At 69.6% G+C, this 55855-nt stretch carries 45 protein-coding genes and 2 tRNA genes (1 of these 47 only partly in view); 30 read left to right on the forward strand and 17 right to left on the reverse strand.

Translation table 11 applies throughout. The features are described from left to right. Window positions 1-40 carry the 3' end of a 50S ribosomal protein L19 gene (gene rplS, locus WCE37_RS02380; protein WP_343274785.1) on the forward strand. 392 nt of this gene lie to the left of the window's left edge, so the window shows 40 of its 432 coding nt (coding positions 393-432); the start codon falls outside the window, past its left edge; it ends in the stop codon at window positions 38-40. A gap of 72 nt (window positions 41-112) precedes the next feature. Here rplS and WCE37_RS02385 read toward each other — a convergent pair whose 3' ends face one another. Next, window positions 113-1627: an MATE family efflux transporter gene (locus WCE37_RS02385; RefSeq protein WP_343277966.1), complete on the reverse strand. Its 1515-nt coding sequence runs from the start codon at window positions 1625-1627 to the stop codon at window positions 113-115. A 49-nt stretch (window positions 1628-1676) separates the two neighbouring features. Here WCE37_RS02385 and WCE37_RS02390 point away from each other — a divergent pair, with 49 nt between their 5' ends. Then, on the forward strand, window positions 1677-2093 hold the full coding sequence (locus WCE37_RS02390; RefSeq protein ID WP_343274783.1) for a S4 domain-containing protein: 417 nt from the start codon (window positions 1677-1679) through the stop codon (window positions 2091-2093). A gap of 69 nt (window positions 2094-2162) precedes the next feature. Here WCE37_RS02390 and WCE37_RS02395 read toward each other — a convergent pair whose 3' ends face one another. The 5 genes from WCE37_RS02395 to WCE37_RS02415 form a co-directional block, all read right to left on the reverse strand. Further along, a complete protein-coding gene (locus WCE37_RS02395; RefSeq protein WP_343274782.1) occupies window positions 2163-3695 on the reverse strand; it encodes a catalase in 1533 nt (510 codons plus the stop codon). A gap of 108 nt (window positions 3696-3803) precedes the next feature. Continuing rightward, window positions 3804-4433 (reverse strand): DUF937 domain-containing protein, encoded by a 630-nt coding sequence (locus WCE37_RS02400; protein WP_343277967.1) that lies wholly within the window; start codon window positions 4431-4433, stop codon window positions 3804-3806. 72 nt (window positions 4434-4505) lie between these two features. After that, complete coding sequence (locus tag WCE37_RS02405; protein ID WP_343277968.1) at window positions 4506-5237, reverse strand: MOSC domain-containing protein; 732 nt, start codon at window positions 5235-5237, stop codon at window positions 4506-4508. Further along, window positions 5234-7834: a DNA mismatch repair protein MutS gene (gene mutS, locus WCE37_RS02410; RefSeq protein WP_343277969.1), complete on the reverse strand. Its 2601-nt coding sequence runs from the start codon at window positions 7832-7834 to the stop codon at window positions 5234-5236. Before mutS ends, WCE37_RS02405 begins: the two co-directional genes overlap by 4 nt. A 66-nt stretch (window positions 7835-7900) precedes the next feature. After that, window positions 7901-9352 (reverse strand): diguanylate cyclase, encoded by a 1452-nt coding sequence (locus tag WCE37_RS02415; RefSeq protein ID WP_343277970.1) that lies wholly within the window; start codon window positions 9350-9352, stop codon window positions 7901-7903. A gap of 232 nt (window positions 9353-9584) precedes the next feature. On the opposite strand from WCE37_RS02415, the gene WCE37_RS02420 reads away from it, so the two are divergent. The 10 genes from WCE37_RS02420 to WCE37_RS02465 all read left to right on the forward strand — a co-directional run bounded on the left by WCE37_RS02420 (window position 9585) and on the right by WCE37_RS02465 (window position 20663). Further along, the gene (locus WCE37_RS02420) at window positions 9585-12176 is read left to right on the forward strand and encodes a TonB-dependent receptor (RefSeq protein WP_343277971.1); all 2592 of its coding nucleotides are present in this window, start codon (window positions 9585-9587) and stop codon (window positions 12174-12176) included. 150 nt (window positions 12177-12326) lie between these two features. Further along, on the forward strand, window positions 12327-12821 hold the full coding sequence (locus tag WCE37_RS02425) for a CinA family protein (RefSeq protein WP_324222177.1): 495 nt from the start codon (window positions 12327-12329) through the stop codon (window positions 12819-12821). A gap of 16 nt (window positions 12822-12837) precedes the next feature. Then, window positions 12838-14520, forward strand: a complete 1683-nt coding sequence (locus WCE37_RS02430; RefSeq protein WP_343278009.1) for an AarF/UbiB family protein — start codon at window positions 12838-12840, stop codon at window positions 14518-14520. Between the two features lie 33 nt (window positions 14521-14553). Continuing rightward, window positions 14554-15300 (forward strand): transcriptional repressor LexA, encoded by a 747-nt coding sequence (gene lexA, locus WCE37_RS02435; RefSeq protein WP_343277973.1) that lies wholly within the window; start codon window positions 14554-14556, stop codon window positions 15298-15300. A 152-nt stretch (window positions 15301-15452) separates the two neighbouring features. Next, window positions 15453-16562, forward strand: coding sequence for a recombinase RecA (gene recA / locus WCE37_RS02440; RefSeq protein WP_343277974.1), 1110 nt, complete (start codon window positions 15453-15455; stop codon window positions 16560-16562). A 2-nt stretch (window positions 16563-16564) separates the two neighbouring features. Beyond that, a complete protein-coding gene (locus WCE37_RS02445) occupies window positions 16565-17131 on the forward strand; it encodes a regulatory protein RecX (RefSeq protein WP_343277975.1) in 567 nt (188 codons plus the stop codon). A gap of 149 nt (window positions 17132-17280) precedes the next feature. Beyond that, window positions 17281-19986: an alanine--tRNA ligase gene (gene alaS / locus WCE37_RS02450; protein ID WP_343277976.1), complete on the forward strand. Its 2706-nt coding sequence runs from the start codon at window positions 17281-17283 to the stop codon at window positions 19984-19986. Window positions 19987-20129: 143 nt separating this feature from the next. Further along, entirely contained in the window at window positions 20130-20354 is a 225-nt protein-coding gene (gene csrA / locus WCE37_RS02455; RefSeq protein ID WP_343277977.1) for a carbon storage regulator CsrA, read from the forward strand. A gap of 75 nt (window positions 20355-20429) precedes the next feature. Continuing rightward, window positions 20430-20522, forward strand: a tRNA-Ser gene (locus WCE37_RS02460). A gap of 64 nt (window positions 20523-20586) precedes the next feature. Then, a tRNA-Arg gene (locus WCE37_RS02465) sits at window positions 20587-20663 on the forward strand. Between the two features lie 75 nt (window positions 20664-20738). Here WCE37_RS02465 and WCE37_RS02470 read toward each other — a convergent pair. Together WCE37_RS02470 and WCE37_RS02475 are read right to left on the reverse strand one after the other, a co-directional pair. Then, the gene (locus WCE37_RS02470; protein ID WP_343277978.1) at window positions 20739-21299 is read right to left on the reverse strand and encodes a 3'-5' exonuclease; all 561 of its coding nucleotides are present in this window, start codon (window positions 21297-21299) and stop codon (window positions 20739-20741) included. Further along, window positions 21296-22237, reverse strand: a complete 942-nt coding sequence (locus WCE37_RS02475) for an AAA family ATPase (RefSeq protein WP_343277979.1) — start codon at window positions 22235-22237, stop codon at window positions 21296-21298. The genes WCE37_RS02470 and WCE37_RS02475 overlap by 4 nt, the downstream gene beginning before the upstream one ends. Window positions 22238-22577: 340 nt before the next feature. Between WCE37_RS02475 and WCE37_RS02480 the strand changes: the two genes are divergently transcribed. The 4 genes from WCE37_RS02480 (at window position 22578) to WCE37_RS02495 (ending at window position 27755) form a co-directional block, all read left to right on the forward strand. Beyond that, window positions 22578-24224: a right-handed parallel beta-helix repeat-containing protein gene (locus WCE37_RS02480; RefSeq protein WP_343277980.1), complete on the forward strand. Its 1647-nt coding sequence runs from the start codon at window positions 22578-22580 to the stop codon at window positions 24222-24224. 225 nt (window positions 24225-24449) lie between these two features. After that, on the forward strand, window positions 24450-25844 hold the full coding sequence (locus tag WCE37_RS02485) for a TIGR03013 family XrtA/PEP-CTERM system glycosyltransferase (RefSeq protein WP_343277981.1): 1395 nt from the start codon (window positions 24450-24452) through the stop codon (window positions 25842-25844). A gap of 61 nt (window positions 25845-25905) precedes the next feature. Further along, on the forward strand, window positions 25906-26169 hold the full coding sequence (locus tag WCE37_RS02490) for an acyl carrier protein (RefSeq protein WP_343254875.1): 264 nt from the start codon (window positions 25906-25908) through the stop codon (window positions 26167-26169). Continuing rightward, on the forward strand, window positions 26166-27755 hold the full coding sequence (locus tag WCE37_RS02495; protein ID WP_343277982.1) for an AMP-binding protein: 1590 nt from the start codon (window positions 26166-26168) through the stop codon (window positions 27753-27755). Before WCE37_RS02490 ends, WCE37_RS02495 begins: the two co-directional genes overlap by 4 nt. 36 nt (window positions 27756-27791) lie before the next feature. Here the strand turns inward: WCE37_RS02495 and WCE37_RS02500 are convergent, their stop codons facing one another. Genes WCE37_RS02500 through WCE37_RS02530 form a run of 7 tightly spaced genes read right to left on the reverse strand, consistent with a single transcriptional unit; the run spans window position 27792 to window position 35634 of the window. After that, on the reverse strand, window positions 27792-28892 hold the full coding sequence (locus WCE37_RS02500; RefSeq protein ID WP_343277983.1) for a hypothetical protein: 1101 nt from the start codon (window positions 28890-28892) through the stop codon (window positions 27792-27794). 9 nt (window positions 28893-28901) lie between these two features. Beyond that, on the reverse strand, window positions 28902-29846 hold the full coding sequence (locus tag WCE37_RS02505) for a hypothetical protein (protein ID WP_343277984.1): 945 nt from the start codon (window positions 29844-29846) through the stop codon (window positions 28902-28904). Beyond that, window positions 29843-31573, reverse strand: a complete 1731-nt coding sequence (locus WCE37_RS02510) for an HAD-IIIC family phosphatase (RefSeq protein ID WP_343277985.1) — start codon at window positions 31571-31573, stop codon at window positions 29843-29845. Before WCE37_RS02510 ends, WCE37_RS02505 begins: the two co-directional genes overlap by 4 nt. Next, complete coding sequence (locus WCE37_RS02515; RefSeq protein ID WP_343277986.1) at window positions 31570-31869, reverse strand: hypothetical protein; 300 nt, start codon at window positions 31867-31869, stop codon at window positions 31570-31572. Before WCE37_RS02515 ends, WCE37_RS02510 begins: the two co-directional genes overlap by 4 nt. Next, window positions 31866-33833 carry an asparagine synthase (glutamine-hydrolyzing) gene (gene asnB, locus WCE37_RS02520; RefSeq protein ID WP_343277987.1) on the reverse strand — a complete coding sequence of 656 codons (1968 nt, stop codon included), beginning with the start codon at window positions 33831-33833 and terminating at the stop codon, window positions 31866-31868. The genes WCE37_RS02515 and asnB overlap by 4 nt, the downstream gene beginning before the upstream one ends. 2 nt (window positions 33834-33835) lie before the next feature. Next, window positions 33836-34636, reverse strand: a complete 801-nt coding sequence (locus tag WCE37_RS02525; RefSeq protein WP_343277988.1) for a J domain-containing protein — start codon at window positions 34634-34636, stop codon at window positions 33836-33838. Further along, window positions 34633-35634, reverse strand: a complete 1002-nt coding sequence (locus WCE37_RS02530; RefSeq protein ID WP_343277989.1) for a polysaccharide deacetylase family protein — start codon at window positions 35632-35634, stop codon at window positions 34633-34635. Before WCE37_RS02530 ends, WCE37_RS02525 begins: the two co-directional genes overlap by 4 nt. A 97-nt stretch (window positions 35635-35731) precedes the next feature. Between WCE37_RS02530 and WCE37_RS02535 the strand changes: the two genes are divergently transcribed. From WCE37_RS02535 to WCE37_RS02545, 3 genes are read left to right on the forward strand one after another with little or no spacing between them, the layout of a single operon-like run. Continuing rightward, on the forward strand, window positions 35732-38563 hold the full coding sequence (locus WCE37_RS02535) for a right-handed parallel beta-helix repeat-containing protein (protein ID WP_343277990.1): 2832 nt from the start codon (window positions 35732-35734) through the stop codon (window positions 38561-38563). Window positions 38564-38603: 40 nt separating this feature from the next. After that, on the forward strand, window positions 38604-39683 hold the full coding sequence (locus WCE37_RS02540) for a Gfo/Idh/MocA family oxidoreductase (RefSeq protein ID WP_343277991.1): 1080 nt from the start codon (window positions 38604-38606) through the stop codon (window positions 39681-39683). Beyond that, entirely contained in the window at window positions 39680-40690 is a 1011-nt protein-coding gene (locus tag WCE37_RS02545) for an NAD-dependent epimerase/dehydratase family protein (protein ID WP_343277992.1), read from the forward strand. Before WCE37_RS02540 ends, WCE37_RS02545 begins: the two co-directional genes overlap by 4 nt. Here the strand turns inward: WCE37_RS02545 and WCE37_RS02550 are convergent. Together WCE37_RS02550 and WCE37_RS02555 are read right to left on the reverse strand one after the other, a co-directional pair. After that, the gene (locus WCE37_RS02550; RefSeq protein ID WP_343277993.1) at window positions 40687-41853 is read right to left on the reverse strand and encodes a glycosyltransferase; all 1167 of its coding nucleotides are present in this window, start codon (window positions 41851-41853) and stop codon (window positions 40687-40689) included. The two genes, WCE37_RS02545 and WCE37_RS02550, sit on opposite strands and share 4 nt — an antisense overlap. Further along, window positions 41850-42653 carry a class I SAM-dependent methyltransferase gene (locus WCE37_RS02555; protein ID WP_343277994.1) on the reverse strand — a complete coding sequence of 268 codons (804 nt, stop codon included), beginning with the start codon at window positions 42651-42653 and terminating at the stop codon, window positions 41850-41852. The genes WCE37_RS02550 and WCE37_RS02555 overlap by 4 nt, the downstream gene beginning before the upstream one ends. A gap of 124 nt (window positions 42654-42777) precedes the next feature. Here WCE37_RS02555 and WCE37_RS02560 point away from each other — a divergent pair, with 124 nt between their 5' ends. The 11 genes from WCE37_RS02560 to WCE37_RS02610 all read left to right on the forward strand — a co-directional run bounded on the left by WCE37_RS02560 (window position 42778) and on the right by WCE37_RS02610 (window position 55749). Beyond that, window positions 42778-44391, forward strand: a complete 1614-nt coding sequence (locus tag WCE37_RS02560; protein ID WP_343277995.1) for an oligosaccharide flippase family protein — start codon at window positions 42778-42780, stop codon at window positions 44389-44391. Beyond that, a complete protein-coding gene (locus tag WCE37_RS02565) occupies window positions 44388-45512 on the forward strand; it encodes a glycosyltransferase family 2 protein (protein WP_343277996.1) in 1125 nt (374 codons plus the stop codon). The genes WCE37_RS02560 and WCE37_RS02565 overlap by 4 nt, the downstream gene beginning before the upstream one ends. A 7-nt stretch (window positions 45513-45519) precedes the next feature. After that, window positions 45520-46902, forward strand: a complete 1383-nt coding sequence (locus WCE37_RS02570) for an O-antigen ligase family protein (RefSeq protein ID WP_343277997.1) — start codon at window positions 45520-45522, stop codon at window positions 46900-46902. A 2-nt stretch (window positions 46903-46904) separates the two neighbouring features. Next, a complete protein-coding gene (locus WCE37_RS02575) occupies window positions 46905-48107 on the forward strand; it encodes a glycosyltransferase (RefSeq protein WP_343277998.1) in 1203 nt (400 codons plus the stop codon). Between the two features lie 115 nt (window positions 48108-48222). Continuing rightward, window positions 48223-48480 (forward strand): acyl carrier protein, encoded by a 258-nt coding sequence (locus WCE37_RS02580; RefSeq protein WP_343254857.1) that lies wholly within the window; start codon window positions 48223-48225, stop codon window positions 48478-48480. Then, window positions 48477-49997 carry a class I adenylate-forming enzyme family protein gene (locus tag WCE37_RS02585; protein ID WP_343277999.1) on the forward strand — a complete coding sequence of 507 codons (1521 nt, stop codon included), beginning with the start codon at window positions 48477-48479 and terminating at the stop codon, window positions 49995-49997. The genes WCE37_RS02580 and WCE37_RS02585 overlap by 4 nt, the downstream gene beginning before the upstream one ends. Next, the gene (nadE, locus tag WCE37_RS02590) at window positions 49994-50986 is read left to right on the forward strand and encodes an NAD(+) synthase (protein WP_343278000.1); all 993 of its coding nucleotides are present in this window, start codon (window positions 49994-49996) and stop codon (window positions 50984-50986) included. Before WCE37_RS02585 ends, nadE begins: the two co-directional genes overlap by 4 nt. Next, window positions 50983-52071 (forward strand): hypothetical protein, encoded by a 1089-nt coding sequence (locus WCE37_RS02595; protein WP_343278001.1) that lies wholly within the window; start codon window positions 50983-50985, stop codon window positions 52069-52071. Before nadE ends, WCE37_RS02595 begins: the two co-directional genes overlap by 4 nt. A 9-nt stretch (window positions 52072-52080) precedes the next feature. Further along, a complete protein-coding gene (locus WCE37_RS02600) occupies window positions 52081-53301 on the forward strand; it encodes a GNAT family N-acetyltransferase (protein WP_343278002.1) in 1221 nt (406 codons plus the stop codon). 4 nt (window positions 53302-53305) lie between these two features. Beyond that, window positions 53306-54523 carry a glycosyltransferase family 4 protein gene (locus WCE37_RS02605; protein WP_343278003.1) on the forward strand — a complete coding sequence of 406 codons (1218 nt, stop codon included), beginning with the start codon at window positions 53306-53308 and terminating at the stop codon, window positions 54521-54523. Next, window positions 54520-55749, forward strand: a complete 1230-nt coding sequence (locus tag WCE37_RS02610) for a pyridoxal-dependent decarboxylase, exosortase A system-associated (RefSeq protein WP_343278004.1) — start codon at window positions 54520-54522, stop codon at window positions 55747-55749. The genes WCE37_RS02605 and WCE37_RS02610 overlap by 4 nt, the downstream gene beginning before the upstream one ends. Window positions 55750-55855: the final 106 nt, after the last annotated feature.

Genomic DNA, 55855 nt, shown 5'->3' on the forward strand with positions numbered 1-55855 from the left:
CCAAGCCGCTGCAGCCAGCGAGGCAGCGTCGGCCAAGTAAGCCCGGCCACGCGCTCCACCGGACGGCCGCCTTCGGGCGGCCGTTCGCGTTTCCGGGCCCGGATTTCCGCGTTCAATCCGCTCCCTGCGCCGCCGCCCGCGCGCCTGCCGGCACGGCGCCGGGACGCGGGGGGGGGGGGGGGGAGGGGGGGGGGGGGGGAGGGGGGGGGGGGGGGGGGGTGGTGGGGGGGGGGGCGACCGTATCCGTGTCGCCGTCGCCTGCCAGCATGCGCGCCTCGCGCCAGCGGCCCCAGCGGTAGTAGGCCAGCGACATCACCATCGCGCACAGCGCGCTCACCGGGAAGCTCAGCCAGATCGCATCCGCCCCCAGCGCCGGCTGCAGCAGGTTCGCGAAGGGCACGCGGATGCCCCACAGCGCGACCACGAGGATCAGCAGCGGCGGTACCACGGCGCCCGTCGAGCGCACCACGCCCGAGACCACGAAGGTCACGCCGAAGAACAGGAACGACCAGATCGCAATCAGGTTGATGTGCTGGCCGGCCTCGATCGCCGGGCTGCCCGGAGGCAGGAACAGCGACAGGATCCGCGGGCCGGACAAGAGCAGCGGTGCGATCAGCGCGCCGGTCAGAAGGAAGTTGAAGGCGACGCCGGCACGCATGATGCCGTCGACCCGGTCCCAGCGCCCGGCGCCGACGTTCTGCGCCGCCATCGAAGTGCAGGCGGCGCCCATCGCCATCGCCGGCATCTGCACATAGGTCCACAGCTGCAGGGTCGCGCCATAGGCCGATGCGGTATCCACGCCGTAGCCGTTGACCATGCTGATCATCACCAGCATCGCCAGCGACACCAGGATCATCTGCAGTCCCATGGGCACGCCCTTGACCACCAGCGCGCGCACGATCGCCGGGTCGGGCAGGTAGGCGCGGACCTCGGCGCGCGGGATCCACAGCGGGTGCCGGCGCCAGCGCAGCCAGGCCAGCATCGCCGCCAGGCTGCAGGCATTCGCCACCAGGGTCGCGCCGGCGGAGCCTGCGATGCCCATCCGCGGAAACGGGCCAAGCCCGAAGATCAGCACCGGGTTGACCACGATGTCCACCACCACCACCACCGCCAGGAACACGAAAGGCGTGCGGGTGTCGCCGGCACCGCGCAGCACCGCGGTGAGGAAGGCGAACATGTACATGAAGGGCACTGCCAGGAAGATGACCTGGAGGTAGGCCTCGGCCAGCGGGAGCGAAGCCTCCGGCGTGCCCATCCAATCCAGGATGTGGCGCGCCAGCGGCAGGCCGGCGGCAGCCACCAGCAGCGACAGCGCGCCGAAGAAGCTCGCGCTGGTGCCGATGACGCGCCGCGCCCGCACCGGGTCGTGCGCACCGATCGCCTGCGCCACCAGGATGGTCGCGGCCATGCCGATGCCGAACACCGAACCCAGCAGGAAGAACATGATGTTGTTGGCGTTGGCCGTGGCGACCAGGGCCTCTTCGCCCAGGAATCGCCCGACCCAGACCGCATTCACCGAGCCGTTGAGCGATTGCAGCACGTTGCCGGCGAGGATCGGCAGCGCGAAGACCAGCAGGGTGGGGGCGATAGCGCCCGCGGTGAGGTCGCGCGTCGAAGGTTTTGCCATGGACGCATCGTGCCAGAAGCGATGTCGAGGCCGGCGTTAGAATCGGGACATGACTGCACAGGACCAGGCACCGGCCCCGGCGGCCGGGGTACGCATCGACATCTGGCTGTGGGCTGCCCGCTTCTTCAGGACGCGCACGCTGGCCAGGCAGGCCGTGGACAACGGCAAGGTCGAGATCGGCGGCCAGCGGCCCAAGCCCTCGCGCACGGTGCGCGTGGGCGATGCACTGCGCGTGCTGCGCGGCGAGGACGCGTTCGAGGTCGAGGTGCTGGGGCTTTCCGACGACCGCGGCCCGGCCCCGGTCGCGCGACTCCTCTACCGCGAGTCCGATGCCTCCCGCCAGGCACGCGAACAGGCGGCGCTCGCCCGCCGTGCCGCCCATGACGGCTATCGCGCGCCGGAGCACCGCCCGGACAAGCGCGCACGGCGGCTGATCCGCGCCCTCGGCGACATCGACGCCAGCTGACCGGCGACGAAAAAGGCCGCGACTCCATCGGCGTCGCGGCCTTCGCGTTGCAGCATCTGAACCGGACGATCAGCTCTCCGAGCGCGGCTCCTGTTCACCCAGGCTGTTGGGCGAGGTGGTGCCGGCAAACGCGCCGAGCTTGCGCAATGCCGCCTCCACGCCGGCTCCATACGCCGGATCGGCCTTCGTGCAGTTGTCGACGTGGCGCTGCTTGATGAAGTCCGGCGCGTCGCCCATCGCGCGCGCGGTGTTGTCGAACAGCAGCTGCTGCTTGTCCGGTGTCATCAGCCGGAACAGGTCGCCAGGCTGCTTGTAGTAGTTGGCATCGTCGTCGCGGAAATCCCACCAGTCGGCGTCGCCGGTGATCTGCAGCGGCGGCTCGCGGAACTGCGGCTGTTCCTGCCACTGGTTGAAGCTGTTGGGCTCATAGTGGAGGCGGCTGCCGTAGTTGCCGTCGACCCGTCCGATGCCGTCGCGATGGTTGCTGTTGACCGGGCAGCGCGCGGCGTTGACCGGGATCTGCTGGTAGTTGGTGCCCAGGCGGTAGCGCTGCGCGTCGGCGTAGTTGAACAGGCGCGACTGCAACATCTTGTCGGGCGACGCACTGATGCCGGGCACCAGGTTGCTGGGTGCGAACGCGGCCTGTTCGACGTCGGCGAAGAAGTTCTCCGGATTGCGGTTGAGCTCGAACTCGCCGACCTCGATCAGCGGGTAGTCGCCCTTGGGCCAGACCTTGGTCAGGTCGAAGGGGTGGTAGGGCACCTTCTCGGCTTCGGCTTCGGCCATGACCTGGATGTACAGCGTCCACTTCGGGAAGTCGCCGCGCTCGATCGCGTCGTACAGGTCGCGCTGGTGGCTCTCGCGATCATTGCCGATGATGTCCGCGGCCTCGGCATCGCTCAGGTTCCTGATGCCCTGCTGCGTGCGGAAGTGGAACTTCACCCAGAAGCGTTCGCCGGCTTCGTTCCAGAAGCTGTAGGTATGCGAGCCGAAGCCATGCATGTGGCGGTAGCTGGCGGGAATGCCGCGGTCGCTCATGACAATCGTGACCTGGTGCAGCGCCTCGGGCAGCAGCGTCCACCAGTCCCAGTTGTTTGTGGCCGAACGCAGATTGGTGCGCGGGTCGCGCTTCACCACCTTGTTGAGGTCGGGGAACTTGCGCGGGTCGCGAATGAAGAACACGGGTGTGTTGTTGCCCACCATGTCCCAGTTGCCTTCCTCGGTGTAGAACTTCAGCGCGAAGCCGCGGATGTCGCGTTCGGCGTCCGCCGCGCCACGCTCGCCGGCAACGGTGGTGAAGCGGGCGAACATCTCGGTCGTCTTGCCGACGGCCTCGAAGATTTTCGCGCGGGTGTACTTCGTGATGTCATTGGTGACGGTGAAGGTGCCGAAGGCACCGGAGCCCTTGGCGTGCATGCGCCGCTCGGGGATCACCTCGCGCACGAAGTTGCCGAGCTTCTCGTGCAGCCAGACGTCCTGCGACAGCAGCGGGCCGCGCGGGCCGGCGGTGAGACTGTTCTGGTTGTCCGGAACCGGGGCGCCGAAATCGGTGGTGAGATGGGTGACGGGGCATTTCTTCCCGTCGTCGGAGGGTGTGTTCATGCGCTGGCTCCCAGTGCCGTGGTGGTCGGCTTTGACTCTACGGCGAGGTGATTGAAAGATGAAATCGATTTGAGGCCTTCGATTGATAGCACCTGGCTATCGCCGGCTTTATTTCTTCCCGAAAAGACCGCCGCCAAGCTTCACCAGGTCGCCGATGCCGAGCTGCCCGTCGCCGTCCTGGTCGAGCACGGCGCCCAACAGGCCGCCCGCGCCGGACTGCTCGCGGATCGACCGCTGCTCCTGTCCGAGGATGCTGCCCAGTGCGTCTGCGCCATCGCCGCTGGCCCCGGTCTGGCGCTGCTGGAACATCTGTTTGGCGAGGTAGGCCATCACGATCGGCGCCAGGATCTTCATCAGCTGCCCGGCCTGGCCCTGGCCCAGCCCGGTGGCCTGCGCGACGCCGGCTTCGGCGCGCGGCTGGTTGCCGCCGAAGATGTGGCCGAGGATCGCGCCGCCCTGGCCGGCGCCCGCATTGGCGCCACCGGCGCTGCCACCGCCAAGCACCGCGCCCATCACCCCGGCCAGGTCGAGGCCCGCATGGTCTTTCTGCAGCGCGCCGTACAGCGCCTGCGCGCCCTGAGGCTGGCTGGCGTTCTTGCCGAGTGCGCCCATCAGGAGCGGCAGCGCGGCGCGGATCGCGTCGGACGCCTGCGCCGGTGCGACGCCCAGCTGCTGCGCGACCTGCTGCGCGGGTGCGCCCTGGAGCTGGGCAAGGAGATCGTCGGTCAGGTTGGCCATGTTGGTGTCCTCGGTGTCGGACTCCCGATGCTACGTCGTTTCGATGGCGCAACGGTGCGCCACGCGACCGCGTCAGGGCTCGCGGCTGCGTGGTGCCTGATCAGGGTCGGGTCCATCGATGCGCGGGCCCCAGTGCTCGACGGTGTGCAGCTGCAGGCGACGCTCGACCAGCCTGCGCCAGGAAGGCACCAGCGGCAGCGCCAGCGTCGGCTCAAGCGCCGAAGGATCGAGCACCCGATCGAACAGCAGGCGGTTGAGGCGCTGCAGCGACCAGTCTGGCCACGGACGCTCCAGCAGGCGCAGGGTGTCGCCAGCCTCCGCCACGCCGGACTGCGGCACGCGGTAGTACCAGCCCGTGCGGCCGCTTTCCTGCACGCGGCGTGCCATGTCCGGTACGCCGAACCGGTCGTTGAGCTTCCAGCACGGCTGGCGCCCCTGGCTGACCTCGAGCACCGCGCTGCCGAACGCGAAGCGGTCGCCGATGCAGACCATGCTTTCGTCCAGCCCCTGGCTGCTGACGTTCTCGCCGAATGCCCCCGGCGTGGCGAGCACCGGAAGCGCTCCGAGCTGGGCGCGCCAGGTCGCGTAGTGCTCGAAGGGATAGTGGTGCACCGCTTTGTCGACGCCGCCGTGCACGCGCAGGTCGCCCTGCTCGTCGCCGTCCACGCCGGTGGCGGTGATCCGTACCTGGCCACTGCGCGGATGCTTGGCGATGCCGCTTCGACTGCCGGGCCGGGTGTAGGGCACGGCGATGCCCGTGAGCAGGGCATCCACGCGCACGCGCAGATCGGGGGCCGTGCTCATGACAGCGCCTTCAGCCGGTACAGCGCTTCCAGCGCCTGCTTGGGCGTGAGGTCGTCGGGGTCGATGCCGGCCAGCGCTTCCAGCGCCGCCGACGACGGCGCGAACAGACCGAACTGCTGCGGCGCATCGAGCGCTTCCGCCGACAGCGGCGGCGATGCGGGCTGGCCATGCTGCTCGAGTTCGGCAAGCCGTGCGCGCGCCTGGCGCAGGACCGGTTTTGGCAGTCCGGCCAGGGCCGCGACCTGAAGGCCGAAGCTTCGGTTCGCCGGGCCATCCTTGACTGCGTGCATGAACACCAGCTTGTCGCCGTGCTCGACCGCGTCCAGGTGCACGTTGGCGATGCCGCTGCCGGGCGTGGCCAGCGCGGTGAGTTCGAAGTAATGGGTTGCAAACAGCGTGTAGCAGCGGTTGTGCGCGGCAAGATGGCGCGCGCAGGCCTCGGCCAGCGCCAGGCCGTCGTAGGTGGACGTGCCGCGCCCGATCTCGTCCATCAGCACCAGGGAATGCTCGGTCGCGTGGTGCAGGATGTGGCTGGTCTCGCTCATCTCGACCATGAAGGTCGACTGGCCGCGGGCGAGGTCGTCGCCGGCGCCGATGCGGGTGAGGATGCGGTCGATCGGGCCGATGCGCGCGCGTGCCGCGGGCACGAAGCTGCCGATGCAGGCCAGCAGCACGATCAGCGCGTTCTGGCGCATGTAGGTGCTCTTGCCGCCCATGTTCGGGCCGGTGATGACCAGCATCCGGCGCGCGCTGGCATCCGGATTGCCATCAAGCATCAGATCGTTGGGTTCGAAGGGTTCGTCGCGCACCGCTTCCACCACCGGATGGCGACCGCGTTCGATCTCTAGGCAGGGATCTTCAACCAGCTCCGGCCGCGACCAGTCCAGCGCCAGCGCGCGCTCGGCCAGGCCGGCGAGCACGTCGAGTTCGGCCAGCGCCGCGGCGCAGCGCTTGAGCGACTCCAGGTGCAGGTTCAGCTCGTCGAGGATCTGTTCGTAGAGCAGGCGCTCGCGGGCCAGCGCGCGTTCGCGCGCCGACAGCACCTTGTCTTCGAATCCCTTCAGTTCCTCGGTGATGTAGCGCTCGGCGTTGGTCAGCGTTTGCCGCCGGGTGTAATGGGTTGGCGCCTTCGCGACGTGCGCCTTGCCGATCTCGAGGTAATAGCCGTGCACGCGGTTGTAGCCGACCTTGAGCGTGGCGATGCCGCTGGCCGCACGCTCGCGCGCCTCGAGGTCGATGAGGAACTGGTCGGCGTGGGTCGACAGCCGGCGCAGTTCGGCAAGCTCGGCGTCGTGGCCGTCGGCGAACACGCCGCCGTCGCGGGCCAGGACCGGCGGCTGCTCGACCAGGGCCTCCGCCAGCAGCGCCGCCTGGGCCGCGTGCTCGCCCAGGCCGGCCACCAGCGCCTGCAGCCGCGGGGAATCCACCGCGGCGAGCGCCGCGCGCAGTCCCGGCAGCAGGCCCAGCGCATCGCGCAGGGTGGACAGGTCGCGCGGGCGCGCGGATCGCAGCGCGATGCGCGAGAGGATGCGTTCGACGTCGCCGAGCGCGCGGAAGCGCTCGCGCAGGTCGCGCTCGACGCCGTCGGTGATCAGGGCGCCGACTGCATGCTGGCGCTGGCCGACGATCGTGCGGTCGCGCAGCGGGCGATGCAGCCAGCGCCGCAGCAGGCGCCCGCCCATTGGCGTCACCGTGCTGTCGAGCACGCCAAGCAGGGTGTGCTTCTGCTCGCCGTCCACCCGCGTGTCGAGCTCGAGATGGCGGCGGGTAGCTGCGTTCATGGCGATCGCGCCGTCGCTGGACTCCAGCGCGATCGCGGTCAGGTGCGGCAGGCGCTGCTTCTGCGTCTCCTCGACATAGCCCAGCAGGGCGCCGGCCGCGGCGACGGCCTGCGGACGGTCCTCGATGCCGAACGCGCCGAGGTCGTGCAGCCCGAAGAACTGCAGCAGCTGGCGCCGCCCGACATCGGCGTCGAACAGCCAGGGCGCGCGCCGCCGCAGGCCGCCGCGGCCGGTGGCGAATGCGGGCCAGCCCTCCTCGTCGGGCAGCAGCAGCTCGGCGGGATCAAGGCGCGCGAGCTCGGCCTCCAGCGCGTCTTCGCCGACCACCTCGTTGGCGAGGAAGCGCCCGCCGGCAAGGTCCGCCCAGGCCAGGCCGTAGCTGAAGCCCCTGGACGAGGTGCCGCCGCGGCTGACAGCGAGCAGCAGCGTATCGCGGCGTTCGGACAGCAGCGCCTCGTCGGTGACCGTGCCCGGCGTGACGATGCGCACCACCTTGCGTTCGACCAGGCCCTTGCTGGTCGCCGGGTCGCCGACCTGCTCGCAGATCGCCACCGACTCGCCCAGCGCCACCAGACGCGCGAGATAGCCCTCGGCGGAATGGTGCGGCACGCCGGCCATCGGGATCGGCTGACCGCCGGACGCGCCGCGCTGGGTCAGGGTGATGTCGAGCAGCTTCGCCGCCTTGCGGGCGTCGTCGTGGAACAGCTCGTAGAAGTCGCCCATGCGGAAGAACAGGAGCACGTCGGGGTGCTCCGCTTTGGCGGCGAAGTACTGCTTCATCAACGGCGTGTGTTCGGGCTTTCTGTCCAGCGTCATTCGTCCGGCGGCAGGGCGCGCGAGGGATGCGCCCGGCCCCGGATTGTAGCCGGGCGGGGCCGGTGCTCAGCCGCGGAGCGCGCGTGCGCCGGGTGTCTCCGGAAGTTCGCCCTCGGCCATCACCACGCGGTCGCGGCCGCCGCGCTTGGCCTGGTACATCGCCGCGTCGGCGCGGGACAGCACGCGTTCGTAGTCCGGGTGGCCGTCCTGCATGGCGACGCCGATGCTGGCGCTGAGCTGCAGGCCGTTGCCGTCGGCAAGGATCACCGGCGACGTGGCGATCGCGTGGCGCAGGCCTTCGGCGATCGCCGTCGCGTCCTCGCCGGAGACCGAGCCCAGGACCACCACGAACTCTTCGCCGCCGTAGCGGAACAGGTAATCGCTGCCGCGCGTGCTTTGGACCAGCAGGGCCGCGACGTGCTTGAGTGCGCGGTCGCCGGCCTCGTGGCCATGGCTGTCGTTGATCGACTTGAAGTGGTCCAGGTCGAGCATGAGCACCGCGAACTGGCGCCCGGTATTGGCCTGCAGCGCGATCTCGCGTCGCAGGATGGTGGGCAGGAAGCGGCGGTTGAGCAGGCGCGTGAGCGCGTCACGGCCGGACTCTAGGTCGCCGATGCCGTCGAACAGCATCGACACCAGGCTGCGGATGGCATCTGCGTCGGCGCGAAGTTCGTCCAGCAGTTCGCGCCGCTCGGACGGCGTCCCGGCTTCGGGCAGGCGCGCGCCCAGCGTGCCGTCGATACGCGCGGCGATGAGGTTGACCTCGCGGGTCTCGGCGGTGTCGCCGAAGCTGGCCATGCCCTTGTGCAGGAACCAGAGCCCGAATTCGGAGCGAGAGACCTGCAGCGTCGCCGCCGGGCCGGGGTGGTCCGAGGTCAGCGAGTAGATCAGCGCGTTCTCCCAGGTCAGCAGCAGCGCGCGCTGGCGTTCGCGCTCGGTGCCGATGTTCTGGATCAGCGAGAACAGCCTGAAGGCGCCGTCCACCTGGCCCGCGGCTTCGCGCGCGCGGCTGTAGGCGCGGGTCATCGATTCCAGCGCGATGTCGACCAGGCCGTCGGCGCAGATGATGGCGTCCAGTGCGACGTCCCCATCCCGCGCGTGCCGGCGGATGCCCGCGTGCAGGTCGTCCTTCAGCATGCGGGCGCCGCGACCGACCAGGTCGACCGGGATTCCGATGCGCGCGTGGACGTGGCCGATGTGTTCCTGGGTGGTCTGCAGCGCCTCGACGTCGTCCGCGCGCGCGGCAAGCAGCTGCACGAGCCAGCGCTGCAGCGACGGTTTCAGGCGCTCGCGCACCTGGTCGAGGTCGAGATACCGGGCCGCCCTCGGGTCGTCCAGCATGTTGCCGTAGAAATGGTCCGCCAGCGCCGGGCCGCCCTCCGCCACGACCTGTGCAAGCAGGGTACGGATGTCATCCGAAACCGCCTCCAGTCGCCGTCGCCAGTCCGCCAGCAGGCGCGGGTCGGGAGATGGCTGGGGGTCGGGTCGGACGCTGGCCGGGGAGGTATCTGCAGCCATGCGCGCATTGTCGCGCGCGGCGGTGCTGGCCGGCATGAATGGACCGTGCCGCGGCCGGCCGCGGCGCACATACGCATGCGTCCGGAATTGTGCTAGCGTCGCCACAAGGTTGCGAAAACCGCAGCACCGGGCCAGTCCCCCACGCCGGCCCCGTGCGTTCCGCCATGCATTTCATGGCGGCGGCCGCGCCGACACCGATGACCGAAACAACATCCATCGTAGGGGGACACCCATGGTCTCAGGCCATCTGCAACGCCACGCGCTCACCACCGCACTCATCGCCATCCTTGCAAGTCCCGCACTGGTGTCCACGGCGCATGCCCAGGATGCCGCGCCAGCGGCTGAAGAACGACCCACAACGCTTTCAGGCATCACGGTCACCGCGCAGAAGCGGGAAGAGGCGCTGCAGGACGTGCCGATCGTGATCAACGTACTGCCCGAGCAGCTGCTCCTGGATACCGGCGTGCGTGACATCAAGGACATGCAGGTGCTGGTGCCCGGCCTCACCGTCACCAGCACCCAGTCGGCGGCGCAGACCACCGCGCGCATCCGCGGGATCGGCACGGTTGGCGACAACCCCGGCCTGGAGTCGTCGGTCGGCGTGGTCATCGACGGCGTGTACCGTGCCCGCAACAGCGTCTCCTTCGGCGACCTGGGCGAGCTTGAGCGGATCGAAGTGCTGAAAGGCCCGCAGGGCACGGTGTTCGGCAAGAACACCTCGGCGGGCGTGATCAACGTGATCACCCGTCGCCCCAACTATTCGCAGAGCGCGGAAGCCGAGGTCACGGCGGGCAACTACGGCCTGTTCGGCGTGTCCGGCTCCTACAACGACGCGTTGGGCGAAAACGCCGCGTTCCGCATCTATGCCACCAAGCGCAAGCGCGATGGCGTGGATGACGTGTTCACCGCCAACGGCCCGCGCCAGGAAACCGATGACGGCGACCAGAACTACCATGCGGTGCGCGCCCAGCTGCTGTTCGAGCCGACCGACACCCTGAACATCAACTTCGTGGCCGACTATGCCAGCCGCGAAGAGAACTGCTGCGTCACCATGACGACCCATCGCGGGCCGACCGCGGCCATCATCGACGGACTGACGCCGGGTGGCGAGGGCGTGATCCCGGTGCCCGACCTCGACCGCCGACTCGGCTATGCCAACCGCACCACCGAGCAGGACCTCAAGGACAAGGGCATCTCGGCCGAGGTCAACTGGACGACGCCATGGGCCAACGAAGCCGTGCTGACCTCGATCACGGCGCTCCGCAACTGGGACGCGATCACCAGCATCGACTTCGACTACACCGCTGCCGACATCATGTACCGGCCGCCGGAGGAGGATTACTCGCTGGTCGCGTTCGAGAACTTCAGCCAGGAGTTCCGCCTGACGGGTTCGACCGACCGCGTCGACTGGATGGTGGGCCTGTTCTATTCCGACGAGGACCTGGCGCGCAACGATTCGTACTTCATGGGTGCCGCCTACGAGCCCTACCTGTCCACGCTGGTGGGCAGCCAGGTGCTGGCCGGGCTGGCCGGTGCGATCGGGCAGCTCCCGCCGCAGTTGGGACTGAGCGTGAACCAGGCCAATCCCCACACCTTCCTGTCGGAAGTCACGGGCCTGCCGTTCGGGACCAACTACAGGGGCATCGGCGCGCATGACACCTATGCGCAAAACGCCAAGAGCACCGCGATCTTCACCAACAACACCTTCCACGCCACCGACGCGCTGGATATCACCCTGGGCCTGCGCTACACGCGTGAGAAGAAGACGCTCGATTCGCACTTCACCAACCCGAACGGCAGCGCGGCCTGCGGCTTGGCCCTGTCCAATCCGGCGGCTGCGGTGGGCGGGGCGATGATCGGGCGCGTGAACGGCTTCGCGAACCTGCCGCCCGCGCTGCAGCAGCAGCTGCTCGACCAGATGCTGCCGCAGCTCGGCCCGGCGATTCAGCAGGTCGCCGGCTTCATGTGCCTGCCCTGGGCCAACGTCCTGCACAACGGCCGGGAGACGCGCCAGGAGAGCACCGAGAAGGAATGGTCCGGCACGCTGAAGGTCGCCTATGACTTCTCCGACGACCTGATGGGCTACGCCTCGGCCGCGCGCGGCTACAAGGCGGGCGGCTTCAACCTCGACCGCGTGCAGGTCGGCATCACCCCGCAGGACGACACCTACTTCCCCGGCGAGTTCGTCAACAGCTTCGAACTGGGCATGAAGTCGACCTGGGCGGAGGGCAACCTGCTGTTCAACGCCGCGGTGTTCCATCAGAAGTACGAGGACTTCCAGCTCAACAGCTTCCTCGGCACCGCGTTCGTGGTCCGCGCGATCCCGGAGGTGACCTCGACCGGCGTCGACATGGACCTGCTGTGGCAGCCGGGCATCGACGGCCTGATGCTTCAGGGCGGCCTGACGTATGCGAAGACCGAGTACGGCGACGACCTGCTGCCCGACGCCGACCTGGTGCTGCTGCCCGGCAACCAGATGAGCTTCGCGCCGGAATGGTCGGGCAATGCCTCGCTGACCTACGAGTGGGATTTCGGTGCCGACTTCCTTGGCCGCTTCAACATCGGTGCCAAGTACATGTCGGACTACAACACCGGCTCCGACCTCGATCCGCAGAAGCAGCAGGATGCCTACACCCTGGTCAACGCGCGCATCGGCTTCGGCAGCAAGAACCGCCGCTGGATGGTCGAGCTGTGGGGCCAGAACCTGACCGACGAGACCTACAAGCAGGTGGGCATCGACGCGCCGATCCAGGCCGGCTCGTGGAACACCTTCCTGGGTGCGCCGCGGACCTACGGCGTGACCGTGCGGTTCAACTACTTCTGAGCCCGCGGCCTCGGCCGCACGTGGATCCGGCGGCCCGCTTCGGCGGGCCGCCGCCGTTTCCGGCGCCTCACTCGGCGCACGCCGGCGGCGGCCGGGCGACAAGCCGCCCGCTACGCCCGATACTGCGTGCTTTCGGCATGGAACGAGACGATGGATGTCCCTGGCGACGCAGAACTGGCCCGGCTGGCTGAAGACACCGGCACACGGCTGCAGGCCAACCGCGACATGCTGGTGACGGCGGAAAGCTGCACGGGCGGCTGGATCGCCAAGACCGTCACCGACATCGCCGGCTCCTCGGCCTGGTTCGACTGCGGGCTGGCTGCGTACAGCTACGAGGCCAAGCAGGCGCTGCTGGGCGTCCGCCCGCAGACCCTGGAAGAGCACGGCGCGGTCAGTCGCGAGACTGTGATCGAGATGGTCTCCGGCGCGCTGGTCACTTCCGGGGCCACCGTGGCGGTGGCGGTGACCGGCATCGCCGGTCCTGGCGGCGGCACCGAGGACAAGCCCGTGGGCACCGTTTGGATCGGCTGGAAGCGCCGCGGCGGCTATCCGCAGGCGGAGGCCTTCGCCTTTGCCGGTGATCGCGATGCAGTGCGCCGGCAGACCGTGGCCGAAGCCCTGCGCGGGCTGGAGCGGCTGCTGTGAGTCGCCTGCGATGACCATGCTCGACGCCCTCGCCAGCGTCCGCGATCTGGGGCGCCTGCAGGAGATCGCCAGCGTGTTCGTGCGCCACGGCTTCGGCGACCTGGTGCGCCGAAGCGGCATGGCGGGCGTACTCGAGCGCGCCGGACGGCTGCTGCACTGGGAGCACGCAGAAGCGCGCAGGAAAATGAAGCCGCCGCAGCGCCTGCGCAGTGCGCTGCAGGAGCTGGGGCCGACCTTCGTCAAGCTGGGCCAGGTGTTGGCCACGCGCGTGGACCTGCTGCCGCCGGAGTGGATCGCGGAGCTCGGACTGCTGCAGAACGCGGTCCCGGCGCTGCCCTGGGAGGCGGTGCGGCCACAGCTGGTGGAGGACCTCGGCGTCGAGCCCGAGGTCGCCTTCGCGCGGGTGGAGACGATACCGGTTGCCGCGGCCTCGCTTGCACAGGCGCACCGCGCCTGGCTGCACGACGGCACGGCGGTGATCCTGAAGGTGCGTCGCCCGGGCATCGTCGAGGTGGTCGATGCCGACATGCGGCTGATGGCGCGGCTGGCCGAGATGGTGGAGTCACAATTGCCCGACCTGCGCCGCTATCGGCTGGTCGAGGTCGTGCGCCAGTTCCGGACCTCGCTGCGGCGCGAGCTCGACTTCGCCGCCGAGTGCCGCAGCGCCGAGCGGATCGCGGCCAACTTCGCCGACGACGACAGCGTGCTGGTGCCGCGGGTGCACTGGCAGTGGACGTCCGAGCGGCTCAACGTCCAGGACTTCGTCGATGGCATTCCCGCAGGCGACCTTCCGGCGGTGGATGCCGCTGGCCTGGACCGCGCCGCGCTGGCGCGGGCGGGCACCGGCATCGTGCTCAAGATGGTGCTCGAGGACGGCCTGTTCCACGCCGACCCGCATCCCGGCAATCTCTTTTTCCTGCGCGACGGACGTATTGCCCTGATCGATTTCGGCATGGTCGGCCACTTGGGCGAGCGCCGCCGCTTCGAGATCGCGCGCCTGCTGCACGGCATGGTGGTGCAGGATGCCGAGGCTGTCGCCGATATCCTGCTGGACTGGAGCGTCGGCGGGGAGGTCGACGAGGAGCGCCTGGAGGCGGATACCGCGGTGGTGGTGGACCGCTACCAGGGCGTGGCCCTGAAAGACCTGCGCATGGGCACGATGCTGTCCGATGCCGCCGGCCTGCTGCGCAGCCATGGCCTGATGCTGCCGCCGGATCTCGCGCTGGTGATCAAGGCCTTCCTGACGCTTGAAGGCTTCGGTCGCCAGCTGGACCCGGAGTTCGATATGGCGACCGAGGCGCGGCCGTGGCTGGAGCGGGTCATGCGGCGCCGGTTCGCGCCTTCGGCCCTGGCCCGTCGCGGACGTCGTGGCCTGGCCGGGATGCTCGAGTTCGGCGCCGAGCTGCCGCGCGACCTGCGCCGGCTGATCCGCGCGGCGCGCGGCGGGCGGCTGGGCGCGCGAATCGAGATTCCCACGCTGCAGGCCCTCGGCGACCAGGTCGACCGCGCGGCCAGCCGCCTGACCATGGGCGTGATCACCGCGGCGCTGATCATCGGCTCCTCGATCGTGATGAACAGCGTCGGCGGCGGCGCCCGCAACCAGTGGCTGATGGCGCTGGGCGTCGCCGGCTTCGTGGGCGCGGCTGCCTTGGGGGTGTGGATCGTGTATTCGATCTGGAAGGGCGCGCACAGGCGTTGATTCCTGCGCCTGTTAGTAGTATTACTACTAACCATGGAACTCACCGACACCCAGCAGGCCATCCTCGCCCTGATCGCCGAGCGCATCGCGGAGGAGGGCATGCCGCCCTCGCAGGCCGAGATCGCCCGCGCTTTCGGCTTCAGCAGCGTGCGCGCCGCCCAATACCATCTGGAGGCGCTTGAGGTTGCGGGGGCCATCGAGCGCGTGCCCGGGCGGGCGCGTGGCATTCGCGTGTTGCGGGCACCGGAGCGTGCGCAGGGGGCGCTCGGATTCCCGGGTGCCGCCGATGAAGACGGCGCGGCCATGGCCGCTCCCACAGGCCGCTCTCCGACCGTGGGAGCAGCTTTTGTGGGAGCAGCTACAGCTGCGAATGCCACTGCAAATGCCCCGGCCGACGTTCTTGAACTTCCCGTCCTCGGCCAGGTCGCCGCCGGCGTCCCCATCGGCGCCGATATCGGCAGCGACCAGATGGTCCTGATGGACCGCGCCTTCTTCTCCCCGGCGCCCGATTACCTGCTCCGCGTGCGCGGTGATTCGATGCGCGACGAGGGCATTTTCGACGGCGACCTGATCGGCGTGCACCGCACCGCCGACGCGCGCTCGGGACAGATCGTCATCGCCCGCATCGACGACGAGATCACCGTCAAGCTGCTGAAGATGGGCAAGGACCGCATCCGCCTGCTGCCGCGCAACCCGGACTACGCGCCGATCGAGGTCGCGCCGGGCCAGGACTTCGCCATCGAGGGCCTGTATTGCGGCCTCGTCAGGCCGAACCGGTGAGGGGGAATTCCCCCACTGCCGCGCGCGGCTTCCGCCGCTGCCGGTGACCCGCGGCTGGCACTAGTTTCAAACACGGCGCGATGTCGCAGCCCCTGCGACCGCTCGCAACCACACTGGTCACATTCCCGAATACCTGATCCGAGGACACCACGATGGACGAGAACAAGAAGCGCGCGCTTTCCGCGGCCCTGGGCCAGATCGAGAAGCAGTACGGCAAGGGATCGGTGATCCGCATGGGCGACCGCGTCGCCGAAGTGGTCCCGGTCATTCCCACCGGTTCGCTGCAGCTCGACATCGCGCTCGGCATCGGCGGCCTGCCGCGCGGCCGCGTGATCGAGATCTACGGCCCCGAGTCCTCGGGCAAGACCACGCTTACCCTGCAGACCATCGCCGAATGCCAGAAGCTCGGCGGCGTCGCGGCCTTCATCGACGCCGAGCACGCGCTCGACCCGACCTACGCCCAGAAGCTCGGCGTCAACGTCGACGACCTGCTGGTGTCGCAGCCCGATACCGGCGAGCAGGCGCTCGAGATCGCCGACATGCTGGTGCGCTCCAACGCGGTCGACATGGTGGTGATCGACTCGGTCGCCGCGCTGACCCCGCGCGCCGAGATCGAGGGCGAAATGGGCGACCAGCTGCCGGGCCTGCAGGCGCGCCTGATGAGCCAGGCGCTGCGCAAGCTGACCGGCAACATCAAGCGCAGCAACTGCATGGTGTTCTTCATCAACCAGCTGCGCCACAAGATCGGCATCATGATGCCGGGCCAGAGTCCCGAGACCACCACCGGCGGCAACGCGCTGAAGTTCTACGCCTCGGTGCGCCTGGACATCCGGCGCATCGGCGCGATCAAGAAGGGCGACGAAATCATCGGCAACCAGACCCGCATCAAGGTGGTCAAGAACAAGATGGCGCCGCCGTTCAAGCAGGTCATCACCGAAATCCTCTACGGCGAAGGCATCAGCCGCGAGGGTGAGCTGATCGACATGGGCGTGGAGGCGAAGCTGGTCGAGAAGGCGGGTGCCTGGTACAGCTGCGGCGAAGAGCGCATCGGCCAGGGCAAGGAGAACGCCCGCCTGTACCTCAAGGAGAATCCGGAGGTTGCGAAGAGGATCGAAGCCGAGCTGCGCGCCCGGCTGATGCCCCAGGCCGTCCTGGCCGCCGCCGCCGAGTCCGCCACCGGGGCCGACAACGTGGCTGCCAAGGCCGGCAAGGGCGTCAAAGAGGCGAAGGACGCCAAGGACGCCAAGGACGCCAAGGCCTGAGCATGGCGGGCGCGGACGAGGGCGGGGCTGATGGCGGTGCGTGTGAACGCACCGCCGGAGCGCGCGCCGCCGGAGAGCGCGCCACGGAGCGGGGGCGGCGGCGTCGCCCCGAGCTGACCCCCGCGCAGCGCGCGCTCGCGCTGCTGGTTCGCCGCGAGCACTCGCGCAAGGAACTCGTCCGCAAGCTCGAGGCCCGGGGCATCGAGGGGCCGGAAGCGGAGGCGGCTGTCGAACGCATGGCCGAGGCCGGGTGGCAGGACGACGGCCGTTTCGCGGCAGGGTTGGCGCGCATGCGCGCGGAGGCGGGCTACGGCCCGCTGCGGATCCGCGCAGAGCTCGGTACCCATGGGCTTGGCAACGAGGCCATCGAGGCGGCATTCGAGGCGCTGGCGGAGTCTGGCGCCGACGATTGGCGGGCCAGCGCCCGCAGGCTGGTGCGGCGCCGTCATGGCACAGCGGTCGCCGATGATGCTGTCCTGAGGCGCAAGGCCGCGGACCTGCTGTTCCGTCGCGGCTTCGACCACGAGACGGTGCGTGCCGCAACCGCCTTCGGTGACGCGGATGACTGAGCGGCTGCCGGCGGCAGGTGGTTCTGCGCGCATGCCACGGCCTGCTAACCTAGGCTGATCCGAGCGCAAGCGCCCGGCGCCCCTGTCCGGCCTGCGGCCAGCGAGGTCGCCGGGAAGGCGCCGCCCCGCAAAAAAAGTCCGTACGCCAGATGCCTGACCACACCCCCCTCGCGCGCCCCACCACGGCCGACATCCGCCGTGACTTCCTTGCCTTCTTCAGCGATCGCGGCCACACCGTCGTGCCCTCGGCATCGCTGGTGCCCGGCAACGATCCCACCCTGCTGTTCACCAATTCGGGCATGGTCCAGTTCAAGGACGTGTTCCTCGGGGCGGAGAAGCCAGGCTACGTGCGCGCGACCGACGTCCAGCGCTGCCTGCGCGCCGGCGGCAAGCACAACGACCTCGACCAGGTCGGCTATACCGCGCGCCACCACACCTTCTTCGAGATGCTCGGCAACTGGTCGTTCGGCGACTACTTCAAGAAGGACGCCATCGCCTGGGCCTGGGAGCTGCTGACGCAGGTCTGGAAGATCCCGGCCGAGCGCCTGCTGGTCACCGTCTACCACACCGACGACGAGGCCTACGCCATCTGGCACGACGTGGTCGGCGTGCCCGCCGAGCGCATCGTCCGTATCGGCGACAATAAGGGCGCGCCCTTCGCCTCGGACAACTTCTGGCAGATGGCCGACACCGGGCCCTGCGGCCCCTGCACAGAGATCTTCTACGACCACGGTGCGCATATTGCCGGTGGTCCGCCCGGGTCGCCAGACGAAGACGGGGACCGCTTCATCGAGATCTGGAACCTGGTCTTCATGCAGTTCGATCGCCAGCCGGACGGCACGCTGCTGCCGCTGCCCGCGCCCTGCGTCGACACCGGCATGGGCCTGGAGCGCTTGGCCGCAGTGCTGCAGGGCGTGCACGGCAACTACGAGATCGACCTGTTCCAGGCGCTGATCGGCGAGGCCGCAGCGCTCACCGGCACCGATGACCTGGGCAACAAGTCGCTGCGGGTGATCGCCGACCACATCCGCGCCTGCAGCTTCCTGATCGTCGACGGCGTGCTGCCGTCCAACGAGGGCCGCGGCTACGTATTGCGCCGGATCATCCGCCGCGCCCTGCGTCACGGCTGGATGCTCGGCGTGCGCAAGCCCTTCTTCCACAGGCTGGTGGCCACCCTCGACGCTTTGATGGGCGAGGCCTATCCCGACCTGCGCACCCGGCGTGCGCTGGTCGAACGCGCGCTGCTGGCCGAAGAAGAGCGCTTTGCCGAGACCCTGGATTCGGGCATGCGCATCTTCGAGGACGTCGCCGTGCGCAGCGCGGCCCCCGCGTCCAGTGGTCACGCTTCCGCAGGGGTGATCCCCGGCGCCGACGCCTTCCGCCTGTACGACACCTACGGCTTCCCCCTCGACCTCACCGCCGACATGGCGCGCGAGCGCGGCATGGAGGTCGATGTCGCCGGTTTCCAGGCGGCCATGGAGCAGCAGCGCGAGACCGCGCGCGCGGCGGGCAAGTTCGGCGGCGGCACCACGCTGCCGGCCGACCTGGTGGCGAAGATGGCGCCGACCGGCTTCCTCGGCTACGACCGCCTGCAGGCCGATGGACTCACGGTCGTGGCGCTGCTGCGCGACGGCCGCCCGGTACAGCGCGTCGAGGCGGGCGAGGAGGCGATCGTGTTCCTCGACCGCACCCCGTTCTACGCCGAGTCGGGTGGCCAGGTAGGCGACACCGGCGAGCTCGCCGTGGCCGCGACCACCACCGCACCCGTTGGTGCCTCCTTCCTCGTAGACGACACCCGCAAATTCGCAGGCCAGTACCACGGCCATATCGGCCGCGTGCGCAGCGGCGCGCTGGCGGTGGGCGACCGCGTGACGGCCGGCGTCGACGCCGGTCGCCGTGGCGCCACCGTGCTCAACCACAGCGCGACCCACCTGCTGCACGGCGCCCTCCGCGAGCGGCTCGGCACCCACGTCGCGCAGAAGGGCTCGCTGGTCGCGCCGGACCGCCTGCGCTTCGACTTCTCGCACTTCGAACCGATCACCGCGGACGAACTGCGCGGCATCGAGCTCCGGGTCAACGACGAGGTGCGCGCCGACCACGGCGTGAGCATCCGCGAGATGGCCATGCAGGAAGCGATCGACGCCGGGGCCATCGCGCTGTTCGGTGAAAAGTACGGCGAGCGGGTGCGGGTGGTGCAGATGGGCGACTCGGTCGAACTCTGCGGCGGTACCCACGTTGGCCGCACCGGCGAGATCGGCCTGTTCAAGCTGGTCTCCGAAGGCGGTGTCTCCGCGGGCGTGCGTCGCGTCGAGGCGCTGACCGGCCGCGCCGCGCTCGATCATGTGGCAGCGGAGGAAGCACGGCTGTCCGAAGCCGCGCGCCTGCTCGGCGGCACCACCGCCGAGGTTGGCGACAAGCTGCGCGCGCTGCTTGACCGGCAGAAGAAGCTGGAGCGCGAACTCGAGGCGATGAAGGCGCGCGCGGCCAGCAGCGCCACGGCCGACCTGTCCGCCGGCGCGGTCGATATCGGCGGAATCAAGGTGCTGGCGGCGCGGATCGAGGGCCTTGACGCCCGCGCGCTGCGCGACGCCCTGGACCGGTTCAAGCAGCAGCTTGGCGATGCGGTGGTGCTGCTTGCCGGCGCCAGCGACGGCCGTGCCGCGCTGGTGGCCGGCGTCAGCGGCTCGGCGCTGGGCCGGATCAAGGCCGGCGAGCTGCTGTCGCACGTGGCCGCGCAGGTCGGTGGCAAGGGCGGTGGGCGCGCGGACATGGCCCAGGGCGGCGGCGAAGACGGCCCGGCCCTTGCGGCTGCACTCGCGGCGGTCCCGGCCTGGGTGGCGGAACGGGTGGCCTGAACCGGTGATTCGTTACTTTGTGCATGCACGCAGTGGGCAGGCGCCTAGTTATCATTGCGGGATCACGTGAACACTCAGGAAGGCCGCAGCTGCGAGCCTTTCAACAAAAAACCGGGCGGAGACCCGGCCCATGGAGCTCCCACATGTTGATTTTGACCAGGCGGGTCGGCGAGACGCTCATGATCGGTGACTCGGTCACCGTGACCGTGCTCGGCGTCAAGGGTAACCAGGTGCGCGTCGGCATCACCGCGCCCAAGGACGTTTCGGTCCACCGCGAGGAAATCTACCAGCGCATCCAGCGCAACGAGCCCGTGGCAGCGGCCGGTGGCGACGACGCGGCCGACGAGGGCGAGACGGAATCGAATTGAAGTTTGCCGGCTGAGGGCCGAGCCGGTATTCTTACGCACCCCGTCGGCCGCAAGGCCTTCAGGGAAGCAACATCCGGAGAGTTGCCCGAGTGGCTGAAGGGGCTCCCCTGCTAAGGGAGTATAGGGTTTATAGCTCTATCGAGGGTTCGAATCCCTCACTCTCCGCCAGATCCATGGCGGAAGGCGATTGACGAAAGTTGGCTGTCTCTGCATAATTCCGCTTCTGCAAAACGCGCCCGTAGCTCAGCTGGATAGAGCACCAGGCTACGAACTTGGGGGTCGGAGGTTCGAATCCTTCCGGGCGCACCATTACAAACGCACAAGGGTCAACGGGTTAGCACTCGTTGGCCCTTTTGCGTTGTCGGGCTTGGCGAAGCCTCCGGGTCATGAAGACGGGGCGGCCGGCGTCGCCCGGTACATCATCGGCATCAGCCGTGCGATGTTTCGCGCATCATCGATGGCGCGGTGGTGCGTGCCTTCGAACGTCAGCCCCGCGATGTCCAGGGCCTTGCCCAGGCCAGGCCGCCTCGGCAGCTGGAGGCGCCTGGTGAACCGGTCCTTGAGGTTGAAGTGCGCTGCTTCGATCGGGAAGCCGATGCCATGGAAGCCGGCGTCCTGTCGGATCTGGCGGCGATCGTAGTTGCCCCAGGAACCCCAGGCAGTCAGGCGGAACGGACGCAGCCAGTCCTGCAGCTGTCCGATCACTTCGGCGAAGCCGGGCGCCCGATCGACGTCAGCCTGCGTGATCGACGTGAGCTGCGTGCAGAACGGCGTCAGCCGGGGATTGCGCACGGGCCGCACGAACGCATTGAACTCCTCCTCGATCCGCCATGAGGCGGGATCCAGCAGAACCGCACCGATCTCGATGATCTCCATTTCTTCGCGCGGAACCGAGCCCTGGTCGTCGCAGGTGGCCTCCAGGTCAACCACCAGGTATCGCCTCATGCCAGTTCGACCGATGGTGCGCCGAGGTCGGCGGGAATGATCCGGATCCGACCCGGGCGACGCACGGCACGGGCAATGGCATCGTCGAAGCAGCGCTGCAGCATGCGCATGTCGGGCTGCGTCCGGGCCAGGTGGCGGATGGCGGATTCCGGAAGCGCGGCGGGCAGCCGGAGCCCGGGATAGAGGTCGCGATGGGAGCGCCATGCCGACTGGATCACCGCCTGGAGGCTCCCGGCATCCGGCGTCCGGATCCCGATCTCCCGGAAGCGCGAACGCAGGGCCGGGTCGAGGAGCCCGGGGGAGTTGCAGGTGGCGACGAAGATCGCCGAACTGACATCGAACTCGACGCCGAAGAATTCGTCATGCCAGCGCGATGCGGATGCATGGTCCAGCAGGTCGAGCAGGACCGGGGTGGGGTCGTACCGCGCCGCGCTTGCCTTCTCGATCTCGTCGATGATGATGACCGGGCTGGCAACGTGGGTGCCGATGAACGCTTCGACGATCCGCCCCGGCCGGGCACTTGACCAGCTTGCGGTGCTGCCGGACAGCACGAAAGAAGCGGTCACCTTCGGCATCACGATCGTGGTGGCCGGGAAGCCAAGCGCCTGCGCAATCTGCCGCGCCCACCAGGACTTGCCGCTTGCCGGCGGACCCGACAGGAGGATTGGTGCAAGGCGCGGCGGGCCTTTTGCACGGCGCGCGATCGCGATCGCATCCAGGACCGCCTGCGTGGCTTGCGCCAGGTGGGGGGCGTCGATGGCGAGCCGGCGCACGTTGCTTTCCTGCGTCCGTGACAGGGTCGGCCGGTCCCGGGTGCCATTTCCGCGGTCTGCAAGCCTGGTGGCCAAGGACGGGATGTGGCGGTCCAGATGGATTTTCGTGCCAGCGCCGAGCCCGACGGCTCGGTGGCGGCGAAAAAGCGGTACGAACCGGGTCAAATGGGTGCAAGGCGAGTGCATGAAAATCCCTCCGGGCTAACCACAGGAAACGCGCAAAAGGCCAACCGGCAAGCACCGTTGGCCTTCTGCTTTTCCCGGCCAGCGCCGGAGCAAGTGTGACCAAGCGCACGCTGCGGCACCCGGCGCACCGGTACGATCCGATCCGCACCCGCCCGTGCTCGGGCACCGGTGCCACACACAGTCCGCGACGTCGAGCAGGGGCGCTGTCGCCATTTCCGGAGTTTCCCCGATGCGATTATGTCTTCACCAGGATGTGCGATTACCTGCCTGCCCGACCGCAGGCTCCGAAACACGGCCTTCGCGCAGGCCTCCTCGTTACATGCGTGCCCTGGCTGCTGCAGCCACCGTATTCCTCCTTGCCGCCTCGCTCCCGGGCCTTGCCGCCGAGTGGTTCGTATCCACGGCCGGCAATGACAGCACCGGAACCGGCACGCTCCAGAAGCCGTTCCGCACCATCAGGCACGCTGCTGCAGGCAGTGTCTCGTCCGCGGGCGACACGATCACCATCCGGGGCCCTTCCGGCAACCGGACCTACAGCGAGTGCGAAGTGCGCCTGCGCCATCGGCTCGTGCTCCGCTCCCACCCGGGCGAACGTGCGCACATCCAGTGTGGCAACACCTCCGACGTCGCGGTACGCATCGATGTCAACGCATCGGGCAGCCGGGTGGCGGGCCTCGAGATCAGCGGCGGCTACTACGGCGTGATGCTGATGACCAACTGGGAGCAGGGCGGGCCGTCGAGCGCGCACGGCGCGCGCAACGTGGTCCTGGAGGATCTCCTGATCCACGACACCGGCCGCGACGGCATCAAGGTCACCCCGAAGTCGGACCACGCGACCATCCGCCGTGTCGAGATCCACACCACTGGCGTCGGCTATCCGTCGGGCACGCCGGATGATTCCAAGAACGCCGACGGCATCGACAACGTCAATGGTTCCGGCATGGTCGTGGAGGACAGCTACATCCACGACACCGCGACCACCGGCCTGTACTTCAAGGGCGGCGCGGCGGACGTCGTGATCCAGCGCAACCGGATCGAGGACACCGGTGATGCCGGGATCCTGGTCGGTTTCGACACCAGCCCCGAATTCTTCGACCTGCAGCTCAATCCGGGCTACTACGAGGCGATCCGCGGCACCGTGCGCAACAACTACGTGCGCAACACCGGCTATGCCGGCATCGGCATGTACGCGTCCATGGACTCGCTGGTGGCCAACAACACGATCGTCAACGCGGCGCGGAAGGGCCATGCGCCGCTGTACTTCGGCGTGACCTTCCAGGACTGGGACCCGGCCGCGGGACGTCCCGCCAATCGCAATCCGATGCTGCGCAACAACCTGGTGGTGCAGGATGGCGGCCGCTGCGTGGAGATCCGCTATTCCAGCGAGCTCGGCGGCCTGTCCGGGCTCAGTGGCTCGCCTGGCAGTGATTACAACGGCTTCCAGGCCAGCTGCCGGTTCCGCGACGCACGCCCCGGCAGCAACCTCGCGGACGGCTCGCTGGCGCAATGGCGGTCGACCACAGGTTCGGATGCCAACAGCATGTCGGCCACGTTTACCGTGGATGCCAGCGGACACCTGCCTGCCGGCAGCCCGGCGATCGATCGCGGCGTGGCCCTGTCGCAGGTGCTCGACGACATCGACGGCCAGATCCGCCCGGTGCGCTACGACATCGGCGCCGACGAATACATCGGGTCCAATCCGGGGCCCAGGCCACGCAACGGATCCGCGCCGCTGGTGCCGCCTGCCGTCGGAACGGCGGCCGCCGGCGATCGTGCAGGCATCGCAAGCGTGCCTGCCCCGGCGGGCGGACACGCCGGGAAGAGCGTCGCGCCAGTGCCGGCAGGCGTCGTGCACGCCACGGCGCCGCGCCAGGTCCGCATCACCGCACCCGCCGTGGTCGCGTGGCAGCGATTCATGGCCTGGCTGGACGTGGCGCGCGACAGGTTGACGCTCCAGATGGAGTGACACGCTGCCGCAAGGCAATGCCCGAGGGCCCCGACTGGAACGTCGGGGCCTTTTCTCCGGGGTAGACCGCCCCTCCGGTCAGTGGCCGTCTTTGCCCGCATTCCGAGTTTTCCCATGCAGGAGATCCGGATGGGCCGGGTCTGGCACAAGGCCGAACGGGGGAGCAATGCACAGACACGCTGCCGTGGGCGGGGCAAACACCATGCCCGCCGCCCGGGGGTTTCCGTGATCGGCGTCTTTGGCAGCCGTGCCAACCGCGTGGCCCGGTGGCTTTGGATCGGTGAGTCGGTGCTCGTGGTGCTGGCGGTGGTGGCTGCGATCTGGCTGCGCTTTCCCGACGACCCTGCGGGTCGCGACCTGCTGTTCCAGCGTGGTCCGGTCCCAGCGCTTCTGGTGGCTGCCTTCGTGACCCTGTCGATGGCGGCGTTCGGCCTCTACCAGTCGCATATCCGGCTCAACCGCAGCGAACTTCTCCTGCGCCTGCTGCTTGCGTTCTGCTTCGGTGGCGTCGCGCTGCTGGTGCTGTACTACCTGGTGCCACCGATGTATATCGGCCGGGGCCTGCTGGCGATCACGCTGGCGCTTGGATTTGCCGGCGTCTACGGGCTGCGCATCCTCGTGCAATGGCTCATGCGCGGCGAAGCGTACAAGCGCCGCGTGCTTGTTTATGGGGCCGGACGCAACGCCGACCTGATCAACTGCCGCATGCGGCGCCGGGCGGACCGGCAGAGCTTTGCCGTAGTCGGCTTCCTGCCGGTCCCCGGCCAGCAGGTGGTCGTGTCCGAGGCCCTGTGCCTGGACGCCGGAGAGTCGCTACCCGTCCTGGTCCAGCGCCTGGGCGTGCACGAGATCGTGGTGGCGCCTGATGAGCGTCGCGGTGGCCTGCCGATGGAGGACATCCTGGCCTGTGCGCAGCGGGGGGTTTCGGTGGTCAACCTGCCGGCGTTCTTCGAGCGCGAGGCGGGCATGATCAAGCTCGAGGTCGTGGACCCATCGTCGCTGGTGTTCTCGGGTGGCTTCGACCACTCCGTCATGCGCCGGCTCAGCAAGCGCGCTTTCGACCTGGCCGCGGCGCTGGTGCTGCTGGTGGTGGGCTGGCCCGCGATGCTCCTGGTTGCGCTGGCGGTACGCCTGGAAGATGGCGGACCGGCGCTGTACCGGCAGGTCCGGGTGGGCGAGGGCGGCCGCAGCTTCGAGTTGGCGAAGTTCCGCAGCATGCGCACCGATGCCGAGAAGGATGGCGTTGCGCAGTGGGCGAGCAGCAACGATGACCGGACCACCCGTGTGGGCCGCTTCATCCGCAAGACCCGCCTGGACGAACTGCCGCAGCTGTTCAACGTGCTGGCCGGCGACATGAGCTTTGTCGGCCCGCGGCCCGAGCGCCCGCAGTTTGTCGACCAGTTCAACGACGAAATCCGCTACTACCGCGTGCGCCACTCGGTGAAGCCGGGCCTGACCGGGTGGGCGCAGCTGCGCTATCCCTATGGCGCATCCGCCGCAGACGCACACGAGAAGCTGAAGTTCGACCTGTTCTACGTCAAGAACCATGGCCTGCTGTTCGATTTCCTGATCCTGCTGCAGACCGTCGAGGTCGTGCTTTTCGGACGCGGTGCGCGGTGAGTCGGCCGCAAGCCGGCGCGGTTTCCGTTCTCCCTGACTCGACCCTTCAATGGATGCCGCAGTGAGCCAGTACGAAGCCCAGGTCCGCAGCTTCATCGACGAGAACTTTCCACCCGCCATTCCCGGCGAGGCACCGGCCGCCGACCTCAGCCTGCTTGAATCCGGCGTCATCGACTCGATGGGCGTGCTGCTGCTTGTCACCTGGCTGGAGCAGGACTTCGGCTTCGTGGTGGACGACGACGAGGTGGTGCCGGAGAACCTCGACAGCATCGCCGCCATCGGCGCCTTCGTCGCTCGCAAGCTGGAAGCGGAGCCGGCTGAGTGACCGCACGCTGCGAACGCTGGCTCGCGCGGGCAGCCGCGGCGCATCCGGACAAGGTGGCGATCGTGCGCGGTGGGCAGCGCGTGGACTACGCCACCCTGCACGCCGACAGCGAGCGCTTTGCCGCCAGCCTGGCCGGGCAGGCCGGCCTTGAAAACGGCGACCGCTGCGTGGTGTTCCTGGAGAATTCGGTCGAGGCGGCGGTCGGGGTGTTCGGCACCCTGCGGGCGGGCGGCGTGTTCTCGGTCATCAACCCCACCACCAAGGCCGACAAGCTGGCCTTCGTGCTTGGCGACTGCGGCGCGTCGGTGCTCCTGACCCAGGCCAGCCTGCTGCCGGTCGCGCTGTCGGCCGCGGCGCGCGCCCCGGGCCTGCGCTGCATCGTGGTGGTCGATGGCGACGGCGATGGTGCCGACGGCACCCCCATGGGTTATGGCCGCTTCCTCGCGGCGGCCGACCCGGCCCGGCTGCCGGCGGAGGTCGGCATCGACATCGACCTGGCCATGCTGGTCTACACCTCGGGATCGACCGGCAATCCCAAGGGCGTGATGATGACGCACGCCAACGTGCGCTTCGCCGCGGCCTCGATCACGACTTACCTGCGCTCCAGCGGGGACGACGTGGTGCTCAGCGTGCTGCCGCTGGCCTTCGACTACGGCCTTTACCAGCTGCTGATGTGCGTGAAGCTGGGCGCCACCCTGGTGCTGGAGAAGTCCTTCGCGTTCCCGCAGAAGGTGCTGCCGTTGCTGGCCAGCGAGGGCGTGAGCGTGTTCCCGCTGGTGCCGACGATGGCCGCGCTGCTGCTGCAGCTGCGCAACTTCGACCCCGCCTGGGCGCGAAGCGTGCGTTGCCTCACCAATACCGCCGCCGCGCTGCCGCCAGCGCACATCCGGCGCCTGCAGCAGCTGTTCCCGGCCGCGCGGGTGTACTCGATGTACGGCATGACCGAATCAAAGCGCTGCACCTGGCTTCCGCCCGAGGAGCTGGAGCGCCGACCCGACAGCGTCGGCATCGCCATCCCCGGCACCTGCGCCTGGGTGGTCGACGATGCGGGCCAGCCGCTGCCGCCGGGCACCGTCGGCGAGCTGGTTGTGCGCGGCGGGCACGTGATGCAGGGCTACTGGAACAACGCCGAGGCCACCGCCCGCACCCTGCGGCCGGGGCGCTATCCCTGGGAGCGCGTCCTGTACACGGGCGACCTGTTCCGGATGGACGCGGAGGGCTTCCTGTACTTCGTCGGGCGCAAGGACGACATCCTCAAGTCGCGCGGCGAAAAGGTCAGCCCGAAGGAAGTCGAGAACGTGCTGTACGCGATGCACGGCGTGCGCGAGGCGGCGCTGGTGGGCGTGCCCGAGCCGCTGCTCGGCCACGCCCTCAAGGCGCTGCTGGTGGTCGATGGCCCCGGACTGGACGCGCGCGCGGTCATCGCGCACTGCCGCGCCCACCTGGAGGAGTTCATGGTGCCGCGCACGGTGGAGTTCCGCGACTCGCTGCCGAAGACCGGCACGGGCAAGATCCGGCGCAGCGAGCTGCAGGCGGAGGCCGATGCCGCCGCGCAAACCGGGCTGCCGCAGGCGCTCCCGTCCTGAGCGCTGCCCTCGGGACGGGCAGCCCACCGGATGGCATCAGAGATGGATGGGGCCGTCGCCATCGCCGCGCGTCATGTGGATCCGGTCCGAGCAGGCATCCCAGGGCGCCAGCGCGGCATGCAGGCCCTTGGACACGGCCAGGGCATAGTTCGACGGCCCGCGCAGGAAGCCGTGGCGGCGCAGCGCGGCGCCCCAGGCGGCATGCTGCTGGTTGCTCACCACAAGGTCCACGCCGCGCGTCCTGAGATGGTCGCGGGCGGCCAGCGCCACCGCTGCCTCCTGGCCGGGAAGTGCAAGGCAGTCGACCAGCGTGCCCAGCCGCATGTCGCCGAACTGCTTGTGGCCTTCCAGGCGGCTGTCGAAGACCAGCGCCCAGCCGACCACGCGCCCCGCCACGGACACCTTGAGCCGGATCGGCTTTGCCGCCTCGGGCGGGTACAGCGCGTTGAGCTCGCGCGCATCGCGCAGGGCGAGCAGCGCGTACTGGCCATGCGCTTCGCGCCAGATGGCGTCAGTCCAGTCACCGAAGCGGTCGACGACCTCGACCGACGGCCCCGGGCTCCGCCGCCACCGCCCTTGCACCACGGCCAGCGCCGGGCCCGCCGCGCCGGTCACGGCGATGGCGTCGAGGACCATGCGGCGTGGCGCACTGCCGCGCAGCACCCTGATGTTGCGCAGGAACGGCGCCGCCCGCACCACGTGGAAGTAGAACGGCACCAGGCCGACCGTCCAGCCCATGCTTCGCAGCACGGTGGGCAGCGGGGTGTGGGTGCCGCCCATGCCCAGCGCGTACATCATCCGGTTGCGCCGCGACGCGCTGGCCAGGACTTCCACGCCCACGCGCGCGTGCGCCGGGTCGATGCTGCCTTCCGACAGCGGCAGCTGCAGGTTCCTGATGTCGTCCCTGGTCTCGCCCTCGAGTGCGAACGGCTGCTGCTTGACCAGGTAGCCGCCGCGTACCTCGCCCTCGGCAACCGCCACGTAGCCCTCGAGGAAGGTGCTGCGTCCGGGGTCCTTCGGCAGCCACGGGATGCGGCTCGATGCAGGGAAGCGGAACGGCGAGCCGCCGTCGGCCAGCCGCTGGTTGAAGCGGGCCACGGCCGCCTCGTGGTGGGGCAGGTAGGCTTCGATCGCCATCGCCAGGCCTCAGGACGTGCCGTGGCTGAACTTGTGCAGCAGCCATCGACGCTCCAGCCGGCCGCGCTCGGCCGCGGTGAGCGCATGCACGCCGCCGCGGGACGCGGCGACGTGGTCGAGCAGCGTCGACACGGGCACAAACCAGCCGCCGCGCCGGGAAAGCCGCGTCATCAATTCGACGAAGCGGGGCTCAAGCACGCCGTCGGTGCAGAACCCCTTGCCGAAATGGGTGTACATCACGCAGGCGCCGCCTTCGTCCTCGAGCTTCTCCTGGGCCTCCTCGTCAAGGGTGGCGTTGAAGATGCCGCAGTTCGCGCCCTCCGATGAGGCGAACCATGCCTTGACCCAGGGCCGGTCGGAGTCGTGATAGGGCATCCACGGGCACGAGGCCATGGTGTTGGCGCCGGCGAAGGTGAAGTTGCGCACGTAGTCGACCTGCTCAAGGCACAGGTCGCCCCAGAACGAAGGATGGCCTTCAACGTGGCCACCGAAGCCGCGCTGCCGGTAACGGGTCAGGGCGTCGTAGACCAGGCGCTGCGCGCCGCTGACCCGGGCGCTGCCCCAGTACATGCCCTCGCCGCAGTCGGTGTGCGTTGCGAGCACCCGCGGACGCTGCCCGAAGAGGGCCTTGAAGCGCTCCAGGCCGCGGGCGATCCCGTCGCGCAGGGAGGTGTGGTAGGTGACGTTGTGCAGGCCGATCTCAAAGCCTTCCGCCTGCAGCTGCAGGACCCAGTCCAGGTAGGCGGGCTCGGCGCAGGTGGCTCCTCCCACCACGCTGGGTGGCCGACTGGGGGCCAGCGGCCACACCGACTTGGTGGTCATGATGCCGAGGTCGCGCAGCAGTGCGTAGACCGCGGGGGCGTTGTCCAGCGTGCTGCGGTCGGTGTCGTCGAAGATGGTGAAGGCGAAGCGCTTGCCGTCGGGCCAGGCCGGTGTCGCGGGAACGGGCGTCATGCGTCCATCTCTTCGGCCCTTCCGGGCTCCAGCAGGGTGATCGATTCCGGGAGCGGGCAGGGCCGGCCGGTGTCGAAGGTGAAGCGCGGGGCCTCGCGCGCGTCCGGCACGGAGCGCATGAAAACCTCCAGGCAGGGCTGGTTGCGGTCGCTGGCGACGAAGTCCGCGACCACGCGCCGGGCACCGAGGCGCTGTGCCTGCGCCAGCAGCCACGCCAGCATCGCCTCTTCCACCTGGCGCCCCATGACCCGGCAGCTCAGGACGAAATCCGCAAGCACCGCGTCCGCGCCGTCGATCGCCAGGCTCGCGATGCCGGTCAGGCCGGAGTCGCCGAAGCGGTCGGAGACGCGGAAGGTCCAGGCGTGGTGGCCGGGCATGGCGGCCCACGCCGCGAACTCCGCCACGGCCATGCGCCGGGTGCGCAGGTTCATCTGGTTGGTCTTGTTGAGCAGCTGTGCGGTGCGCTGCAGGTTGGCCGCCGACAGCGGCTCCACCGTGACCGTGGTGCCGAGCCCGCGCAGCCACGAGGCGATGTCGCCCACGCGTGCACGCGCATCCCGGCGCACGCGCTCGCGTGCATAGGCCTCGGCGCGATCCGCATCCTCGGCGGTGAAGTGCAGGGCATCGAAGCAGTCCATGCCGCGCAGCGCGTGCGCGTACAGCATGGGATCCCGCGGCCAGTCCGGCACCAGCACGTCCGGCAGCGCGGAGCGCACGCGTTCGCGCTCCACCGGGTTGTCATCGATGAACACCACCGAGTCCAGGCCCAGGCGCAGCTCCGCGGCAAGGTCGGCGATGTTGGCCGCCTTGTCCGACCAGTTGATCCGCCAGCCGGCGAAATCGCCGCGGCGCAGGCGCATTTCCGGGTGCTGGTCGATCGCCTCCAGGGCCACGGCTTCGGTGTTCTTGCTTGCGATCGCGAGCACCACGCCGCGCTTCTTGAGCAGGCCGAGTTCGTCCTGGAAGGCCGTGAACGCCTCGCCGGCATGGTGGTGGCCGCCGAGCACCAGCGCCTGCCAGCCGACATCGCCGACCACGCCACCCCAGAGTGTGTCGTCGAGGTCGACCACGACCAGCTTCCGCGAGTGCCCCTGCAGCGCGCGGAGCGCTGCGCGGATGTCCGCCGCCGCGGCCGCGAAGACCTCCGCGCCATACGGCACCTTGCCCATGAACCACATTTTCGGCGAATGGGCGCGCTCGCCGCCGGCGAGCAGCCAGCGCTGGGCGTCGAGCACCAGCACGTTGTCGCAGTCCTGCAGCTGTTCGGAAAGCCGGACGTTCATGCGCGCAAGTGCGATCTGGATCCCGTGCCCATCGCGATAGTCCAGCGGCCCGCGGCCGCGCCCGGAAGCGGGCGCCACCCACGCCGGTGCCAGCAGCATCCGGCAGCGCCCTGCCGCCCCGGCCAGCAGCGCCGCGTAGGCGTCGACATCGGCAAGCAGCTCATCGGTCCGGCAGCGGTCGCCGGCAAGCAGCCCGGCGAACGCCGGCGAGACCGCCGCCGCCCGTGCCCAGGCCACGGTGCAATCCGGGCGGGGCAGCCACGCGCCGTGCGCCGGGTCGGCGAGGACCTGCGCGACCTGGCCGTAGTCGGCGCTGTCGACGGTGAGCGCCAGGTCGCCGCGGTCGGCCGCCAGGTGGTTGGCCAGCACCTGGGTATTGAAGTCCGAGAGCAGCAGGCAGCGCAGCGTGCGCGCGTTGCCGGCGACCGGAGGCTGGTCGGTCATCGTGCGGCGACTCCTTCAGCCAGGGCGTCCGCCAGCGCGTCGAGGGAACGGAAGGGGTTCTGCTCCAGCGGCAGGCCGATCATGTCGGCAAGCGGCAGCTCGAACCCGAACGCGTCCATCAGGCGGTCCTCGATATCGACCACAAGTCCCATCAGCGTCAGTGATTCGACCGTGGAACCGGTTCCGACCAGGGCGAACGCCGGCGATTTTTCCAGCTTGCGCGCTGGCGGCAGCTGGGCATTCATCGTATCGATGGCCTGGCCCAGGATGGCGACGACGGCGTCTCGGGTAGTCATGTGGTTTCCAGCTCGGGCAGTGGGGTTGCGGGTGCGGCTGCGGACGCCTTGCTGTGCAGCAGGCGCGTCGACAGGATCCCGACGAAGGCCTGGTTGTCGGCGAATCCGGTCGCCTTGCCACTCCGGGCCTTGGCGTACAGGCGCGCCACCGCGGCGGCGTCGAACATGCCGTCGGCGCGGAGGGCGTCGGGGTCGAAGGCTTCGGCCACGTAGTCCAGAGGCCGGCCGTCGATGAAGAAGCTCTGGCTGTCGGGTGCGCGATAGGGCTGCTTGGTGCGCCGCAGGATGTCGTCGGGAAGCAGGCCGGCCAGCGCCTTGCGCAGCACGTGCTTCTCCGAGAGTCCGTGGATCTTCCACTGCGGTGGAAGCCGGTTGGCGAACTCCACCAGGGTGTGGTCGAGAAACGGATAGCGGCCCTCGATCGATGCCGCCATCGCCGCGCGGTCGCCCTGGCTGGCCAGCAGGTAGCCGGCCAGCAGGGTCTTGGCCTCGACGTACTGGTCGCGCGCCAGCGGCGCCCAGCGCATGATCGAAGCGGGCAGGCGCGATTCGACCAGGGCCATCGGATCGAAGCCGGCCACCGAGGCGCGCAGCTCGGGGGACAGCAACGCCAGCGCGCGTGCGGACGTGGACCAGCGCGGCAGGTGGGCGAACACCGGGCGTCCGATGTGTTCCATGCCCTGGCCGAAGAACGCGGCGGCGAACGCCGGGTTGGACGACGGCGAATTGGCCAGGTAGCCGTACAGCCGCCCCAGCAGGCGCGGACGCGCGGCCGATTCCGGCTGCCGCGCCCAGAAGCGGCGCACCTTGGCTTCCTTGAACAGGTCGTAGCCGCCGAAAACCTCGTCGGCGCCCTCGCCGGTCAGCACTACCCGGTAGCCCTGGCGACGCACTTCATCGGCGAGGAGCATCAGCGGGACGCCCGCGGTGCGAAGCACCGGCGTCTCGGCGTGGGCGACGAAGCGCTGGAAGCCCGCGCCGATCTCGTGGGCGCCAATGCGCAGCGTGGTGTGGTCGGTGCCCAGGTGGCGGACCATGGCCTGCTGGTGCTCGCTCTCGTCGAATTCGCGCTGGGCGAAGGCGACCGAAAACGTGCGTACCGGCGTCCGGGTGGCGGTGCGCACCAGGGCCACGATGCCCGACGAGTCCAGGCCGCCGCTCAGGTAGGCGCCCACCGGCACGTCGGCGCGCAGCTGCAGGCGCACGGCATCCACCAGGCGCTCGCGCAGTTCGCCCGCGGCCTGGTCGATGTCACGCCACGGCCGGGCCGCACTGCCGGCCTCGGGGAAGGTCCAGTCCCAGTAGCGGTGCAGGCGTTCGCGGCCGTCGGCCTCGATGGCGAGGACGTGCCCCGGCGGCAACGTGGAAACGCCCTGCCAGGCGGTGTCGGGATCCAGTGGCGCCCACAGCGTCAGCGCCTGCGCCAGGCCGACCGGATCCAGCCGCGCATGCCCCGGCAGAGCCGCGAACAGGGCCTTCACCTCCGATGCGAACCACAGCGTGCCGCGGGCGCGGGTGTAGTACAGCGGACGGATGCCGAGGCGGTCGCGGGCCAGGACCAGCCGCCGCCTGCGTGCGTCCCAGAGGGCGATCGCGAACTGGCCGTTGAGATGTTCGACGAACGCGTCGCCGTAGCGCTGGTAGAGGTGCACGATCACTTCGGTGTCCGAGCGCGTGCGGAAGACGTGGCCCTGCGCCTCCAGCTGCGCGCGCAGCTCCACGAAGTTGAAGATCTCGCCGTTGAAGACGGTCCACGCGCCGCCATCGGGGCTGGCCATGGGCTGGTCGCCGGTGGCCAGGTCGATGATCGACAGCCGTGCGTGCGCCAGGCCGACGCCGTCGTCGACGTGGAAGCCGTAGCCGTCGGGTCCGCGGTGGGCGAGGGTGGCGATCATCGTGCCCAGAACCGCCCGTGCGCCGTCGCGCGGCACCGGGCTACCGAGGTAACCGGCCAGTCCGCACATGATCAGGACTCTCCGTGGATGCGGTGCCGGGCGCTGTTGCCGCCTGGAATGCAGGTCGCGCCCGCCTCGCGCCGCGCCATGTCGTCCGGCGCCGGCCTGGGCGAGCCGACGCGAAGTGGCCGCAGCGGCGAGCTGTACCAGTCGGCCAGGCGGTCGCATTCGAAATGCATCCAGGACGGCCCGTAGATCCAGTGCGCGTCGCCGGCGTCGCGTGCGACGGGCTCGCCCATCAGCGTGACCACGGTGCGGCGATCCATGCCGAGCTGTGCATGGACCAGCGCCGACGCCACGGTGTCGTGGGACGCGCCGGGGACGATGGCGGCGGCTGACGGCGGGTCTGAGACCGGCAGCCAGCGCCAGATCGCAGCGACCACCAGCAGCACCGGCAGCAACAGTACGCGCATGCGTGGCACGCGCCGTTCGGCCCCTTTGGCAGCAGGCGAGGGCGAGGGCGATGTGACCACGCGCGACCCGGCAGCCGCTTGTGCCTGCGGCCGTGGCTGTGGCCGTTGCCGTGGATCAAGCGTGGAAGCGGTGTTTGCGCCGCCGGCCGGAACCGGTGCGCCGGGAAGCCGGCCCTGCCCGCGGTGGAATTCGAGCACGGCGGCATAGCCCAGGTTGAGCGCGATGAGAACGTCCGGATTGCGGGGCCGGACCGCCGGGCGATCGGGATGCAGTTCGGCCACGCGCCGGCGATACGCCTGCTTGAATGCGACGAGGCCGCAGTCGGGCGCCACGCCAAGCTCTGCGTAGGTCTTCGCGAAGTCGACGCCACCGGCCATGGTGCGCACCTGCCGGCTCACGCCACGGCCTGGCGGCAGAACAGCTGCGGGACCTGCACCATGGCCCGGAACAGATCGCGGCCGATGCCTTCCTCCACGGCGGTCCGCTGCAGGTCGAGCTGCGCCGATCCCGCATTCGCGATCCCGCCGTAGAACGAGAACGCCTGCTGCACGCCGGCTTCGCGCAGGAGGCGCCGGGTGTCGTCATTGAACGCGGTAGGGCTGCCGACCGGGTAGGCGAAGTGCGTCATCGCGATCCCGAGTTCCTCGCGCAGGCGGGTCGCGCAGCCCGCGATCTCGGCGTGCTGAGCGGCCGCGGACAATGTGGACAGGATCGGATGGTTCACGGTGTGGCCGCCGATGGTCATGCCGGCATCGGCCATCGTGCGGACCATGTCCCAGTCCATCCATTGGTCCTCCACCGTCTCCGGTGGCTCGATGCCGGTTTCGGCGGCCAGGCGCGCATGGAATGGAGCGAGCTGCTCGAATGGCAGCTGCTTGTAGACGCCCAGCACGCGACGGATGCAGGCCTCGCGGTCGCGCTCCAGCGTGACCGGCTGGTCGAGCCAGGGCGCGAGGTCCAGCGAGGCACGGCGGGCTTCGCGCACCTGCATGGCGATCGCGTCCCACCACGGGAGCAGCTTGCGGTCGATGAATCCGGTGGCGATGAAGAACGCCGCGGGCACGCGGTGGCGCAGCAGCACCGGGAAGGCGATGTCGTGGTTGTCGAGGTAGCCGTCGTCGAAGGTGATCGCGACGTGGCGCCCGCGGGGACGCCGCAGGGCATCGGCGATGTCGTCGAGCGCGATGACGTCGCAGTTGGCCTTCAGGAAGGCGACCTGGGCATCGAAGCCCTCGGCGGTGGCGCTCCACAGGGCGCGGTCGTAGCGCGAGCGGCTGCTGTCGCCAACGCGGTGGTAGTTCAGCACCAGCACCCCGTCGCGCGGGAGCGCTGCGGCTGCCATGCGGCGCAGGCCCGGTGTCGCCAGCACCTTCGCCACCATGTCCCTCTTCATCATCCGGCCATCCCCGACCGCGGCCTGTCGCCGCCGATATTCCCGTTGTCCATACCAACGCGAAACCACGGCGCAACCAGCCATCCACACGGGAAACCCGATGCACCAGCACCACGCGCCGTCCCATGAAACTCCCGTCGCCGGCGCAGCCGGCCGCCACCGCGGCCCGTTCGCGTGCATGGTCCTGGCGCTGCTGGTGGCCGTCGCGCCGCCCCTGGGCGCGCGTGAATGGTTCGTTTCAACCGAAGGCAGCGACAGCAACGATGGCAGCCGCGAGCGGCCGTTCCGGACCATCGGCCACGTGCTGTCTCCGGCGAACTACCTGGTCGGACACGGCGACACCGTGACCCTGCGCGCGCCTCCGGGCAACCGCACCTACAACGAGTGCGACGTGCGCCTGCGCGTGCGCCTGGTGCTGCGCTCGCATCCAGGCGAGCGCGCGCACATCCACTGCGACATCGCGACGCCAGAAACCGTGGTCGTACAGGTGGATCCCACAGCCTCGGGCAGCCGCATCAGCACGCTCGAGCTCAGCGGCGGCCGGGTCTACGGCGTGATGATGCAGACCAACTGGTACCAGGGCGGCCCCGCGAGCGAACACGGGGCCTCCAACGTCGTGCTGGAGGACCTGCTGATCCGCGACACCGGGCGCGACGGCATCAAGATCACGCCCAAGTCGGACAACGTGACGATCCGCCGCGTCGAGATCCGCAACACCGGGGCCGCCTATCCGCCGGGCACGCCGGTCGACGCGATGAACGCCGACGGCATCGACAACGTCAACGGCTCGGGCATGGTGGTGGAAGACAGCCACATCCACGACATCGCCACCACCGGCCTGTACTTCAAGGGCGGTGCCGCCGACGTGCTGATCCAGCGCAACCGGATCGAGAACACCGGCGTTGCCGGCATCCTGGTCGGCTTCGACACCAGCCCGGAGTACCTGGATCCCGAGGTGAATCCCGGCTGGTACGAGTCCGTGCGTGGGGTGGTCCGCAACAACCTGGTTCGCAACACCGGCTATTCGGGGATCGGGCTCTACGCGGCGAAGGATGCGCTGGTGGCCAACAACACCATCGTCGATGCCGGGCGCAGGGGCCATGCAGGGCTGTACTTCGGCATCGCCTTCCAGGACCGGGAGCCGCACGCCGGGCGCCCGCCCAGCGTCAATCCACGGCTGGTCAACAACCTGGTGGTGGGCAGCGGGCGCTGCGTCGAGATCCGCCATTCAAGCGAAATGGGTGGCCTGTCCGCGCTCGACGGAGATCCGGGCATGGACTACAACGCCTATCGCAATGGCTGCAGTTTCCTGGATGCGCGGCCCGGGAACGGTGACCCGCGCCTGACCCTGCCGCTGCCGTTCGTGCGCTGGAAGGACCAGTCGGGCAGCGATGCCCACGGCCTTTCGGGCGAGTTCCGCGTCGACGAAGACGGCCGGCTGCTTGCGACGGCAGCCGTCGCCGGGCCCGGGGTCCTGTTGGACGGCCTGGAGGACGACATCACCGGTTCGCTTCGCATCGGTGCGATGACCATCGGAGCGTTCGGCGCCGAGGTGCAGCCCGCGCCCGCAGTCGCGCCGGGCATTGCCCCGACCGGTGACGGCACGCCGGCAACCGACTCCGCTCCATCGGGCGAAGATGCCCGGACGCCTGCCGGCCCGGGCGGGGACGAAGCCTCCGCTGCGGCTGCACGCGGCCCGTGGGGCTCGTCGCTGGCCTGGGTGGCGCTTGCCGCAGCGCTGGCGCTGCTGCTTGCCGGTGCGGTGACCGCCTATCTGCTCCACCGTCGCAACGTCGCCGGTTGGCTGTTTTCCTGGCTGCGCCAGGACTGGCGCGCACCGGTGCCGGAGGGAACCACGCGGCACCTGCTGTTCTGCTTTGTCGATCACTACGAGCCGGGCTGGGGGCAGCCGGGTCATGAGCGCGAGTGCGAGCGCGTGGCGCGTTGGCAGCGCGACCTGCCGCGGCTGTGCGAGGGCCACCGCGACGCCGACGGCCGGCCGCCGGTGCATTCGTTCTTCTTTCCCGGCGACGAGTACCGCCCGGAGCACATCGATTCGCTGGTCGAGCTGTGCCGCATGGGGCTGGGCGAGATCGAGATCCATCTGCACCATCACGACGACACCGAGGCGACCCTGCGCGCCAAGCTTGCGGACTTCGCGGACACCCTGGCGTCGCGCCACGACGCGCTGCCACGCGACCCGGTGACCGGGCAGCCGCGCTGGGCGTTCATCCATGGCGACTGGGCACTCGACAACAGCCACCCGAGCGGAAATCACTGCGGGGTGGACAACGAGCTGACGGTGCTGCGCGAAGAGGGCTGCTACGCGGACTTCACCTTCCCCGCCGCTCCCGATCCCTGCCAGCCGCGCACGATCAACCGCATCTACCGCGCCACCGACGATCCGCTGAAGCCGAAGTCGCACGACACCGGCGAGCGCGTGCGCGTGGGCGGCAAGAGCGACGGCGACCTGATGATCATCCAGGGGCCGTTGGGCCTGCGCTGGAAGAGCCGCAAGTTCGGGCTGCTGCCGCGGATCGAGAACAGCGACATCCGCGCCGTGGCACCGCCCAGCCGCGACCGCATCGATGCCTGGGTCCAGACCGGCATCCACGTGGAGGGGCGGCCGGAGTGGACCTTCGTGAAGATCCACACGCACGGCGCCGAGGACTGCGACATGGACACCCTGCTGGGTGCGCCCATGGACCAGGCCTACGACTACCTCGAGTCGCGATACAACGACGGCCAGAAATGGAAGCTGCATTACGTGAGCGCACGCGAGATGTACAACATCGTGCGCGCGGCCGAGGACGGCCTGGCGGGCGACCCGAACCGCTGCCGCGACTACGAAGTGCCGCGGCCGGGCTACCGCGCGGCCGGCAAGGCGGTCAGTGGCGGTGCGATGGCCGAGCCACGCGCGGTGGCCTTGTGACCGGCACCGGAAAGGCCAGGACCATGGCGGAGGGGATTTGATGCGGGTTGGAATCATCGGCTGCGGCAAGATCGCCGACGGCCATGCCGAACAGCTGCGCGCGCTGGACGGCGTCGAACTCGTCGCCGCCTGCGACCGCGAGCCGCTGATGGTCGGGCAGTTCACCGATCGCTGGCCGGGCGTGGAGGGCTACACGGACGTGGCGGCCATGCTGGAAGCGCAGCGGCTGGATGTCGTGCACGTGGCCACGCCGCCGGACTCCCATGTCGCCCTGGCCTGCATGGCGCTGGACGCGGGCTGCCACGTGTTCGTCGAAAAGCCGTTCGCGCTCGACGCCCGCGGGGCCGCGGCGATCCTTGATTGCGCCGCGCGCAACGGCCGCAAAGCGTGCGTGAACTACCTCTACAATTTCGAGTCGCCGGCGCTCGCCCTCCACGGCCTCCTGGACCAGGACCGGCTTGGCGACGTGGTGCACATCGACACCAGCTACGGCTACAACCTCTCCGGCGACTACGGCATCGCGGTCATGTCCGATCCTGCGCACTGGGTGCATCGCCTGCCCGGCAAGCTGTTCCACAACGTCATCGACCATGTGCTGGCGAAGGTGGTGCCGTTCCTGCAGGGCCCGGTCGAGGTCCATGCGAGGGCGTGGCGGATGCGCCCCGACAGCGGCAGCGCGCTGGTCGATGCCATGCCCGACGAGCTGCGCTTCCTGCTTTCCGGCAGCAACGGCGTGACGGTGTCGGGCATGGTCAGCTCGCACGCACGCCCGGTGTCGCATGCGATGACCGTGCGCGGCACGCGCGACACCGTCGAGCTCGATTACGGCGCGCGGACGCTGGTGCGCAGCCAGCGCCAGGAGCAGCCCAGCGCGATCGGGCGGCTGTTCCCGGCCTGGGTGCAGTCGGCGCGTTTCGCGCGCAGCGGCCTTGGCAACCTCGCGGCGTTCGCACGCCACGATTTCCATTACTTCGAATGCATGCGGGTGCTGCTGCAGCGCTTCCACGAGTCGATCCGCGGCCTTGCGCCGGATCCGGTCCCGGCCGCGGAAATCCTGCAGGTGGCGACGCTGATCGACGCCATCGTGGATGCGGTGGGCCAGACGGAGGCGGGGCGATGAGGGTCCTGGTCACGGGCGCGGGCGGCTTCCTGGGGCGACACGTCGCGGCCAGCCTGCTGGAGCAGGGCGTGGACCAGCTGCGCCTGCACTTCCGCGGACGGCCGCCAGCGGGGCTGGTCGAGCAGCTGGCCGAACGCTTTCCCTCGGCGTCGATCGAGACCGTGGGCGCCAACCTGCTGTACCGCCACGACCTTGACCCGGCCACCGCCGGCGTGGATTGCGTGGTCCACGCCGCAGCCGGAATGCGCGGGTCGGCCGCCGACATGTTCGCCAACACCGTGGTCGGCACGCGCAACCTGCTCGATGCCAGCGTGGCCTCCGGCGTGCGCCGGCTGGTACTGGTGAGCTCGTTCTCGGTCTATCGCACCGAGGGACTGGCGACGGGCGCGGTCCACGACGAGTCGGTGCCGATCGAGGACGTCGGTATCTCCAAGGGTGCCTATGCGCACGCCAAGACGCGGCAGGAGCAGCTGGTCGATTCATACCGGCGAGCAGGCGGGTTGGAGACGGTGACCCTGCGTCCCGGCGTCATCTACGGGCCGGGTGCTGCCGGACCATCGTCGCGGGTCGGCATTTCGGCGATGGGCCTGTTCTTCAGCCTCGGCAGGCGCGCCGAACTGCCCCTGACCTACGTCGAGAACTGCGCCGACGCGATCGCGCTCGCGGCGCTACGGGCACCGGACGGCGCCGCATACAGCGTGGTGGATGACGACCTGCCCGACTGCGCGGACTACCTGCGCGGTTACCGTGCGCGGATGCGGGGGATACGCATGCTGCCGGTTCCGTACTGGGCCCTGCTGCTGGGGTCGCGCGGCCTGGTGGCGTACAACCGCCGTTCGAAGGGCCAGTTGCCTGCGGTGTTCACGCCCTACATCGTGCGCTCGATGTACCGGCGCTTCCGCCATTCCAATGCCGCGCTCAAGGCGCTTGGATGGACGCCGAAGGTCGCCACGGCGGAAGGCATGCGCAGGACGTTCGACGCCCTGGGCGACGGCGCGGAGCGCTAGGCGGCGCCGATCGCCTCCGCGTACAGCTCGTCGTAGCTTGCGCGCATGGCGTCGATCGAGGCGCTGTGGACCACCCAGGCACGCGCGGCCGAGCCCAGCGAAGCGCGCAGCTGCCGGTCCGCGAGCAGCTGCACCAGCGCTGCGCGCAGCGCCGCGCCGTCGTCGCTCGGGAACAACAGCCCGGTGCGGCCATGGCGCACGATTTCCGGGTTGCCGCCGACATCGCTGGCCAGTACCGGCAGCGCCGCCGCGCAGGCTTCCAGCAGCGCGATCGAAAGGCCCTCGGTGCGCGAGGGCAGGGCGAACACGTCCAGCGCCGGCAGCAGACGCCCGACGTCGTCGCGGGCGCCGGTGAACCGCACATGCGCTTCGATGCCGAGCACCCGTGCCCGGTCTTCGAGCGACGCGCGCATGGGTCCGTCGCCGATCAGCAATACGCGTACATCGGGAAACATGGCCGCCAGCGCCGGCACCTGGTCGAGGAGCAGGCGGTGGTTCTTGAGCTCTACCAGCCGGCCGACGCAGCCGATCACCAGCGCGTCGGCGGGCACTCCCAGCGCATCGCGCGCATCAGCGCGGTCTATGGCGCCTGGCGACGGCGGAACCGGTACGCCATTGCGCACCGCGACCACCCGGGCCGGTGGTGCGAGACCTTGCTCAACGAGGTGCTGCGCGACCTGGTCGCCGACCCCGGCCACGCGCGCGGTCCGCGTCAGCGAGAGCCTGTACAGCGCTCGCAGCCGCGGCCTGGAGAGCCGGCCACCCATGTTGTGGCAGGTGTTGACCAGCGTGGCGCGCGCACGCCCCGGCAGCGCGAGGGCCAGCGCTGCGTGGTAATTGGGCACGAAGTTGTGGCTGTGGACGATGCCGGTCTGCTTGTCTTTCATCGTGCGCAGAAGTCGCGCCAGCGGCGCGACGTCGAAGCCCGTACGCTTGCCGCCCTCGATCACCTGGATCCCGGCGCCGGTGAGTTCGGGCCCCAGGCCGGTGGCGTCCGTGAGGCTGAAGACGGCCACCGAGTGGCCATGGTCTCGCTGCGCGACCGCCAGATCCGCGACCACGCGCTCCAGGCCGCCGCACTCGAGCGAATCGACCACGTGCAGGATGGAGAGCCGGCCATCGCCCGCCTGGCGCGGCGCGGTGGCCATTGGTGCTGCGCTCACCGGCCAGACCGGACCGCGGCCTTGCGGGTGACGTAATAGACCCAGGGATCCAGGTGGCGCGCGGGATCGCGCCGGCCGCGCGCGTCGATCGTCACCGTATCCACGAAGCCCGCGGCGGACAGCGCCTCGCACTCGGCGGCCGGATCGACGTAGACGGTGAGCAGGGAATGGTCATAGCCTTCGTCGTTGACGACGGCATGGTCGCCTGCGAGGTATTGCCGGTCCTGCAGGCGCCTGCGGTTGCGGCGCCTGCGCAGCCCTGTGGCCAGCGTCCGCACGCTGCGGACCAGCATGCGGAGCGGATCAATGGTAGGCACGATCCGCGCGGGTGCCACCGGTGGCAGGCGGCCTTCCAGCACAGCGAGATTGTGCGATGAATACACGAACGCCCCGCCGGGACGAAGCACTCGGTACGCCGCGGCAAGGACCTGTTTCCGGTCAGTGTGGTCGATGTAATCGATGCCGTTGAACGAAAACAGCACCAGGTCGAAGCTTCCATCGGGGTATGCGGCCAACGAGCGCGCGTCGCCGACGCTGACGTCGGCATCCGGATAAAGCGCCCGACAGGCAGCGGCCATGTTTTCGGAAATGTCCAGCGCGCGGTAAGTCCGGGCTACTCCCTGCAGGTATCCCGTGGTGCGGCCACCGCCAACACCGACGTCAAGGACGTCTCCACGCACCAGCGGCCAGACCTCGCCGAGTGCCGCGAACTCTGCCGGCGTGAGGTAGTCGCGGGAGGCGAAGTCGTCAACGATTTCCTGCCGGCTGTAAGCGTCGTAGTACATGGTTCCTGAGCGCATGACCGCTGGGGCGCGCTTTTGTCGGAGTGTCTTGGACATGAAACGCGGAGGCCGGCCTGGAGAGGCCAATGGAGGCGCCAATGGAAGCGCGCAAGACGGGGTCGGGTGGCCGGATCGGGCCCGCATGCACGTTCTCAATGACAGCCACCTTCGCCCAGCGATCAACACTTTGGCACGCCAGCAGTCGAATCAGCTTTTCAGCGGTGTGTCCGCGTTCCGCGGCGCGATGATGGTCACGGGGTCGACCTACGTCACCTACGCGCTGGGCATGCTCACCAGCATCGTCATCGCGCGCACGCTCGGCCCGGACGATTTCGGACGCTATGCCTACGTGGTCTGGCTGGCGGGCCTGCTTGTGCTGGTGGTCAACAACGGCATCACCACGACCGCGATCCGCTTCGTGTCCGAAAGTCTCGGACGGGGCTCGGCAGAGGTCGCAGGCAGCGTGCACGGGTGGTTGTTGAAGCGCCAGCTTGCGAGCGCGGCGCTGGTGGGCATCGCTTTCCTGGTGTTCCTGCCTCAGTTCAAGCCCACCGGCTGGGAAAACGAAGGTCTGGGCCTGTTCGCGGTCGCCACGCTTGCCGCCGGCATGTGCAAGGCCTGGTTCATTTTCGATGTCTCCATCGCCAAGGGCCACGGCCACTACGGCATCGAGGCCGGGGCCACGGTAGCGATGAGCCTGCTCAACATCGGCGCGGTGCTGCTGTTGCTGTGGATGGGCGCGGGGCTGGAGGCATATGTCGTGCTGTTCGCGATCGTGGGTGCAGGCCATGCCATCGCCGGACGGACCCTCCGGCGCCGTGCCGACCTCCTGCCCAACTACACCCGGCTCGAGCCCGCACTGCAGCCGCGCGTGCGCAGCCACCTGTGGTGGACCGTGCTGCTGGTGCTTGCCTGGGCGCTGAGCAACAAGTCGATCGAGACGTTCTTGCTCAACCGCACCGTGGGTGCAGCTGCGGTGGGTTATTTCGCGATCGCAGCGGCGCTGACCCGGGGCGGCATCGACATGCTGTCCTCCGGCCTGGGCACCGTGCTGATGCCGATGATGTCGCACGCCTACGGTTCGGGTGGCAGCGAGCGCGTGGGACCCATCGTTGCCGGTGCCGTGCGCTATTACGCTGCTTTGGGCCTGCTGCTTGCCGGCGCCGGCGCGCTGGCCGCGCCCGCACTGGTCGTGCTGCTGTACGGCAATGCCTATGGCGAGGTGGTACTGCCGCTGCAGGTGATGGTGGTGGTCGGAGGGCTTACCCTCGCAGAGGGGGCCTTCGGCGCATTGCTGTCGACCACGGACAACCAGAAGCTGCGCGTTGGCTTTGTCGTGCTGTCGCTGGCGTTGACGGCATCACTGGCGATCTACCTCGTGCCGCGCCACGGCCTGGCCGGGGCGGTGCTGGCGCACGCGGTGTCTCGGATCCTGGTGTTCTCGGTCACCTCGGTCGGCATCACTTACCTGTTGGCCTTGCGCATGCCGTGGCGCGAACTGCTCCGGCTGATGGCCGCGGCGGCCACGGCGTTTGTGCCGGCGCTGGTGCTGGTGCGCGTGCTGCCGGCGTCCTGGGGCGGGCTGGTGGCGGCCGCGGCATACGTGCTGGTCTATGTCGCCGCAAGCGTGGCCTATCGCGCATGGCGGCGCGACGATGCCCGGGTCCTCGCCGGCCTGGGCGAGCGTTACCCGCGCCTGGCGGCATGGGGCGGCAGCTGGGCAATGCGCCTTGCCGGTGGAAGGGCCGCGCCGTGAGCCTGGTGTTCTGGAGCTGCGTGCTGCTGGTGGCGTTTACCTATGCCGGCTATCCGCTGTGCATGTTGCTGCTTGCGCGGATCGCGCCGCGTCCGGTCGCGGCCCGCGCGGACGCGGCGCTGCCGATGGTCAGCGTGGTGATGCCGGTGCATGACGCTGAGGCCGGCGTGGCAGCCAAACTGCGCAACCTGCTGGCGCTGGACTATCCAGACGAGCGCATCGAGGTGCTGGTCGCCTGCGACGGCTGCAGCGATGGCACGGCGGACGCCGCGCGCGGCATCGGGGATCCGCGCGTGCGCGTGCTGGAGTTCGCACAACGGCGCGGCAAGGCGAGCTGCCTGAACGATGCCGTGGCGTCGGCGCTCGGCGACGTGCTGTTGATGGTGGACGTCCGCCAGCGGATCGAGCCCGGCGCGCTGCGGGCGCTGGTGGCGCACCTTGCCGATCCCGCGGTGGGGGTCGTGGGCGGACAGCTCCGCTTCGAGGATCCCGATACCGGCTTCGCAGCCAGCGTCGATGCCTATTGGCGTTACGAATCGGCGATCCGCCAGGCGGAGGCGGCAAGTGGTTCCGTGGTCGGCGTAAGCGGTGCCTTGTACGCGATGCGCCGCACGCTGTTTCGCCCACTGCCGGCCGAGACAGTGCTTGACGACGTGCTGGTCCCCATGCGGGTGGCCGCGCAGGGCGCGCGCGTGACCTGGCAGCCGGCAGCAGTGGCTTGGGATCGTGCCTCGGATTCCGTGTCCGGCGAACGCGTGCGCAAGGTGCGCACCCTGGCCGGAAACCTGCAGCTGGTGCAGCTCGCGCCCTGGCTGCTGCATCCCGGTCGGAACCCGCTCTGGTTCCGCTTCGTCGGACACAAGTTGTTGCGCCTGGCGGCCCCGTGGGCGCTGCTGGCGATGGGCTTGGCAGCGCTGGTTCTGGCGCGCGGACATGCCTTCTACCTCGCCTGCGCGATTGCGGCTGTGGCGGGGGTCGCGCTGGTCGCGCTGGTTCCGCGCGTGCCGACGCTCGCGGCGGTGCCTCCGGTGCGCATGCTGGTCGCGTTCGTGCACATGAACCTGTTCGCGGCCCAGGCCCTGTTCGCCTTCGCACGCGGCCGCAGGCTGCACCTCTGGTGATCGTCTGATGCTCGCCTTTCTGTGCATTTCCCTCTACCTGCTGCTGGTGCTGCTGCGCCCGCAGGAGTATCCACAGATGGTGGATGCGGGCATCCCGCTGCTGCCGATCGCCCTGGTGAGTGCCCTGCTGGCGTGGCTGGGCTCGCGGGAAAAGCGTTTCGACGAGCCGCAGTACCTGATCCTGCCGGTGTTTGTGCTGATGACATCACTGTCAATCGCACTCAACGGATGGGTCGGCGGCGCGGTCGAGCACTTCACCTTGTTCGCCCCGAGCCTGGTCGCCTTCGTGGTCCTGGCCAATACCACCACCGCGCCCGGGCGCATGACCTGGGTGATGGTGGTGTTCACCGCCAGCGCCGCGGTGATGGCCGTGCACGGCGTTGACCAGAAGTCGACCGGCGTCGGCTGGACCGGCATGCCGCTGGTGGACGACGGACGCATCCAGTACCTCGGGATATTCAGCGACCCCAACGATCTTGCGATGCTGTTCGTGATCTGCCTGCCGATGGCCGTGTACCTGGCAAGTCGCGGCGGCTTGTTCGGCCTGCGCCGGATGCTGTGGCTGGGCGTGGCCGGGCTGCTGCTCTACGGCATCTACCTCACCAACTCCCGCGGCGGCATGTTGGCCGTGGCGGCGATGCTGGGCGTCTTCCTGTGGGTGCGGCGTGGTCCGGCAAGCGCGCTGGTGGTTGCGGTGGCGGGCCTGGTGGCAATGCGCCTGCTGCCTTCCCGACTGAACGAGCTCGACGTCACGGAGCGCTCGGCATCAGGGCGGGTGGAAGCCTGGTACGAAGGCATCCAGATGTTCATCGGCAGCCCGCTGTACGGCGTCGGCACCGGCAACTTCACCAACTATCACCACCTCACCGCGCACAATTCACTGGTCCTGGTGCTCGCCGAAAACGGAGTCATCGGCTTCGGGCTGTGGTTCGCCTTCATCGGCTACTGCTTCTGGATGATGGTGCGCATCCTGCGCGAGGCGCCGCAGGGGAGCTATCCGGGGCAGCGCTGGGCGTGGGACGACGCTGCGACAGGAGGCGGAGGTGAAGCTGAAGCTGAAGCTGAAGGTGAAGCCGCCGCACCCGCGTTCGATGCCGCCTGGGACATGGCCCTGGTCGAGCAGTGGCGCCGCGACCGCGCGGTTGCGACGGCGCTGCTGGTCTCGCTGGTGGGCTTCGCAGCCACGGCATTCTTCCTCAGCCGGAGCTATATCATCCTGCTCTACCTGCTGGCGGCGCTGGTGGTTGCGCACTTCACTGCGGTGCGGGAGCGCTTCCCGGCCGTGCCGGCCTTCCGCCTCAGCGGCGACATGTTCCGATGGGTGCTGCTGGCGGGCGTCGCTACGTTGGGCTTCTATGTGCTGCTCAGGATCCTGCTGGTGATGTCGTGACCATGCCGCGGATCGCGCTGGTTACGCCGAATCTCCCGGTACCGCACGACCTTGCGCGAGGGCGTTACATCCATGAGACCGCGCGCGCGCTTTCGCGGCTCGCCGATGTGCGCGTGTACTTCCCGCAGGTCCGCCATCCACGCCTGCCCGGACTGGCGCCCAGGACGTTCCTCGGCGGCATCGTCGGTCCCGGCTATGCGCTGGAGGGGATCGAACTCGAGTCCTACACCTATCCGGGGTTCCCCGGCCTTTCTCGCGCAAGCAACGGTCTGGTCGGCGGCCGTGCGCTGGCCCCGAGGCTGCGCCGCTTCGCCCCGGACATCGTGCTCGCATACTGGGTCTATCCCGACGGCCACGCCGCCCTGCATGCGGCCCGGGCGCTCGGCGTACCGTGCATCGTCGGCGGGCGCGGCTCCGACATCCACATGCGATCGGGCGTGTCGGCCTGGCTGACCCGGAAGACGCTCCATGGCGCCGACGCGGTGCTGACCGTGAGCCAGGCCATGCGTCGAGCCGTGATCGACGACTTCGGCGTGGATGCGGGCACGGTCCGCACGATCGTCAACGGTGTCGACACCGCGGTTTTCCAGCCGCGCGATCGGCAAGCGGTGCGGGGGCGGCTCGGCATCGACCCGCGGGCGAAGCTCGTGACCTACGTTGGCCGCTTGATCGAGTCCAAGGGCATGCAGGAGCTGCTCGAAGCGTTCTCCGCGGTCCATGCCCGTGATCCGGAAGCCATGCTTGCCCTGGTGGGCGACGGCGTCATGCGCGAACGGCTTGCGGGAATGGTGGCGGCGAGCGGCCTGTCCGCACGCGTACGCATGACCGGGGGCGTGGGGCCCGAACAGGTCGCGGAGTGGATCGCGGCGTCCGACGTGCTCACATTGCCAAGCTGGTCGGAGGGCTATCCGAACGTGCTGGTGGAAGCCTTGGCCTGCGGTTGCCCGGTAGTCGCCACCGATGTTGGCGGCTCCGGAGAGATCGTCGCCGCAGGGTCGGGGATCCTGGTGCCGGTGCGCGACCCTGTGCGGCTTGCAGAGGCGCTGGATGAAGCACTGGCCCGCACCTGGGATCACGCGGCGATCGCGCGCGCGATGGCGCGAAGCTGGGACGACGTGGCGCGCGAGACGCTGTCCGCCTGCACGGACGTGCTCGCGGCCCGCACCGCCATGCGCCCGCGCCCCCGGTCCGCGGGCGTGTGCTGAACGTCGCCGTCCGGAACATGGAGGAATTTCCGTTTCTCAAGTCGACACGGGGAGATCCGGCGCGCACGGGCGTGCCGCACGGAGCCCGTCACCCAGCAGAGGCGCGCGAGACGCAATGGATTACAAGGCGACCATCAAGCCGTTCATCCTGAGCAATTTCCTGTTCACAGACGACAGCGGTGCCGTTGCCGACGACACCTCGCTGATCCGGGGCGGCATCGTCGACTCCACGGGGATCCTGGAGCTGATCGAGTTCCTCGAGTCGGCCTATGACATCCGGGTGAGCCCGGAGGAAATGGTGCCGGCCAATTTCGACAGCATCGACAGCATCAGCATCTTCCTCGGCCGCAAGACGGCGGGCGGCGTGCAGTGATCACGCTTGCCGACCGCCTGCTGGCCACGTCGGCACGCAGGCCGTCGGCAGCCGCCATCGGCGACGGCGAATGCCGGGCGGACTATGCCGCGCTGGCGGCATCGGCGCTGCGCTTCGCCGGGGTGCTGCGGGCCCGCGGCGTCGTTGCCGGGGACCGCGTGGCGCTGGTGCTGCCCAACCGCTACGAGGCCGTCGTGGCCTGCTATGGCGCCTGGCTTGCCGGCGCCGTGGTGGTGCCGCTCAACGCTCAGGCCAGCAGGCGCGAGCTGGCGGCATGGCTTGCGCACTGCGAGCCGGCGCTGGTGCTGGCGGTGTCGGGCGATGCGGAAGCGGAGGCGGCGCTCGAGCTCAAGGTGGCCCCGGATCGCCGGATGCTGCTGGGGCCGCGCAGCCACGCGGGCTGGCCCGAAGCGGCGGCGCCTTCGCCGGCGGAGCTGCCGGCAGGGCCCGGCGTCGGCAGCGATCTCGCAATGATCATGTACACCTCGGGTACCACCGGTGCGCCCAAGGGCGTGACCCTTTCCCACGCCAACGTCGCGGCCAACGTCGGCGCCGTGGTCGCGGACCTGGGCCTCGCCGCGGACGACTGCACGGTGAGCGTCCTCCCGTTCTATTACTCGTACGGTGCCTCGGTGCTGCACACGCATCTTGCCGCCGGCGCGCACGTGGTGCTTGAGCCGAACCTGGTGTTCCCGCACCTGGTGGTCGGCACGCTGGAGAGGGAAGGGGCCACCGGCTTTTCGGGCGTGCCCTCGACCTTCGCCCTGCTGCTGGAGCGCGGCGCGCTGGAGGGCTGCGCGCTGCCGCGGCTGCGCTACCTGACCCAGGCCGGCGGCGCGATGACGGTGGCCCTGGCCCGGCGCCTGCGCCAACGCCTGCCCGGCGTGCGCCTGCACATCATGTACGGCCAGACCGAGGCCACCGCGCGCCTGGCCTCGGTGCCACCGGCGCGCCTGGACGACAAGCCCGGTTCCGCCGGACGCCCGATCCGCGACGTGCGCCTGCAGGTCCGCGACGAGGCCGGAATCGTGTTGCCCGCAGGGGTCGAAGGCGAGGTCTGGGCGGCCGGTCCCGGGATCATGTGCGGCTACTGGCGCGACCCGGCCGCCAGCGCGCTGGCCCTGCGCGCGGGATGGCTGCGCACCGGCGACATCGGCCGCATGGATGCCGAGGGCTATCTGTTCCTGGCTGGTCGCCGCAGCGACATGATCAAGACCGGCGCGCATCGCGTGCATCCGCTGGACGTCGAGGAAGCATTGCTCGAACACCCCGGCATCGCCGAAGTCGCGGTGGTGGGCGTTCCGGACGACGTCCTCGGCCAGGTCGTCAGTGCCTGGGTGGTCAGGCGCGACCCGGACCTGTGCGAGAACGCCATCCGCGCCCACTGCCGCGGCCGACTGGCCCCTTACAAGATCCCGCGGCGCGTCGACTTCGTGTCGGCGCTGCCGCGCACCGCATCCGGCAAGGTCAGGCGCGCCAGCCTGGCCCGGCCGGAACACCTGGAGGCGACACCGTGAGCGAACTGGACTATGGCGTCCTGGACATCGACCTGGAGGCAGAGGCCGACCGGATTGCTGCGTGGCTGCGCGAAAGCACGGCCAGGCGCCTGCATCGGCGTGGCCTGGTGGTCGCGATATCCGGGGGCATCGACTCCTCGTGCTGTGCGGCGCTGGCGGTGCGCGCACTGGGGCCGGAGCGGGTGGTCGGGCTGATCCTTCCCGAGCGCGACTCCTCGGACGACAGCGCGGGGCGCGCCGGGGTGCTGGCCTCACACCTGGGGATCCGCGTCGAGACCGTCGACATCGCGCCGGCACTGGAAGCCATCGGCTGCTATCGCGAGCGCGACGCCGCGGTGCGACGCGCGCTGCCGGGCTACGGCGAGGGCTGGCGCTTCAAGATCGTCATCGACGGCGGCACGCAGGGGCGGATCAACGTGTTCCGCCTGGTCGCGGAAGATCCCGCCGGCAGCCGGCACGACTGCGTGCTTGGGCTCTCGGAATACCTGCAGATCGTCGCGGCCACCAACTACAAGCAGCGCATCCGCAAGACCATCGAGTACTACCACGCCGACCGCCTCAACTACGCGGTGGTGGGCACGCCGAACCGTCTGGAATACGACCAGGGTTTCTTCGTCAAGAATGGCGACGGCTCGGCCGACATCAAGCCGATCGCACACCTGTACAAGACCCAGGTCTATGCCATGGCGCGACACCTCGGGCTGCCCGAACGCGTCTGCGCGGCCGTCCCGACCACCGACACCTACAGCCTTGCGCAGGGCCAGGACGAGTTCTATTTCGCACTGCCCTACCGCGAGATGGACCTGGCGCTCTGGGCGCTTGAACACGACCGTCCCGCGGAAGAGCTCGGGCGCGCCCTGGGCATCGGCGCCCTGGAGGCAGCCGCGGTCTATGCGGATATAGAGAACAAGCGGCGCACCACGCGCTACCTGCACGAGCGCCCGCTGGTCCTGCGCGAGCCGCGGGCGCTGGAGGAGGTGGCGGCTTGAACCTGGAGTCGACGGCCGTGGTTCCCGCCTACAGGATCTGCCACGGCCAGCATGGGGTCGGCGACCCCCGCGGGGCCGCGATCGCCGCTTGGCGAGGCAGTCTTGGCGATGATGATGCCCTGCTGGGCGCGCGTTACGACGCCATGTGCCTGCATTCGCCCTTCGGACGGCCCGTGCTCCGTTTCGTCGAGCACGTGGACGATGGCATCGTCGGCCTGCTTGCCCTGGCCCCGCGCAGGATGCGCGCCGGTGGGCGCGAACTTCTGGCCGGCGTGCTGTCGCATCTCGCGATCCATCCGCGCCACCGGTCGCTGGGGCCGGCGCTGATGCTGCTCGAGTCCGTCCTTGCAGCCGCCGAACAGCACTTCGATCTCGTCTACGGAATACCCAACGCGAGCCAGGGCGCCAACGCCGCCCTGAGGCGGGCAGGTCTTCGTCCTCTGGCCGGCATGGAGCGAAGCGTGCGTATCGTCCGCCACGGACACTATCTGGCGCGTCGGCTGCCGCGTCTGCTGGCAATGCCGGCACGCGTGGCGGGCCTCGCGGTGGACGGCGGCGACGCGATCATGGCTGCCTGGCGTCGACTGGCTGGTCCGCGAATGCGCGCGCGCTGGGCCGACCGCCTGGAGCCGGCAATGGATGAGGTCTGGTCGGGCGCACGCGAGCACCCGGCGCTTACCGCGGTGCGCGACGAAACGATGTTGCGCTGGCGTTTCGACCAGGGCGTGGGCATGCGCATTCGCTACCTGCTGGTGGAGGATGAAACAGGTCGCGTGCAGGCATGGTTCGCCTGCGGCACGGAGCCGCTGTGGCCCCACATCCTCGAGGTGCACGATTTCTGGTCGATGGATGCCTGCGACGGAATTTCGCCCGCGCCGCTGCGCGTGCTGTTGCGCGAGGCGAGGCGGCAGGGTTACGCAGCGGTCGGTCTGCGTGCGGCCGTTGGTGCCGGCGCAGCCGCGCCATGGCGCGCGTGCGGCTTCCGACCCCGTGGAGAGCAACAGGTGGTCGTGCGCTGGATCGATCCCGGGCTGGCTGCGGATCCACCGCCGCTCCATCTGACCTATATCGACCAGGACGGTTGAACGATGCCGATGAATGAAGCCATCCACGAGGCAACGATGTCGGAGTCCTGGAGCCGGGACTCCAGCTTGCGTGGCGAACTGCTGCCGCTGGACCGGTGCCCGGACCTCGCGGTGGACTGGGTCGCGCTGCAGGACGCGGTCGCCTGCTCGCCGTTCGCAAGCTGGCGCTGGGTGTCCACCTGGCTGGAGCACCTGCCGGCGGGAATCCGGCCGATGGTGTTCCGCGCACGCGATGCAGGCGGTGGCGTGGCCGCACTGGCGTTGCTTGTGGACGCTCCGGAGCAGGGCCGTGCGCGCTGGCTGGGGCGGCGGTCGTGGCATCTCCAGGAGACCGGGGATGCGGAAGTCGACGAGATCACGATCGAATATGCAGGCCTGCTCGCCAGGCCCGGGTGCCTGCCGGCCGCCTGGCGTGCGCTGTTCGATGCGCTCGACCGGCTGCCGCGTGACTGGCGCCGGCTGCGCGTCTCGACGTCGGAGCAGGGCGAGGCCATCGCCGCGGCCCTGCCGCAGGACATGCTGGCGACGAGCGTGCGCTCGCGGCCCTGCTACCAGGTCGACCTCCAGGTGGTGCGCGAAGCGCCGGGTGGCTATCTCGAAGTCCTGGGCCGCAAGGCGCGCGGCTCGCTGCGGCAGACCCTGCGTGCCTACGACTCGCTGGGGCCGCTGCGCGCCGAAGCGGCGGCGGACACGCGCGTCGCGCTGGACTGGTTCGACGCCTTCGAGCAGCTCCACACGCAGCACTGGCAGTCACGCGGCGCCGGCGGCTGCTTCGCCAGCCCCTTCTTCCGGCGCTTCCACCGTGCGCTGATCGAGCGTTCAAGCGACGAAGGCTTCGCGCGCATGGTCCGCGTGACGGCCGGCGATGCGCTGGTCGGCTATCTCTACAACCTCGGTTGGCAGGACAAGGTCTACTACTACAACGCGGGGATGAACTACGGTCTCCTGCGGCGCCATGACCGGCCGGGCATCGCCTCCCTGTACGCGGTGGTCGAGCAGGCCGCGGCCGCCGGCGAGCTGGTCTTCGACTTCCTTGCCGGCGACCAGGAATACAAGCGCAGGCTGGCGAGCACGGAGCTCATGCTGCATTCGATCGACGTGCGTCGATCGGGCATGCGGGCAACGGCCGAACGCATCGGCGCCGGAATTGCCCAGCGCGGGACCCTGGGGGTTCCCCTCGGCGAGGCGCTGGCGACCATGCCACCCGCGCCATCCACACAGGAGGCCTGACGCCATGGACACGGTCAATGTGGCGGCAAGCGTGCGCAAGGTGCTCTACCACCATCGCACCCAGGGCAAGGCGGTGGAAGGCGTGCATATCCGCGGGATCACCGACGCGCTGCGCCGCGAAGGCGTGGACGTGGACGTGGTGTCGCTGCCCGGTGCGGATCCCTATGCATCGCCCGGCGCGATGTCTCCGACGCGGCAGGCTCGGCCCTGGATGAAGCTGGTGACCGGGTTGCCCGAGCCGCTCTTCGAACTCGCCGAACTCGCCTACAACCTGGTCGCCGGCTGGCGCGTGCTGGGCTGGCTCCGGCGCAACCCGGATGTCGACTTCATCTACGAGCGCTATGCGCTGTTCATGTACGCCACGATCTGGCTGGCGCGGCGGCGCGGCGTGCCGATCATCCTGGAAGTCAACGACTCGGCCATCGTCGAGCGCGTGCGCCCGCTGTCGCTGCGCCGCCTGGCCATGGCGATCGAGCGCCGCGCCTTCCGCGACGCCGACGGCCTGGTCTTCGTGTCCAGCGTGTTCCGCGACCGCGCGCGTGCGGTACATCCGGACATGGCACCGGCGATCGTCACGCCGAACGCGGCCGACATCGCCAAGTTCTCGTTCACTGCGGAGCAGCGCGCGCAGGCGCGCGGACGCCTGGGGCTCGATGGCAGCGTAGTCTGCGGCTACCTCGGGGCGTTCGTGCCCTGGCACGCGATCGATGCCTTCGTGCACCGCATCGCCGGTCGCCTGGCCTCGGCGCCCGGACTCAAGCTGCTGCTGGTCGGCGATGGCGCGACGTACCCGGCCCTGCGCGCCTTCGTGGAGGAACGCGGGCTGTCGCGGCAGGTGGTACTGACCGGCCGCGTCGCGCACGACGAAGTGCCCGGGCTGCTGTCGGCAATGGACATGGCGATCCTGCCCAGCGCCGGCGACTACACCTCACCGGTGAAGCTGTTCGAATTCATGGCCTGCGCCGTGCCGCCTGTGGCGCCAGACTTCGAGCCGATCCGCGAGGTGCTTGAAGAGGGCACGACCGGCTGGATGTTCCCGGCCGGTCACCTCGACGCGGCGGTCGACGCCGTCATCGCGCGCAGCCGCGCGCCGGAAGACCTTGCGCGCGTGGGCGGCAATGCCCGCCGGCGCGTGGCCGAACGCCACCAGTGGCGGAACAACATCCTGCAGCTGGTGGATTTCCACCACCGCCTGCAGGCAACACGGGATCCTGGGACTTGAACATCGAACGCGCCCACCCGGGCATGCTTGCCTGGCCGGTCGATGCGGCCGGTGAACTGATGATCGGCGGCCGGCCGCTGTCGCGGGTGGTGGCCGAGGTCGGCCGCACGCCGTGCTATCTCTATGACCGCGCGCGCATCGCCGGGAGGATGCACGGCCTGCGCGGCGTCCTGCCCGACACCGTTCGCGTGCACTACGCGATGAAAGCCAACCCGATGCCGGCGCTGGTGGGCCACATGGTGAGCCTGGCCGACGGGATCGACGTCGCATCGGCCGGCGAACTCCGCATAGCCCTGGATGCCGGCGCCGATCCGATGCACGTGTCCTTCGCCGGCCCCGGAAAATCCGCCGCCGAGCTCGGCCAGGCGCAGGCGGCCGGGGTGCTGGTCAACATCGAGGCCTTCCGCGAGATCGACATCCTGGCGCGCGCCGCCGCGGCCACCGGCACGCCCGCGCGCGTGGCGCTGCGCGTCAACCTGCCGTTCGAGCTCAAGGCCTCCGGCATGAAGATGACCGGTGGTGCGCGGCAGTTCGGCATCGATGCCGAGGAGGTCCCCACCGCGCTGCGGGCGATCGCCGCGGCGGGGCTGGCCTTCGAAGGCTTCCACATGTTCGCCGGCTCGCAGAACCTGCGCCACGCCGCCATCGTCGAGGCGCAGTCGCGCAGCTACGAGCTGGCCATGGAATGGGCCGGCCTGCTGCCGGCGCCGCTGCGCAGCCTGAACCTGGGGGGTGGCTTCGGAATCCCGTATGCCGCCAACGAGTCGGCGCTCGATGTCGGACCGGTGGCAGAAAACCTGGCCGGCCTGGCCGCGCGCCTTTGCGACGACGCGCCCGGCGCGCACCTCGTGATCGAGCTGGGCCGCTACCTGGTGGGCGACGCCGGCCTGTACGTGGCGCGCGTGGTCGATCGCAAGGTCTCGCGCGGCCAGGTGTTCCTCGTGGTCGACGGCGGCATGCACCACCATCTCGCGGCATCGGGCAACTTCGGCCAGGTCATGCGCCGTAACTACCCGGTCGCGGTCAACGGCCGCACCGGCGCCTTCGAGACCGCCAGCGTGGTCGGCCCCCTGTGCACCCCGCTGGACCTGCTCGGGGACCGCATGGAGCTCGGAGTCGCCGAGCCGGGCGATCTGGTGGTGGTGTTCCAGTCCGGCGCCTACGGTCGCAGTGCCAGCCCGCGCGACTTCCTCGGGCATCCCGACGCCGCCGAAGCGCTGGTCTGAGACTGGATCAGGCGGTGGCGGTGGCGGCTTCGGAGGCTGGCGCCGGGGCCGCGGTCGTGGGGGGGACAAACGCGGCACCCCGTTCCCCCACACCCACGCACCACAC

The sequence above is a fragment of the Luteimonas sp. MJ250 genome, assembly GCF_039548455.1.
GTDB lineage: Bacteria > Pseudomonadota > Gammaproteobacteria > Xanthomonadales > Xanthomonadaceae > Luteimonas.

Bases quoted from the DNA above. Each gene is read 5' to 3' on its own strand.
- WCE37_RS02385 (WP_343277966.1), bottom strand. From the start codon at position 1,627: ATGGCAAAACCTTCGACGCGCGACCTCACCGCGGGCGCTATCGCCCCC.
- WCE37_RS02390 (WP_343274783.1), top strand. From the start codon at position 1,677: ATGACTGCACAGGACCAGGCACCGGCCCCGGCGGCCGGGGTACGCATC.
- WCE37_RS02395 (WP_343274782.1), bottom strand. From the start codon at position 3,695: ATGAACACACCCTCCGACGACGGGAAGAAATGCCCCGTCACCCATCTC.
- WCE37_RS02400 (WP_343277967.1), bottom strand. From the start codon at position 4,433: ATGGCCAACCTGACCGACGATCTCCTTGCCCAGCTCCAGGGCGCACCC.
- WCE37_RS02405 (WP_343277968.1), bottom strand. From the start codon at position 5,237: ATGAGCACGGCCCCCGATCTGCGCGTGCGCGTGGATGCCCTGCTCACG.
- mutS (WP_343277969.1), bottom strand. From the start codon at position 7,834: ATGACGCTGGACAGAAAGCCCGAACACACGCCGTTGATGAAGCAGTAC.
- WCE37_RS02415 (WP_343277970.1), bottom strand. From the start codon at position 9,352: ATGGCTGCAGATACCTCCCCGGCCAGCGTCCGACCCGACCCCCAGCCA.
- WCE37_RS02420 (WP_343277971.1), top strand. From the start codon at position 9,585: ATGGTCTCAGGCCATCTGCAACGCCACGCGCTCACCACCGCACTCATC.
- WCE37_RS02425 (WP_324222177.1), top strand. From the start codon at position 12,327: ATGGATGTCCCTGGCGACGCAGAACTGGCCCGGCTGGCTGAAGACACC.
- WCE37_RS02430 (WP_343278009.1), top strand. From the start codon at position 12,838: ATGCTCGACGCCCTCGCCAGCGTCCGCGATCTGGGGCGCCTGCAGGAG.
- lexA (WP_343277973.1), top strand. From the start codon at position 14,554: ATGGAACTCACCGACACCCAGCAGGCCATCCTCGCCCTGATCGCCGAG.
- recA (WP_343277974.1), top strand. From the start codon at position 15,453: ATGGACGAGAACAAGAAGCGCGCGCTTTCCGCGGCCCTGGGCCAGATC.
- WCE37_RS02445 (WP_343277975.1), top strand. From the start codon at position 16,565: ATGGCGGGCGCGGACGAGGGCGGGGCTGATGGCGGTGCGTGTGAACGC.
- alaS (WP_343277976.1), top strand. From the start codon at position 17,281: ATGCCTGACCACACCCCCCTCGCGCGCCCCACCACGGCCGACATCCGC.
- csrA (WP_343277977.1), top strand. From the start codon at position 20,130: ATGTTGATTTTGACCAGGCGGGTCGGCGAGACGCTCATGATCGGTGAC.
- WCE37_RS02470 (WP_343277978.1), bottom strand. From the start codon at position 21,299: ATGAGGCGATACCTGGTGGTTGACCTGGAGGCCACCTGCGACGACCAG.
- WCE37_RS02480 (WP_343277980.1), top strand. From the start codon at position 22,578: ATGCGTGCCCTGGCTGCTGCAGCCACCGTATTCCTCCTTGCCGCCTCG.
- WCE37_RS02500 (WP_343277983.1), bottom strand. From the start codon at position 28,892: ATGGCGATCGAAGCCTACCTGCCCCACCACGAGGCGGCCGTGGCCCGC.
- WCE37_RS02505 (WP_343277984.1), bottom strand. From the start codon at position 29,846: ATGACGCCCGTTCCCGCGACACCGGCCTGGCCCGACGGCAAGCGCTTC.
- WCE37_RS02510 (WP_343277985.1), bottom strand. From the start codon at position 31,573: ATGACCGACCAGCCTCCGGTCGCCGGCAACGCGCGCACGCTGCGCTGC.
- WCE37_RS02515 (WP_343277986.1), bottom strand. From the start codon at position 31,869: ATGACTACCCGAGACGCCGTCGTCGCCATCCTGGGCCAGGCCATCGAT.
- asnB (WP_343277987.1), bottom strand. From the start codon at position 33,833: ATGTGCGGACTGGCCGGTTACCTCGGTAGCCCGGTGCCGCGCGACGGC.
- WCE37_RS02530 (WP_343277989.1), bottom strand. From the start codon at position 35,634: ATGATGAAGAGGGACATGGTGGCGAAGGTGCTGGCGACACCGGGCCTG.
- WCE37_RS02535 (WP_343277990.1), top strand. From the start codon at position 35,732: ATGCACCAGCACCACGCGCCGTCCCATGAAACTCCCGTCGCCGGCGCA.
- WCE37_RS02540 (WP_343277991.1), top strand. From the start codon at position 38,604: ATGCGGGTTGGAATCATCGGCTGCGGCAAGATCGCCGACGGCCATGCC.
- WCE37_RS02545 (WP_343277992.1), top strand. From the start codon at position 39,680: ATGAGGGTCCTGGTCACGGGCGCGGGCGGCTTCCTGGGGCGACACGTC.
- WCE37_RS02555 (WP_343277994.1), bottom strand. From the start codon at position 42,653: ATGCGCTCAGGAACCATGTACTACGACGCTTACAGCCGGCAGGAAATC.
- WCE37_RS02560 (WP_343277995.1), top strand. From the start codon at position 42,778: ATGCACGTTCTCAATGACAGCCACCTTCGCCCAGCGATCAACACTTTG.
- WCE37_RS02570 (WP_343277997.1), top strand. From the start codon at position 45,520: ATGCTCGCCTTTCTGTGCATTTCCCTCTACCTGCTGCTGGTGCTGCTG.
- WCE37_RS02575 (WP_343277998.1), top strand. From the start codon at position 46,905: ATGCCGCGGATCGCGCTGGTTACGCCGAATCTCCCGGTACCGCACGAC.
- WCE37_RS02580 (WP_343254857.1), top strand. From the start codon at position 48,223: ATGGATTACAAGGCGACCATCAAGCCGTTCATCCTGAGCAATTTCCTG.
- WCE37_RS02600 (WP_343278002.1), top strand. From the start codon at position 52,081: ATGAATGAAGCCATCCACGAGGCAACGATGTCGGAGTCCTGGAGCCGG.
- WCE37_RS02605 (WP_343278003.1), top strand. From the start codon at position 53,306: ATGGACACGGTCAATGTGGCGGCAAGCGTGCGCAAGGTGCTCTACCAC.